58 protein-coding genes, 2 tRNA genes and 2 pseudogenes (1 of these 62 only partly in view) are annotated in these 49079 nt (G+C 47.5%); 21 read left to right on the plus strand and 41 right to left on the minus strand.

Features of this window, described 5'->3' with window-relative positions:
• From rpmE to rplN, 21 genes are all read right to left on the minus strand, one after another.
• Positions 1-204, minus strand: the 5' portion of a protein-coding gene (rpmE, locus tag NDI48_24215; protein ID MEP0834276.1) for a 50S ribosomal protein L31. The gene continues 45 nt to the left of window position 1, outside the view; 204 of the gene's 249 nt are visible here — the first part of the coding sequence; it begins with the start codon at positions 202-204; its stop codon lies beyond the left edge, outside the window.
• A gap of 171 nt (positions 205-375) precedes the next feature.
• Positions 376-789, minus strand: coding sequence for a 30S ribosomal protein S9 (rpsI, locus tag NDI48_24220; protein ID MEP0834277.1), 414 nt, complete (start codon positions 787-789; stop codon positions 376-378).
• Positions 789-1244, minus strand: a complete 456-nt coding sequence (gene rplM, locus NDI48_24225) for a 50S ribosomal protein L13 (protein MEP0834278.1) — start codon at positions 1242-1244, stop codon at positions 789-791. Before rplM ends, rpsI begins: the two co-directional genes overlap by 1 nt.
• Positions 1245-1438: 194 nt before the next feature.
• Positions 1439-2479 carry a tRNA pseudouridine(38-40) synthase TruA gene (truA, locus tag NDI48_24230; GenBank protein ID MEP0834279.1) on the minus strand — a complete coding sequence of 347 codons (1041 nt, stop codon included), beginning with the start codon at positions 2477-2479 and terminating at the stop codon, positions 1439-1441.
• Positions 2480-2508: 29 nt separating this feature from the next.
• The gene (rplQ, locus tag NDI48_24235) at positions 2509-2859 is read right to left on the minus strand and encodes a 50S ribosomal protein L17 (GenBank protein MEP0834280.1); all 351 of its coding nucleotides are present in this window, start codon (positions 2857-2859) and stop codon (positions 2509-2511) included.
• A 52-nt stretch (positions 2860-2911) separates the two neighbouring features.
• Positions 2912-3859 carry a DNA-directed RNA polymerase subunit alpha gene (locus NDI48_24240; GenBank protein MEP0834281.1) on the minus strand — a complete coding sequence of 316 codons (948 nt, stop codon included), beginning with the start codon at positions 3857-3859 and terminating at the stop codon, positions 2912-2914.
• A 185-nt stretch (positions 3860-4044) separates the two neighbouring features.
• Complete coding sequence (rpsK, locus tag NDI48_24245) at positions 4045-4437, minus strand: 30S ribosomal protein S11 (GenBank protein MEP0834282.1); 393 nt, start codon at positions 4435-4437, stop codon at positions 4045-4047.
• Positions 4438-4483: 46 nt separating this feature from the next.
• A complete protein-coding gene (rpsM, locus tag NDI48_24250; GenBank protein MEP0834283.1) occupies positions 4484-4867 on the minus strand; it encodes a 30S ribosomal protein S13 in 384 nt (127 codons plus the stop codon).
• 57 nt (positions 4868-4924) lie between these two features.
• Positions 4925-5038, minus strand: a complete 114-nt coding sequence (rpmJ, locus tag NDI48_24255; protein MEP0834284.1) for a 50S ribosomal protein L36 — start codon at positions 5036-5038, stop codon at positions 4925-4927.
• A 107-nt stretch (positions 5039-5145) separates the two neighbouring features.
• Positions 5146-5370, minus strand: a complete 225-nt coding sequence (gene infA / locus NDI48_24260; GenBank protein ID MEP0834285.1) for a translation initiation factor IF-1 — start codon at positions 5368-5370, stop codon at positions 5146-5148.
• A 400-nt stretch (positions 5371-5770) separates the two neighbouring features.
• A complete protein-coding gene (gene infA, locus NDI48_24265) occupies positions 5771-6052 on the minus strand; it encodes a translation initiation factor IF-1 (protein MEP0834286.1) in 282 nt (93 codons plus the stop codon).
• A gap of 184 nt (positions 6053-6236) precedes the next feature.
• Entirely contained in the window at positions 6237-6791 is a 555-nt protein-coding gene (locus NDI48_24270) for an adenylate kinase (protein MEP0834287.1), read from the minus strand.
• A 134-nt stretch (positions 6792-6925) separates the two neighbouring features.
• The gene (secY, locus tag NDI48_24275; protein MEP0834288.1) at positions 6926-8272 is read right to left on the minus strand and encodes a preprotein translocase subunit SecY; all 1347 of its coding nucleotides are present in this window, start codon (positions 8270-8272) and stop codon (positions 6926-6928) included.
• Positions 8273-8330: 58 nt separating this feature from the next.
• Positions 8331-8792, minus strand: coding sequence for a 50S ribosomal protein L15 (gene rplO / locus NDI48_24280; GenBank protein MEP0834289.1), 462 nt, complete (start codon positions 8790-8792; stop codon positions 8331-8333).
• 122 nt (positions 8793-8914) lie between these two features.
• Complete coding sequence (gene rpsE / locus NDI48_24285; GenBank protein ID MEP0834290.1) at positions 8915-9436, minus strand: 30S ribosomal protein S5; 522 nt, start codon at positions 9434-9436, stop codon at positions 8915-8917.
• Between the two features lie 156 nt (positions 9437-9592).
• On the minus strand, positions 9593-9955 hold the full coding sequence (gene rplR, locus NDI48_24290; protein ID MEP0834291.1) for a 50S ribosomal protein L18: 363 nt from the start codon (positions 9953-9955) through the stop codon (positions 9593-9595).
• Positions 9956-9957: 2 nt separating this feature from the next.
• Entirely contained in the window at positions 9958-10497 is a 540-nt protein-coding gene (gene rplF / locus NDI48_24295) for a 50S ribosomal protein L6 (protein ID MEP0834292.1), read from the minus strand.
• 81 nt (positions 10498-10578) lie between these two features.
• The gene (gene rpsH, locus NDI48_24300) at positions 10579-10980 is read right to left on the minus strand and encodes a 30S ribosomal protein S8 (GenBank protein ID MEP0834293.1); all 402 of its coding nucleotides are present in this window, start codon (positions 10978-10980) and stop codon (positions 10579-10581) included.
• Between the two features lie 24 nt (positions 10981-11004).
• The gene (rplE, locus tag NDI48_24305; GenBank protein ID MEP0834294.1) at positions 11005-11550 is read right to left on the minus strand and encodes a 50S ribosomal protein L5; all 546 of its coding nucleotides are present in this window, start codon (positions 11548-11550) and stop codon (positions 11005-11007) included.
• Between the two features lie 75 nt (positions 11551-11625).
• Positions 11626-11991 (minus strand): 50S ribosomal protein L24, encoded by a 366-nt coding sequence (gene rplX / locus NDI48_24310; protein MEP0834295.1) that lies wholly within the window; start codon positions 11989-11991, stop codon positions 11626-11628.
• The gene (gene rplN / locus NDI48_24315) at positions 11991-12359 is read right to left on the minus strand and encodes a 50S ribosomal protein L14 (protein ID MEP0834296.1); all 369 of its coding nucleotides are present in this window, start codon (positions 12357-12359) and stop codon (positions 11991-11993) included. Before rplN ends, rplX begins: the two co-directional genes overlap by 1 nt.
• A gap of 78 nt (positions 12360-12437) precedes the next feature.
• Here rplN and NDI48_24320 point away from each other — a divergent pair, with 78 nt between their 5' ends.
• Complete coding sequence (locus NDI48_24320; protein ID MEP0834297.1) at positions 12438-12578, plus strand: hypothetical protein; 141 nt, start codon at positions 12438-12440, stop codon at positions 12576-12578.
• On the opposite strand, the gene rpsQ is transcribed toward NDI48_24320, so the two are convergent.
• The 10 genes from rpsQ to rplC all read right to left on the minus strand — a co-directional run bounded on the left by rpsQ (position 12575) and on the right by rplC (position 17947).
• Positions 12575-12826: a 30S ribosomal protein S17 gene (gene rpsQ, locus NDI48_24325; GenBank protein MEP0834298.1), complete on the minus strand. Its 252-nt coding sequence runs from the start codon at positions 12824-12826 to the stop codon at positions 12575-12577. The genes NDI48_24320 and rpsQ overlap by 4 nt on opposite strands.
• Before the next feature lie 6 nt (positions 12827-12832).
• Positions 12833-13144 carry a 50S ribosomal protein L29 gene (gene rpmC, locus NDI48_24330; GenBank protein ID MEP0834299.1) on the minus strand — a complete coding sequence of 104 codons (312 nt, stop codon included), beginning with the start codon at positions 13142-13144 and terminating at the stop codon, positions 12833-12835.
• A gap of 3 nt (positions 13145-13147) precedes the next feature.
• A complete protein-coding gene (rplP, locus tag NDI48_24335) occupies positions 13148-13567 on the minus strand; it encodes a 50S ribosomal protein L16 (GenBank protein ID MEP0834300.1) in 420 nt (139 codons plus the stop codon).
• A gap of 69 nt (positions 13568-13636) precedes the next feature.
• Positions 13637-14362: a 30S ribosomal protein S3 gene (gene rpsC, locus NDI48_24340; GenBank protein MEP0834301.1), complete on the minus strand. Its 726-nt coding sequence runs from the start codon at positions 14360-14362 to the stop codon at positions 13637-13639.
• 121 nt (positions 14363-14483) lie between these two features.
• Positions 14484-14846 carry a 50S ribosomal protein L22 gene (gene rplV, locus NDI48_24345; protein ID MEP0834302.1) on the minus strand — a complete coding sequence of 121 codons (363 nt, stop codon included), beginning with the start codon at positions 14844-14846 and terminating at the stop codon, positions 14484-14486.
• 39 nt (positions 14847-14885) lie between these two features.
• The gene (rpsS, locus tag NDI48_24350; GenBank protein MEP0834303.1) at positions 14886-15164 is read right to left on the minus strand and encodes a 30S ribosomal protein S19; all 279 of its coding nucleotides are present in this window, start codon (positions 15162-15164) and stop codon (positions 14886-14888) included.
• Positions 15165-15294: 130 nt separating this feature from the next.
• Positions 15295-16158: a 50S ribosomal protein L2 gene (gene rplB, locus NDI48_24355; GenBank protein ID MEP0834304.1), complete on the minus strand. Its 864-nt coding sequence runs from the start codon at positions 16156-16158 to the stop codon at positions 15295-15297.
• A 119-nt stretch (positions 16159-16277) separates the two neighbouring features.
• Positions 16278-16580 (minus strand): 50S ribosomal protein L23, encoded by a 303-nt coding sequence (locus NDI48_24360; protein ID MEP0834305.1) that lies wholly within the window; start codon positions 16578-16580, stop codon positions 16278-16280.
• Entirely contained in the window at positions 16573-17205 is a 633-nt protein-coding gene (rplD, locus tag NDI48_24365; GenBank protein ID MEP0834306.1) for a 50S ribosomal protein L4, read from the minus strand. The genes NDI48_24360 and rplD overlap by 8 nt, the downstream gene beginning before the upstream one ends.
• Before the next feature lie 106 nt (positions 17206-17311).
• Positions 17312-17947: a 50S ribosomal protein L3 gene (gene rplC / locus NDI48_24370; GenBank protein MEP0834307.1), complete on the minus strand. Its 636-nt coding sequence runs from the start codon at positions 17945-17947 to the stop codon at positions 17312-17314.
• A gap of 613 nt (positions 17948-18560) precedes the next feature.
• On the opposite strand from rplC, the gene NDI48_24375 reads away from it, so the two are divergent.
• The 9 genes from NDI48_24375 (at position 18561) to NDI48_24415 (ending at position 27687) form a co-directional block, all read left to right on the plus strand.
• Complete coding sequence (locus NDI48_24375; GenBank protein MEP0834308.1) at positions 18561-19028, plus strand: NAD(P)H-quinone oxidoreductase subunit N; 468 nt, start codon at positions 18561-18563, stop codon at positions 19026-19028.
• Between the two features lie 115 nt (positions 19029-19143).
• Positions 19144-19749, plus strand: a complete 606-nt coding sequence (locus tag NDI48_24380) for a VWA domain-containing protein (protein ID MEP0834309.1) — start codon at positions 19144-19146, stop codon at positions 19747-19749.
• A 403-nt stretch (positions 19750-20152) separates the two neighbouring features.
• On the plus strand, positions 20153-20638 hold the full coding sequence (locus NDI48_24385; protein MEP0834310.1) for a hypothetical protein: 486 nt from the start codon (positions 20153-20155) through the stop codon (positions 20636-20638).
• Positions 20639-20707: 69 nt separating this feature from the next.
• Positions 20708-21325, plus strand: coding sequence for a VWA domain-containing protein (locus NDI48_24390; GenBank protein MEP0834311.1), 618 nt, complete (start codon positions 20708-20710; stop codon positions 21323-21325).
• Positions 21326-21349: 24 nt separating this feature from the next.
• A complete protein-coding gene (locus NDI48_24395; GenBank protein ID MEP0834312.1) occupies positions 21350-21952 on the plus strand; it encodes a VWA domain-containing protein in 603 nt (200 codons plus the stop codon).
• A gap of 411 nt (positions 21953-22363) precedes the next feature.
• The gene (locus tag NDI48_24400; protein ID MEP0834313.1) at positions 22364-23722 is read left to right on the plus strand and encodes a 4Fe-4S ferredoxin; all 1359 of its coding nucleotides are present in this window, start codon (positions 22364-22366) and stop codon (positions 23720-23722) included.
• Positions 23723-23878: 156 nt separating this feature from the next.
• On the plus strand, positions 23879-25606 hold the full coding sequence (locus NDI48_24405) for an AAA family ATPase (protein ID MEP0834314.1): 1728 nt from the start codon (positions 23879-23881) through the stop codon (positions 25604-25606).
• A gap of 184 nt (positions 25607-25790) precedes the next feature.
• Positions 25791-25862, plus strand: a tRNA-Gln gene (locus NDI48_24410).
• A 175-nt stretch (positions 25863-26037) separates the two neighbouring features.
• On the plus strand, positions 26038-27687 hold the full coding sequence (locus NDI48_24415; protein ID MEP0834315.1) for an alpha/beta hydrolase: 1650 nt from the start codon (positions 26038-26040) through the stop codon (positions 27685-27687).
• Between the two features lie 1424 nt (positions 27688-29111).
• On the opposite strand, the gene NDI48_24420 is transcribed toward NDI48_24415, so the two are convergent.
• From NDI48_24420 to NDI48_24430, 3 genes are all read right to left on the minus strand, one after another.
• Positions 29112-29288 carry a hypothetical protein gene (locus tag NDI48_24420; protein MEP0834316.1) on the minus strand — a complete coding sequence of 59 codons (177 nt, stop codon included), beginning with the start codon at positions 29286-29288 and terminating at the stop codon, positions 29112-29114.
• A gap of 10 nt (positions 29289-29298) precedes the next feature.
• On the minus strand, positions 29299-30528 hold the full coding sequence (locus tag NDI48_24425) for an aminotransferase class V-fold PLP-dependent enzyme (protein ID MEP0834317.1): 1230 nt from the start codon (positions 30526-30528) through the stop codon (positions 29299-29301).
• Between the two features lie 26 nt (positions 30529-30554).
• Positions 30555-30626 (minus strand) — tRNA-Asn (locus NDI48_24430).
• A 164-nt stretch (positions 30627-30790) separates the two neighbouring features.
• Here NDI48_24430 and NDI48_24435 point away from each other — a divergent pair.
• Complete coding sequence (locus tag NDI48_24435; GenBank protein MEP0834318.1) at positions 30791-31282, plus strand: hypothetical protein; 492 nt, start codon at positions 30791-30793, stop codon at positions 31280-31282.
• A 150-nt stretch (positions 31283-31432) separates the two neighbouring features.
• Here the strand turns inward: NDI48_24435 and NDI48_24440 are convergent, their stop codons facing one another.
• Both NDI48_24440 and NDI48_24445 read right to left on the minus strand, forming a co-directional pair.
• A complete protein-coding gene (locus NDI48_24440; protein MEP0834319.1) occupies positions 31433-32305 on the minus strand; it encodes an S-methyl-5'-thioadenosine phosphorylase in 873 nt (290 codons plus the stop codon).
• Positions 32306-32511: 206 nt separating this feature from the next.
• Positions 32512-32889 (minus strand): hypothetical protein, encoded by a 378-nt coding sequence (locus NDI48_24445; protein MEP0834320.1) that lies wholly within the window; start codon positions 32887-32889, stop codon positions 32512-32514.
• Positions 32890-33290: 401 nt separating this feature from the next.
• Between NDI48_24445 and NDI48_24450 the strand changes: the two genes are divergently transcribed.
• From NDI48_24450 to NDI48_24460, 3 genes are all read left to right on the plus strand, one after another.
• Positions 33291-33686, plus strand: coding sequence for an SH3 domain-containing protein (locus NDI48_24450; protein MEP0834321.1), 396 nt, complete (start codon positions 33291-33293; stop codon positions 33684-33686).
• 175 nt (positions 33687-33861) lie between these two features.
• Positions 33862-36183, plus strand: coding sequence for a hypothetical protein (locus NDI48_24455; protein MEP0834322.1), 2322 nt, complete (start codon positions 33862-33864; stop codon positions 36181-36183).
• Between the two features lie 202 nt (positions 36184-36385).
• Entirely contained in the window at positions 36386-37189 is an 804-nt protein-coding gene (locus NDI48_24460; protein ID MEP0834323.1) for a Uma2 family endonuclease, read from the plus strand.
• 32 nt (positions 37190-37221) lie between these two features.
• On the opposite strand, the gene NDI48_24465 is transcribed toward NDI48_24460, so the two are convergent.
• Positions 37222-38058, minus strand: a complete 837-nt coding sequence (locus tag NDI48_24465) for a Tab2/Atab2 family RNA-binding protein (GenBank protein ID MEP0834324.1) — start codon at positions 38056-38058, stop codon at positions 37222-37224.
• A 151-nt stretch (positions 38059-38209) separates the two neighbouring features.
• Between NDI48_24465 and NDI48_24470 the strand changes: the two genes are divergently transcribed.
• The 4 genes from NDI48_24470 (at position 38210) to NDI48_24485 (ending at position 43280) form a co-directional block, all read left to right on the plus strand.
• Positions 38210-39493 carry a valine--pyruvate transaminase gene (locus NDI48_24470; protein MEP0834325.1) on the plus strand — a complete coding sequence of 428 codons (1284 nt, stop codon included), beginning with the start codon at positions 38210-38212 and terminating at the stop codon, positions 39491-39493.
• A 26-nt stretch (positions 39494-39519) separates the two neighbouring features.
• Entirely contained in the window at positions 39520-40095 is a 576-nt protein-coding gene (locus NDI48_24475) for a Uma2 family endonuclease (GenBank protein ID MEP0834326.1), read from the plus strand.
• Between the two features lie 245 nt (positions 40096-40340).
• A complete protein-coding gene (locus NDI48_24480; GenBank protein ID MEP0834327.1) occupies positions 40341-42068 on the plus strand; it encodes a BamA/TamA family outer membrane protein in 1728 nt (575 codons plus the stop codon).
• Positions 42069-42521: 453 nt separating this feature from the next.
• Positions 42522-43280: a pentapeptide repeat-containing protein gene (locus tag NDI48_24485; protein ID MEP0834328.1), complete on the plus strand. Its 759-nt coding sequence runs from the start codon at positions 42522-42524 to the stop codon at positions 43278-43280.
• 184 nt (positions 43281-43464) lie between these two features.
• Here NDI48_24485 and NDI48_24490 read toward each other — a convergent pair whose 3' ends face one another.
• From NDI48_24490 to NDI48_24500, 3 genes are read right to left on the minus strand one after another with little or no spacing between them, the layout of a single operon-like run.
• Positions 43465-45531, minus strand: coding sequence for an AAA family ATPase (locus NDI48_24490; GenBank protein MEP0834329.1), 2067 nt, complete (start codon positions 45529-45531; stop codon positions 43465-43467).
• Positions 45528-45776, minus strand: coding sequence for a hypothetical protein (locus NDI48_24495; protein ID MEP0834330.1), 249 nt, complete (start codon positions 45774-45776; stop codon positions 45528-45530). The genes NDI48_24490 and NDI48_24495 overlap by 4 nt, the downstream gene beginning before the upstream one ends.
• Positions 45777-45796: 20 nt before the next feature.
• Positions 45797-47143 carry a DNA phosphorothioation system restriction enzyme gene (locus NDI48_24500; protein ID MEP0834331.1) on the minus strand — a complete coding sequence of 449 codons (1347 nt, stop codon included), beginning with the start codon at positions 47141-47143 and terminating at the stop codon, positions 45797-45799.
• 313 nt (positions 47144-47456) lie between these two features.
• Between NDI48_24500 and NDI48_24505 the strand changes: the two are divergent.
• A pseudogene (locus tag NDI48_24505) lies at positions 47457-47546 on the plus strand (hypothetical protein).
• On the opposite strand, the pseudogene NDI48_24510 reads toward NDI48_24505, so the two are convergent.
• Positions 47524-47687 (minus strand): annotated as a pseudogene (locus NDI48_24510) (phosphopantothenate synthase). The pseudogenes NDI48_24505 and NDI48_24510 sit on opposite strands and share 23 nt — an antisense overlap.
• A gap of 351 nt (positions 47688-48038) precedes the next feature.
• On the opposite strand from NDI48_24510, the gene NDI48_24515 reads away from it, so the two are divergent.
• Positions 48039-48518, plus strand: coding sequence for a DUF2808 domain-containing protein (locus NDI48_24515; protein MEP0834332.1), 480 nt, complete (start codon positions 48039-48041; stop codon positions 48516-48518).
• A 114-nt stretch (positions 48519-48632) separates the two neighbouring features.
• Positions 48633-49007, plus strand: coding sequence for a hypothetical protein (locus NDI48_24520; protein ID MEP0834333.1), 375 nt, complete (start codon positions 48633-48635; stop codon positions 49005-49007).
• Positions 49008-49079 lie beyond the last annotated feature (72 nt).

Here is a 49079-nt window from a genome sequence, read left to right on the forward strand (position 1 = left end):
GAGCATCCCGTATTTCCGCATAAAGCGCTCGACTCGTCCTTCGGTGTCAATCATTTTCTGTGTACCCGTGTAGAACGGATGATTGCCCGACCACACATCAACATGGAGTTCTGGCTTGGTTGAGCCAATGGTCATTACAACTTCCCCGTTGCAATAAACCTTAGCTTCTGGATACCACTTCGGATGAATATCAGCTTTTGGCATGGTTTTTCTTTGACCTTAAACTTTTGTCAACTCTAGATTAATTTTAGCTTTTTGCTGTTGAGCCAAGGATTCCCATACTGAGGACTGGGGGTTAGGGAACTATAGGAGAATACCCATTCCCCATCCCTGTTTGGGTTAGCAATGAGATCACCGCTAAGAAACTCAACCTGTTTATCGCTTGGAGTACTGAGGTGCTTTACGAGCTTTGTGTAAGCCGTATTTCTTACGTTCTTTGGCTCGTGGGTCGCGGGTTAAGTAGCCCTCTATTTTTAGGGGTGAACGATTTTCGGGGTCGAGTTCACACAAGGCTCTAGCGACTCCCAGACGAATAGAGTCGGCTTGACCGGTTAAGCCACCCCCGTGAGCATTCACTAAAATGTCGTACTCATTTTCCAGCCCCAAGGTTTCCAGGGGAGCCTTGAGCAGGGTGAGGTAAGCGGCATTGAATTGGAAGTAAAGGTCTCCTGGGCGATTATTCACGGTGAGCTGACCATTACCCGGAACTAGACGCACGCGAGCCACGGAAGATTTCCGGCGACCTGTGCCCCAGTATACGGCGCGATCCGTTGTTTCAGTAGCTTGCATTATTTATCTCCTCCTGGGATGGTCTGAATGGTTAGGGCTTGTGGTTTTTGGGCTTCGTGGGGGTGGCTGTCTCCGGCATACACTTTCAGTTTGGTGAACAGGCTCTTACCGAGCGAGCTCTTGGGCAGCATTCCCTTGACCGCATGTTCAATAATCCGTTCCGGGATACGCGCTTGCAACTTGGCAAAGGTCTCGGTTTTCATCCCACCCGGACGACCAGAATGACGGCGATAAAGCTTCTGAGTACGCTTTTTCCCGGTGACCATGACTTTTTCAGCATTGAGCACGATGACGAAGTCACCGGTATCCATGTGAGGAGTGTAGGTCGGTTTGTTTTTACCGGTGAGAATCATGGCAATCTCACTGGCTAGCCGTCCTAGACGTTGGTTTGTCGCGTCTACGACGTACCAACTTTTTTCGAGGGAGTCTTGAGGGGGGAGGTATGTTTTTTCCATCAGTCTGTATCTAAGTTGAGAGTTGACAGTTGGGTTTTAGCGGTGAAAGTTAGAAGGTTAAACATGAGTTTGCGATCGCGACGCTAGGAGTTCTACTCGTTCCCCGTGCGCGCAGCGCTCTCCGAAGGAATAGGGGGCGATTCCAGGGAAAGTTCTCGTAACCTGTAACCTTTTAAGCTGTAACCTTCAATCGGTCAATTAAGGCAGTATTCAGCTTCGACCGAGGTGGGTAAGAGAAACTTGGGTTGTGTATCAAACCAAATTTCTGGGGGAAAAGGCGAGTTGGGGTAGCCGACACGTAATAAGCACAGCCCCTTGGCTGGGGCTGCGTATTTTACTTTTTCGCGGCGCTGGTTCACCCAAAGTTCTGTGAAATCTTTGGGATGTATCTCCCCCTTTCCTACTCGCACCAACATTCCCACCAAGAGCCGCACCATACCATATAAAAATCCGTTAGCCTGAATTTCTATATGAATAAATGGGCCATTGCGGTAACATTCTGCCGCTTGGACATCGACCCAGGAATGCGATCGCCCTGAGTTGGCACGATGAAAGGCTGCCAGATGATGTCTACCCATCAGGGGGTTTAAAGCCTCCTGAATTAGAGACTCATCAAGGGGTGCATAATAATAATGCCAACTAAAGGGTCGCACAAACAAGTTGGGTCGCTTGTCTACATAGAGGGTATATCGGTAGCGACGCCAGCTAGCACTGAAACGAGCGTGCCAGTCAGAAGGCACCGACGCCGACGCCCGAATTAGGATATCGTCAGGCAGCCGACTATTAATCACATTCGCCCAGCGGTGGGCTGGGATCGCTCCTGTGGCATTAAAGTGTGCGACTTGAGCCGCCGCGTGAACCCCTGTATCGGTACGACCCGCCCCATGTAGGGTCACGGGGTGCTTTAGCACTGAAGCGATCGCTTGTTCAATTTCCTGCTGTACGCTGCGATGGCGAGGTTGCCTCTGCCAGCCAGAAAAATGCGTACCCAGGTATTGAATCACCAGGGCAATTCGCTGAGAGTCCGGTTGTCGGTTAGGGGTTAATAGGCTGTCGGTTGCCTCAGCTTGCTTTGACGGGTCAACTTTCAAACCTTTAACCTGATCTGCATTCTCGGAAGAACTCCGGTACTGCGCTAACCACTGTTCGTTTGAGCCTTCCCCCATCCTTGGGGGAACGGGGAACGCTGACGCGCCTAATGTCGCTATCGCAATGCTATCGCCAACAACCTTCAACCTTCAACCTTTTAACCTTCAACCTTTGATCAGACTAGCTCGATAATGGCCATTTCCGCGTTATCGCCACGACGGGGTACGGTTCTCAGTACGCGGGTATATCCGCCATTGCGATCGCTATAGCGCTCTTTAACTCCCTCAAATAGGGAATGAACCAACTGTTTATCGTAAATATAGCCTAGCGCCTGACGTCGGGACGCCAAGGAACCATTTTTAGCCAGGGTAATCATTTTTTCCACTTCCGCACGCACGGCTTTTGCCCGCACTTTGGTCGTGGTGATTCGTCCGTGACGAATTAGTTCAGTGGCAAGAGCTCTCAGCAGAGCCTTCCGCTGGTCAGCGGGCTTTCCCAGTTGGGGTACACGACAACGGTGACGCATCTTTTTCTCTTCCTATACACTTCCACTACAACTGAATTGCTCCTGTCAACACCTAGCTCGGTTTGGCGGATTTTTCTTGAGGCAATGTGATCCCCAAACGCCGTTGCAAGGCTTCAATCACTTCTTCAGCCGACTTTTGACCAAAGTTTTTGATTTCCAGGAGGTCTTCCTGACTATAATCCAACAAGTCAGCCACAGAGTTAATCTGAGCCCGCTTCAAGCAGTTATACGCCCGCACAGACAGTTGCAATTCTTCAATTGGAATTTGGCTGGTTGGGTCTTCATCATCTGGATATTCATCTTTAATGGATTCCAGATTGATATCTTTTAAAGGATTAAACAGATCAACCAGGAGATTGGCAGCTTGGCTCAATGCTTCTTGAGGGGTTAAGCTACCATTCGTCCAAATTTCCAAAAGCAAGCGGTCTTTTTCCAGAGATCCGTCAATTCGAGCATCCTCAACGCTGTAATTGACTTTACTCACCGGCATAAACACCGCGTCAATCTGGAGGAAGTCTACCGCAGAACCATCTTCGCGCCCTCGTTCTACGGAGCGATATCCTTTCCCTTTTTCGATCCGAAACTCTATCTCCAGCCTTGCCCCTGGGGCTAAAGTCGCAATGTACTGACCCGGATCTACGATTTCCACTTCAGAGGGTAAATCGAACTGAGCCGCTCTCACGGTCGCAGGCCCCGTAATCATGACTCGACCAATCTGAGGCGCAGAGGTATAGCTTTTGAGGACAATTTCCTTCATGTTTAGAAGAATTTCCAGAACGTCCTCTCTGACCCCCTCTATGGTGGCAAACTCGTGGTTCACACCGGCAATTCGGACAGCGGTTACGGCTGCCCCTTCCAAGTTTGATAGCAGAACCCGTCTTAATGCGTTACCAACCGTTGTACCTTGACCGCGTTCGAGAGGCTCCAGGACAAATTTACTATATTGACTCTGATTCTTCAGTGTTTTAGACTCTACACACTCAATCTGAAACTGCGCCACGGAGTAACCTCCCTTATTCATAAGACCCAAAAGAAAGCACTGTTATTGTGCTTTCTCATTTTTTGCTCCTGACAATGGGTCAGGTGCAATATGCCAATTAGCGAAGCACCAGCAGGTTAGTATAACGGCGTGATGCACTGTTCCTAGCTGACACTCCTCAATCTCTCATACAGACCAATAGTTGGTTAAACTCGACGCCGCTTGGGCGGACGGCAGCCGTTATGGGGGATGGGTGTCACATCCCGAATCAATGTAATTTCCAGTCCTGCCCCTTGAATGGCTCGAATCGCGGTTTCGCGACCAGCACCCGGACCACTTACCATCACTTCAATTTGGCGCATTCCCTGGTCTGCGGCTCTACGCGCCGCTGAATCGGCGGCTGTTTGAGCGGCAAATGGTGTTCCTTTTTTGGCTCCTTTAAAGCCACTTGAGCCAGCTGAAGCCCACGACACCACGTCGCCTCTGGTGTCGGCGATGGTGACGATTGTGTTGTTGAAGGTGGACTGGATGTAGGCTACTCCATTGGGTACATTACGTTTTTGCTTCTTTGCACCTGTTTTTTTCGTTGGTCGCGCCATGTCGCTTTATCGATTTAACTGTATGGGTGTAAATGAAATAAAGGGATTACTTCTTAGCCGGTGGCTTCTTCTTCCCAGCAACGGCAACACGCCGACCTCGGCGCGTTCGAGCGTTGGTTCGAGTCCGCTGACCTCGTACTGGTAATCCCATACGATGGCGGCGACCCCGATAGGTGCCAATGTCAACCAAGCGCTTGATGTTCATGGACTCCCAGCGCCTGAGATCCCCTTCCACCTGATAGTTGCTTTCTACAGCCGCTCTGAGAGCCGCTACTTCGGCATCACTTAAATCTTTGACTCTGGTATCAGGATTCACTCCTGTGGATGCCAAAATTTCATGAGACCTCGATAGACCGATTCCATAGATGTAGGTCAGACCAATTTCTACACGCTTGTCGCGAGGAAGGTCTATACCGGCAATCCGTGCCACGCTTTCTTCTCCCTATTCTTTGTTTTGTGCTACAAATGAGTCTTAAGAGCCTATCGGCTATCCCTGACGCTGTTTATGCTTAGGATTTTGACAAATCACCATGACTCGACCGCGACGTCGAATGACGCGGCACTTCTCACACATTTTCCGGACTGATGCTCTTACTTTCATGCCTTTTTTGGGCCACACTGCAAGCTTAACATTATATCACTTTTAAGATATGGCTGTTAATCTTTTTTGGTCAACATTGGACTGTAAAGATAAACTTTAGCTGAATACTATTTCTTCCGTAGGCGGTAGGTTATTCGGCCTTTCGTAAGATCGTAGGGCGTGAGTTCAACTTTAACGCGATCTCCGGGCAAGATTTTAATGTAATTTCGTCGGATTTTTCCCGATATGTGGGCAAGGACATTAAAGCCATTGTCCAGATCAACCCTGAACATGGCGTTCGGCAAGGATTCGGTCACCGTGCCTTCCATTTCAATTAAGTCTTGTTTAGCCAATGGACTCAATCCTCAATACGATCAACCCCTCCTACACGTCCAGACTAGTGGATGTTTGTCTAGGGATTCTTAACATATTTTATCAAAAATGTCTGCTCAGCAGTGGAGAAATTTAGCTCCTCTAGGCATTCTATCGGCCTCTTGCGAGAGTTTATCGTGACTTTTAGGCCGCTATGATTGGCTTGAGTAACCCCGAAACGGCTTTCCAGGGGCGATCGCTATTGATTCTTTTAGAAGACAAACCTTACATGAACCCATCAATCGCCTTTGGCGTTTGTTGCGCTCAACGTCTAAACGCTTGCAACAGATTTCTCTATGGGGGCAGATTTGTTGCTTTGGGCTAGCGCCCTTTGGCCTTTGGGCCGTCCCTTTAGCAATCATGTCCTGACCGGAACGATTCTCATCGGGAACCAACGCGCCCTTTGACACGGGCGACTGAACCTTTTGACCCAGAACCGTAATTTGGGCGATCGCGGTAGGTGATTCTCCCTTTAGTTAAATCGTAGGGACTTACTCCAACTTTGACCCGATCTCCTGGTAAGATTCTGATGTTATTCTGGCGAAGTTTCCCAGACACGTGAGCCAGGACGTTAACCCCATTGTCCAGATCAACCCGAAACATCGCATTGGGAAGGGATTCCGTTACCGTGCCTTCCATTTCAATTAAGTCTTGCTTAGACAATATCTTCATTCCTCAATTTTTTCGTTGACCACCCCCTTAGATTCAATAGTTTTGCAGATTTGTCCAGGGAGTCTTAACATATTTTATCAAAAAGGGGATTGAAATGGCTGAGTTTCAATTAAGCTGATGCTTGACTTAAAAAAAGCGATGGGACTGAAGTCCTACGACTCCCTAAGCACGGATGTTAGGACACCACTGATTGCTGAAGCGATTGTGTTACTTCTTCCACAGAACGATCTCCATCAATGACTTTTAAGGAGGCTCGCTCCTTGTAAAAACCAATCAAAGGTTCAGTCTCGTTGCGATAGACTTCCAGGCGTTTGCGAACGGTCTGTTCATTATCGTCATGGCGTCCCCGTCCCAATAACCGAGTCATTAAGACCTCATCTGGAACGTCCAGATTGACGGCATAATCAAACGTCTGGTTGAGTTCTTGCAACAGTTTTTCTAGGAAAGTCGCTTGGCTGACATTACGCGGAAAGCCATCTAAAATCCAACCTTTCTGTGTATCGGTTTGCTGGAGGCGATCACGTACTAAATCGAGCAGTAACTCATCAGGAACTAACTCGCCCTTTTCCATATAGGACTTGGCTTTTTGGCCCAAAGGGGTGGCTTGAGCGATCGCACTCCTTAAGATATCACCCGTTGAAATATGAGGAATTGCCAATAGCCCAGCCAAAAGTTGGGCTTGAGTCCCTTTGCCTGCACCTGGAGGTCCTAAAAAGATTAATCTTGCCATTAGTTTTTAACGATGATGATTGAGCGATTAGCTTGAGTGATGGTGTAGGCCACCCAGATTTAGAACAGGCAAGCCTTTAGTTTTGGGTGACCAACCGTCAGGCCAATCGCTCTTTGTCTCACCCCAGTCTCCTTCTACTGCTTGACCATGCCTTCGTAACGCTGGGAAATTACATAGGTTTGAATCTGCTTAGCTGTGTCAATGGCTACACCGACTAAAATCAGCAAGGATGTAGCACCCAATCCTTTAAATGTCGTGACACCCGTAGCGCTTTCCACCGCCGTTGGCACAACCGCCACCAATCCAAGGAAAATCGCTCCCAAAAACGTCAATCGATTTAACACCCGCTCAACATATTCACTCGTTGTCCGTCCGGGACGAATGCCAGGAATACTCGCTCCCATCTTCTTCAGGTTCTGCGCCATATCGACTGGATTAACAATCAGTGAAGCGTAGAAGTAACTAAAGAATACAATCAGGACTAAATAAACCAAGACATACAGCCAGGGGGTTGGCCCGTTCGGGCTTAAATAATTAGAAACCTGAACTAACCCTTGGTGGGCTTGTGCCAAAAATCCCTTATTCGCACTCGCGCCTGTAAATTGAGCCAGAGATGCTGGAAGAATCAACACAGCAGAAGCAAAGATAATCGGCATCACGCCGCCTTGGTTAAGGCGTAGGGGTAGGTAACTGGTTCGCTCTCGGTAGAGACGACGCCCCACTTGACGCCGTGCTGAGATAATGGGAATTCGGCGCGTTCCCTCCTGCACAAAGACAATCCCGACAATCATGACGAGGAACACGAGCAGGAGAATAACGACTTTACCCACCGTTTCTCGACCACCCGTCTGAGCCAATTCGATAGTTTGGCCCAAGGTTTTGGGGAGAACGGCAACGATATTGACGAAAATTAAAAGAGAGGCTCCGTTACCAATTCCCCGTTCGGTGACTAGCTCCGATAGCCACATAACAAACATCGAACCCGCCGTTAGGGCAAGCGCGGTTTCCGCAATAAATAGAGGACCTCCTCCATCAATGGCATACGGTCTGAGCAACCCAGCCGTAATCCCCACACTTTGAATTACGGCCCATCCCACGGCCACGTAGCGGGTAATCTGAGAAATCTTGCGACGCCCAGCCTCTCCTTCATTTTTCTGTAAATTTTCTAAAGAAGGAATCGCAGCCGTCAGGAGCTGTAGGATGATTGAGGCATTAATAAAGGGCAAAATTCCCAGAGCAAAAATCCCTACAGCGGAAATACCGCCTCCAGAGAAAATGTCCAAGAATCCAAGAACAGAGTTATTTTGGATATCTGCTGAAAATCTTACGCGGTCGATTCCCGGCAAGGGTAAAAAGATACCCATGCGAGCAACAATTAATAAGCCAATGGTCACAAGCAGCCGACCTCTAAGGCCAGCAGCTTGAGCCATCTGCATAAATGTTTCTTGAGCGGTTGGAGCTTTGTCTCGACTAACAACCATAAAGGGCTACCTCTACAGGATACGGGGGTGAGGCAAGCACACCGACCTTAGCAGGACGTCATGCCGTTGCATTTATGCCTATAACTTCACAGCTTCCACCAGCGGCCTCAATTTTTTGGCGGGCACCAGCCGTGAAGGCAGCGGCTTTGATATTGAGAGCCACATTGAGTTCCCCGTCGCCGAGAAGTTTCAATGGCCCATCATTGGTGGTTACAATACCCGCCTCCATTAACGAGGCTAAGGTCACCTCTGTATTGGCAGGAAGTGATGATAGCTTGCCCACGTTAATCGTAGTGTAATGTTTACGATTGATGACCGTAAAGTGTTTTAACTTGGGTAGACGACGATACAACGGCATCTGTCCACCTTCAAATCCGGGTCGTGTATTGCCACCGGAACGCGCCTTTTGACCCCGCATTCCTTTGCCGGCACTTGCTCCTTGACCTGCGGCGATGCCTCGACCAAGCCGACGGCGGCGCTTTTTAGACCCTTTTTGGGGCACTGCATCGTTGATTCTCATAATCTTGCACTTAGATATTAAAGTTGAAGGTTAGCCAGTTGAAAATTGAAGGTTGAAAGTTAAAGGTTGAAAGCTAAAGGTTAAAACATTCGACCAACTAACCTACCAACCTGCAACTTTCTTTAAGCGTAAAGGTTCTCGATGGGAACACCCCGTTCTTCTGCTACTTCCGAGAAGGTACGAAGAGAATCAAGAGCGTTGATGGCAGCTCTAGCATTGTTGAGAGGGTTATTAGAGCCTAGTTGTTTAGCCAAGATATTACGAACCCCAGCTAATTCCAGGACAGTCCGCACGGCACCACCTGCAATTACACCTGTACCGGGTGCAGCCGGTCGCATCATCACCTTGGCTCCCACCGCAGCACCATTAGAGGGGTGAGGGATGGAATTCGCTTTGGTCAGAGGGACATCAATCAATTGCTTTTTCCCGTCGGCAACTCCCTTACGGACAGCGCCAATCACATCACTAGCTTTACCGACTCCCACACCAACTTGACCACGCTCATTTCCCACGACTACAATCGCACGGAAGCTTAATTTTTTACCGCCTTTAACAACCTTACTGACACGACGGATTTGAATAACTCGCTCTTGCCAGGTCGTCTCTTTTTCTTTAGCGCGGTTACTTTTTCGACGAGTTGCCATAGTCTTATCCTGAAAAATTACAGAAGTATGAAATATAAAGTATGAAGTATGAAGTCGGCTCTCACTTAGATTTTCGTGATCAGTAAACTGAGAAAATGTTTACTAACCAACTTGCTCATCCTTCATCCTTCACACTTCAGACTTTTTTAGCATTTCCTAAAAGTCTAATCCGGCTTCGCGAGCAGCTTCTGCCAACGCTTGGACACGACCATGATAGAGGTTGCCACCTCGGTCAAAGACGACTCTTGTGATGCCTTTTTCCATGGAGCGCTGAGCAATCAACTTTCCGACGGCGGCGGAAGCTTCACAAGTTGCGCCAGATTTTAATTCGGATTTGAGAGTGGGTTCTAATGTGGAAGCGGCAGCTAGGGTCTGTTGCTGATGATCGTCAATCAACTGTACATAAATATGATCGTTGGAGCGAAAGACTGCTAATCTGGGACGTTCGGCAGTTCCGCTGACTTTCCGGCGCACTCGCCGATGCCGACGCCGGATTGATTCTTTACGAGTAAGCTTCATGTTTACTTCTTACCTGCTTTACCAGCTTTACGTCTGACTACTTCATTGGCATAACGAATGCCTTTACCCTTGTAGACTTCGGGGGGACGGACTGCTCGAATGCGGGCGGCTGTGTTGCCCACAATTTCTTTATTGATTCCACTAACAATGACGTTGACGTTGTTTTCAACCGCCACTTGGATACCATCTGGCGGAACAATTTCAACCGGCTTGCTGTAACCTACATTCAAAATCAGGTTGCGGCCCTGAACCTGTGCTCGATAACCGACACCTTGGATAGAGAGGCGCTTCTCAAACCCTTGAGAGACTCCCTCAACCATATTCGCCACTAGAGTGCGAGACAGTCCATGACGCTGACGAGCTGCTCTCGATTCATCCCGCCGCAACACCCGGAGCGTTTCACCGTCTTGCTCGACAGTGACTTGCTCCGGCAAAATCCGACTTAGTTCTCCTTTTGGACCTTTGACGGCAATATGCTGACCGTCAATATTCACGGTTACTTTACCAGGAACGGTTATTGGGCGCTTGCCAATCCGCGACATGACTCAATTCTCCTTTAATTAAGTTATGAGTGATGAGTTACTTACCTTAATGGGTATAACTCAAAATTCAAAACTTTTTCCTTACCAGACGTAGCACAATACTTCGCCACCAATTCCCTGACGCCGTGCTTCTCGGTCAGTCATGATGCCACTGGAGGTAGAGATAATCGCAATGCCAATACCACCCAAAACTCTGGGTAATTCTTTGCAGTTGGAGTAAACTCTTAATCCGGGCTTACTGACTCGTTTCATGGCTCTAATAATTGGTTGGCGGTTCTTGCCTTTATATTTTAAAGAAACCACCAGTTGTTTTTTAATCCCTTCGCCTACTTCCTCAAAGTCACCAATAAAGCCTTCATCTTTGAGGACTTTGGCAACATTTCGAGTCATTTTTGTGGATGGGATATTTGTTGTTTGATGCCGTACCATACATGCATTACGAATGCGGGTCAGCATATCTGCAATTGTGTCGTTTGCCGCCATTAGTTCCTTCCTATTGCTAAACTTTTAGGTTTCCCGGAAGGGCATACCCATCTCTTTGAGTAAGGCGCGGCCCTCTTCGTCGGTTTTTGCTGTGGTGATAATCGAAATATCCATTCCGCGAATTTGATCTATGCTGTCGTACTCTACTTCGGGAAAGATGAGTTGCTCTCGAATACCAAGGGTATAGTTTCCGCGACCATCAAAGCTTTTAGGACTAACGCCACGAAAGTCTCGAATTCGCGGGAGTGACAAGTTAACTAACCGATTGAGAAACGAGTACATGCGCTCTCCCCGGAGGGTAACCATGACACCAACGGGCATACCTTGGCGGATTTTAAATCCCGCAATCGCTTTCTTGGCTCGTGTAACCACAGGTTTTTGTCCGGTGATAATCGCGAGTTCATTCACCGAGGATTCGAGGGCTTTAGCATTTTGAGATGCTTCTCCCAATCCCCGATTAACTGTAACTTTAACCAGCTTGGGGACTTGATGAATGTTTGTATAGCCGAACTGCTCTTTAAGCTTTGGGACTATCGTTTCTTGGTAGAGAGTTTTCAGTTGTTCTGACATGGTTTTTATCCTTTTCAACCCTGGGCTTGGTCAGGGACTCCCAAGTTTTGGATGTTAGATTCCATCCAAAATCTATTAATCAATAATTTCGCCCGTTTTTTTGAGCATCCGTACCTTCCGACCCTCTGCATTCAAGGTGTAGCAGATGCGGCTGGCAACCTTTTGTTTTGTGGAATAAAGCATGACGTTGGAGCTATGGATGGGATACTCGAAGGTCACAATCTGACCCGTTTCTCCTTCCTGCTGAGGCTTAACGTGCTTAGTTTTGACGTTAATCCCTTTGACAATCACCGCGCTGCGCTTCGGCAAAGTCTGTAAGATTTCTCCAACTTTTCCCTTATCCCGACCCGCAATGATCTGAACGGTATCGCCTTTTTTTACGTGCATTTTGTAGCGCTGAGTTGTCTCTTTCGCGCTCTTGCTCTTGAATTGATTTGCCATCAGAGTACCTCCGGAGCCAGGGAAACAATTTTGGTAAAGTTTTTGTCGCGTAGTTCCCGCGCTACGGGACCGAAAACGCGGGTTCCCCTTGGGTTACCGTCGTTATTGATGATGACGGCAGCGTTGTCGTCAAAGCGAATGCTCATCCCGCTGTCACGGCGCAGTCCCTTGCGGGTACGAACAATCACAGCTCTTACGACATCTGACTTCTTTACAGCCATATTGGGGATGGCATCCTTCACAACGGCAATGATCACATCACCTACACCGCCGTAGCGTCGGTTGCCGGCACCTAAAACGCGAATACACTGTAATTGACGTGCCCCGCTGTTGTCAGCGACGTTTAGGTAAGTCTCTTGTTGAATCATGTGATGAACCTCCTTTTAGGTTGGTAGGGGCGAAGCATTCGTGTAAAAAATCACCGAGTTTACCAACAAGTCATCGGCATGAAGGCTGACCAGAGCAAACTCACTACCGCTGACGAAAAGCTGTGTTCGCTATCGCTATGCGTCACGCTAACGCCCGTAAACTTATTGGGGGGTGTGCTGTTAGTCCTAGGAGAACTAACAACCAACAACAATGCTTAAGCTGGAGCAGTATGGGTGAGGATTTCAGCAACCTTCCAGCGTTTGGTTCGGCTCAAAGGTCGTGTTTCGTGAATGCGAACGCGATCGCCTTCCTTACACTGATTTTCCTCGTCATGCGCTTTGTATCGCTTGGTTCTCACGACAATCTTGCCGTACTTCGGGTGGGGAGAGCGGTTCTCAACAGCGACCACGACAGTTTTATCCATTTTGTCGCTGACAACCACACCGACTCTTTCTTTAACAGCCATCGGGGTCTACTCCTCTTCTTGATCGGGTTGTGGGGCATCAGCCACCTGGGTTGAGGCTTTAGAACTTGATGCAGCAGATGCTTCTGAGGTTGTTGGCACTTGACTGGCGCTCGGACGTGCAGCGAATTCGCGTTCCCGAACCACTGTCATCATTTGACCAATGCGGTGCCGAGTGTGCTTGAACTGATGCGGTTTTTCCAGGCGTCGGGTGGCCTTTTGTAGGCGAAGATTAAATAGCTCACGCTTCGCCGCTAAAATCGCATCATTGAGCTCCTCGTCGCTCATTTTCCGGGCATCTTCAATTTTGGGCAGAGGCATGATTTACACCTGTTCCCCTTCGCGGGTAATGAACTTCGTTTTAATTGGCAATTTGTTAGCCGCTAGACGCATCGCCTCACGAGCCGTTTCTTCCGGAACTCCAGCGATTTCATAAAGAATGCGACCGGGCTTGACGACCGCCACCCAAAACTCTGGCGAACCTTTACCAGAACCCATACGAGTTTCAGCCGCACGTTGAGTGACGGGTTTATCTGGAAAAATGCGAATCCAGATGTTTCCACCCCGGCGGATATAGCGCGTCATGGCACGACGGCCGGCTTCAATCTGACGAGCTGTAATCCAGGCAGGTTCTGTCGCTTGCAGCGCAAAGTCACCAAAGTTTAAGGTGCTGCCACGAGTAGCCAGACCTTTCATCCGCCCGCGCTGCTGTTTACGGAATTTCGTTCTTCTAGGACTTAACATGATCGGTTAGGTGTTAGTTATTAGTAGTCAGTTTTCAGTTACTAATGACCAATGACGAATGAGCCGTAACTATTCGTTGGAGCGGTCTTCAAACTGCTGACGACGTCGCTGTTGACGGCGGCGGGGTTGAGTTGTGGGTTGAGCTGGCTGCTCCTCTTGACCCGGAATGACTTCCCCTTTGAACACCCAAACCTTTACGCCTAAAATTCCGTAAATAGTTTTCGCCTGACGGTAGGCAAAGTCGATATTGGCGCGTAGGGTATGTAAGGGAACTCTGCCTTCACGAGTCCACTCGGTTCGAGCAATTTCTGCTCCATTTAACCGGCCGCTGACCTGGATTTTGATACCTTGTACATCAGCGCGTTGGGCACGTTGAATCGCTTGACGAACAACTCGCCGGAAGGAAACTCTTCGCTCAAGCTGTTGAGCGATGTATTCGGCAATCAGTTCGGCATCCGCATCGACTCGTGCGACTTCGACCACATTAATGCGAATTTGACGATGCCCACCCAAGGCTTCCTGAAGACCGACTCGTAAATTCTCGATTCCAGCTCCCCCGCGACCCACGACGACGCCTGGTCGTGCGGTGTGAATTTCTAAATCCACTTGGTCGGCTTTGCGTTCGATCCGAATGTTCGCAATTCCGGCGTTATTCAGTTTGGCTTCAACAAACTGCCGAATTTTATGGTCCTCTTGGAGGATTTCGGGGTAGCGTTTGGTGTCGGCAAACCAGCGAGAGCGATGCTCTTGCGTAATACCTAGTCGAAACCCAATTGGATGAATTTTCTGTCCCACGACTCCTTCCTTTTTTTTAATTAGTAGTTGTTTGTTGTTATTTTTAAGAAATTTTTGGCTTTAATCCCTAAAAATTCAACGTTAACAACTTGTGTTATCTCCTGTTCAAAGAAGGCTCGCTCTATTCGCCCTTGACATCTGGAGAAACGGCTACGGTGATATGGCAAGTGGGCTTGCGAATCTGATAAGCGCGACCTTGAGCTCTTGGGCGGAAACGCTTTAAGCTCGGTCCCATGTCAGCAAAAGCTTTGGTGATGACCAGATTAGCTGGGTCAAGACCGGCATTATGTTCGGCATTGGCGACGGCGGAGCGCAGGACTTTTAGGATGGGTTCACAAGCCCGATAAGGCATAAACTCCAAAATAATCAAGGCTTCTCGGTACGACCGACCCCGAATTTGATCGAGAACCCGCCTGACCTTAAAGGGAGACATGCGGATGTAGCGTGCGATCGCTTTAGTTTCTGCTGTAGTATCTATCGCCATAGTTGTCTTTACTCTAAAAATTTGAGGAACGAAATCCTTCTAGCGACCCGCTTTCCGGTCACTCTTGGAGTGGCCCCGAAATGTTCGAGTTGGTGCAAATTCGCCCAGCTTATGCCCCACCATTTGTTCATTGATAAAAATCGGGACATGGGTCCGTCCATTGTGAACCGCGATCGTATGACCTACCATTTGGGGCAAAACGGTTGAAGCTCGTGACCAGGTTTTAATAACCTGTTTTTCTCCCCTAGAATTCAGAACTTCAATCTTTCGGAGAAGACTATCAGCGACAAAAGGACCTTTTTTTAAAGAACGACCCATAATTCAATGTTGAAGGTTGAAAGGTTAAAGATTGAAAGGCTAAAGATTGAAGGTTAAAAGTTGAAGGTTGAAAGATTTAATTTGTAATCGCGTTACTAGCTTCCCCCGCACGCTTCTAACCTCCAAATGCCTAAGACTGACGACCGCCACGTCCTCGCTTCGAGGTCTTCCGCCGACGCCGGACAATTAAAGAAGAGCTTTGCTTTTTCTTTTTGCGGGTTTTAGCGCCCAAGGCGGGTTTACCCCAGGGTGTGACTGGGCCTGAGCGACCAATAGGCGCTCTTCCCTCGCCGCCGCCATGTGGATGATCCACCGGGTTCATGACACTTCCTCTCACCTTGGGACGACGCCCTCTGTGTCGGTTGCGGCCTGCTTTGCCCAAACTCAGGTTTCTGTGTTCTAGGTTCCCGACTTGCCCAATCGTCGCGTAGCAATCCCGACGAATCATTCGGACTTCAGTCGAGGGAAGTTTCAGGGTAACATAGTCGCCCTCTTTCGCCACGACTTGAGCGGTTGCGCCTGCGGCACGCACAATCTGGCCACCCCGTCCTGGAATCAGCTCAACATTATGAACGTTGGTACCTAGGGGAATATTTTTCAGGGGCAGGGCGTTGCCAATCTCAATCGGAGCTTCGGGACCTGACATCACGGTTGTCCCTACAGCTAACTTATCGGGATGAAGAATATATCGTTTTTCCCCATCCTGATAGTAAAGAAGTGCAATCCGAGCATTGCGGTTGGGATCGTACTCAATGGCTGCCACTTTAGCTGGCATATTGCGCTTATCGCGGCGGAAGTCAATGATGCGATATAGCTGTTTGTGTCCGCCGCCACGACGTCGGCTGGTAATGACACCGCGATTGTTGCGACCCTTGGCGCGATGCTTGAACTCAACTAGTGATTTTTCTGGCTCACTCCGCGTAATCTCCGCAAAATCTGAGACCGTACCTTGACGAGTACCGGGAGTGTAGGGCCGATAAGAACGGATGCCCATAACAAATATCCTTTATTTACTCTGTATTAGGGATTAGGGATTGGGAAAGCTAGGATTGGGACTAGAGGTAGATTGAATAAATTCACACTTACGACTTTCCCGATCCTCAGTCTTCAGTCCTATACTTCGGGGAACAAGGTAATCGAATCTCCTTCGGCTAAGGTGACGATCGCTCGTTTGTACTGAGCCTTGTAACCTACGAATTTGCCAACTCGACGCTTTTTGCGCGGCGGATTTAAGGTATTTACACTGGTCACCTTGACCTCAAAAAGGCTTTCAATCGCGGCTTTGATTTGTGGTTTGGTCGCCTTGGGAATCACTTCAAAGACATACTTGTTCTGCTCTAATAGCAGAGTTGCCTTCTCCGTCACAATTGGACGCCGCACCAGATCGGCAAGGTAGCGGGGGTCATACTCAGTCACTGTAAACCTCCTGAAGTTTGGCAAGAGCTGTGTCGGTCGTCACGATTTTGTCAGCATTGAGCAGGTCATAGACATTCAAGCTGCTCGCGCCAATTAATTTAACGGTAGGGATGTTGCGCGCTGACAAATAGACCATTTCTTCTATTTCAGGCACGATGATGAGAACTTTGGCTTCTGGCTCAATTCCCCAGCGAACGAACGCTCCTAGCAACTCTTTTGTCTTCGGCCGTGGTAATTGGTCAGCAAAGTCCTGCACCACAATCAAATCTTCGGCTCGACTCTGAAACGCCGTCCGTAAAGCTAATCGGCGCTCTTTGCGGTTCATTTTAATGTTGTAGTCTTTGGGTTTGGGACCAAAGGTCACACCACCACCACGCCACAGAGGTGAACGGTTTGAGCCAGCACGCGCTCGACCTGTTCCTTTTTGTCGCCAAGGTTTGCGTCCTCCCCCCCTAACTTCAGCGCGGGTTTTAGTGGAAGCGGTTCCTTGACGACCATTGGTCATCTGCATCACCAGTGCCCGGTGAACGACGTGAGCCGCACTTTCTTCTTTGGCAACTCGCAAGTCTAAAGTCGCCTGTCCGACTTCTTCTCCTTGCCAATCGCGCACCACACAATCAACCATAATCTTTAGTCCTTAGTCCTTAGTCCTTAGTCCTTAGTCATTTATCCTTTTGTTCGTGGCTCATTTCTCATAATTCATCGCCATGACCGCTGAACCAGAACAATGACTATCGACCGACCTTGTTTGTCGGTGCAATGCTCAAAAGTGCCCCTGGCTTACCGGGAACAGCCCCTTTAATCAGCAGCAAATTGCGTTCTGTGTCTACCCGCACGACCTGAAGCTTACGGATTGTCACCCTTGTGCCTCCGAGGCGACCCGCCATTCTCTTGCCTGGAAATGTGCGACCGGGTGTTGTACCAGGTCCAGTCGAACCCGGTAAGCGATGGTTTTTGGAACCATGTGCCATCGGTCCTCGCTTGAAGTTGTGGCGCTTTTGATAACCGGCAAAGCCACGACCAATACTGGTTCCGGCAACATCAACAATTTGACCAGCGGTAAAAATATCAGCCTTTAGGGCTTGACCTAGCTCAAATGAAGCCGTGTCATCCAAGCGGTACTCGCGCAGATGGCGTAACGGTGGGGCACTTGATTTGGCTAAGTGTCCCAACTCTGGCTTGTTGAGTGCCTTCGGTTTGACTTCGTCATAACCAATTTGAACGGAGGTGTAGCCATCCGTCTGTTTCGTTTTTATTTGTGTTACGGTGCATGGACCTGCTTGGACGACGGTGACAGGAATTGCTTTTCCTTCCTCGTCGAAAATTTGGGTCATGCCGAGTTTAGTGCCGAGGATACCGACAGACACGGCGGGTTTCTCCTTAATTTAGACATCACAGCAAGGCAGGATTCAACGATATTCTGTGAACTCGCTCTATCCCACAAACTTTGTCATCTTGACTTTCAGACGAGAATTCCCTTGGTGGGGGAATTTGTGTCGTCTGGTAGCCCTGTAAGACTTAAGAACCAGATTGTGTGAACCGTTTTTAGGGATCAGTACTGGCTAACCGCGTCACCTTGGTTCGCCGGGACTTAAGCCGTAAACGCCTCAGTATCCCTACGCAGCGAATATGCAAGTACATATAAGTCAGAAGCTGTCGGTCAAAGAACCTGGCAGATTCTCCTACAGCACTGGCATTTGACTGTGCCTCAACCTTAAGGCAGAGAAGCCAAATAACCGACTGTAAAGACATTCTGGTCTTGAACCTGCGGCTCAAAGAACAGCGGTTATCCCAACCTGAGTTGCTTTTGAGCAACCTTCATTTTGGTCACAATCGTATACTATAAATTATTTTTCTACATATGTCTAGTTATTCTTGATGATTTTTGGCGACCCGCTCACTCTTCAGGAGACAAGACCATCATCTATAATAAATCCCTAACGCTCATTAATAAAACTTAAGGAAGAAAGGGAGGTAGAGATGGCACTGATTACGACCGGCAACTCCTTCGTCCGCAATTTGGAACAATCGGGTTCACTCGCCATGTACATGCCCTTAGAGGGGGGATTCGAGGGACGTTATCGACGCCGTTTGCGCGCCGCAGGCTATGCCAGTTTGTGCATGACCGCTAGAGGTTTAGGTGACCTATCTGCCTACCTCACCGGCGTCCACGGTGTGCGTCCTCCTCATTTGGGCAAGAAAGATATTCGAGTTTATTATGTGCCACCTGTATTGACCTACCAACTAGAACATTTGCCTCCAAAGTCCAAAGGCTTGGTGCTGTGGCTGATTGAAGGTAATATCCTGTCGAGTCAGGAAGTGGAATATTTAACCACTCTGCCCCAACAGGAACCGCGAGTCAAAGTGGCTGTGGAAATGGGTGGCGATCGCTCTTTCCGTTGGAAGCCTCTAAAAGATGCCTTATCGGAAATGGTCTTAGCGGGTTAGCTTAAACCCCAATATATCCCAAGCCCAACGAACAAGAATCCTCCCTCAACGTTGTAGCTCAGATTAGGGGTTTTGATACCCTTGAAACATACTGAGCAGATTGGGGGAGATTTTCATGCTACAGCAGCGTGACTATACATTAATCATCGACAAAAGCGGCAGCATGGCTACTCGTGACCAGTTGGGTAACAAAAGCCGTTGGGAAACCATGCAAGAGTCTAGCCTCGCCTTAGCCAGTAAATGCGAAGAATTTGACCCAGACGGCATCACGGTGTACTTGTTTTCCGGTCGCTTCAAACGCTACGACAATGTAACCACGAACAAAGTTACACAAGTCTTTAAAGAAAATGAACCCTCAGGTCGCACTGATTTAGCAAGTGTGCTACAAGATGCTACCAGTAATTACTTCCAACGCAAGGCCGCTGGTCAGACTAAGCCAAACGGAGAGACAATCCTGGTGGTTACTGATGGTGAACCCGATGACCGCAAAGCAGTTATGAAGGTAATTATAGAAACATCCCGGCGGATGGAACGGGATGAAGAATTAGCCATTTCCTTTATTCAAGTTGGCACAGATGCCCAGGCTACCAAGTTTCTCAAAATCTTAGATGACGAACTCCAAAGCGCTGGTGCCAAGTTTGACATTGTAGACACAGTGACTATGGAGGACATGGAGGACATGACCCTAACAGAAGTGTTACTCAATGCCATTACGGACTAGGTAGGCCAGTAGCCCTATCCTCCTCCATTAATCGCTATGCTGCCTGCTGTCATCAACAACTAGTTTCAACGCCATACAGCTAGTCAAACGGATGCGAATGGAGAGAAAATAATAGTCATTACGGATGGGACGCCCGACGAGCAGATTGGCCTAACCGACGTAATCATTGATGCTTCTGAGGGGATGGAGCGAGAGCAAGAACGACCTATTTCTGTAATTCAAGTAGGGTCTAATCCGAAGGTTAACAAGTTCCTCAAGGTTAGGTGATTAGTTCAAGGGGATTAGGGTAAATTTTGACATTGTAGATACAGTTACCTTTGATGACATACAGGACATGACCCAAATTGAAGTATTCCTCAATGCTATTTTCGATTAAACATGTTTGTAACTGGGGGTCAAACTCATGGAATCAATAGATGACTTATTAGCTCAAGTCAAAGCGGAGTATGAAGAAAAAGAGATGGGATTGAAACCCCAAAAGGAGACTCTTTTTCAGGAACAAGAGTTTCAATCTCCACCACCCATTTCCCCGACGTATTACTCCCAACCCGTTCAGAATAATTTTCTCTCTTTAGCTGAGGAAAATTTATTAGCTGATGTTCGGGCTGAGTTTGAGGAAAGAGAGCAAGCAGAAGAACTTAAAAAGCAGCAACAACTAAGAGAAGAACAGCTCCGGAAAGAACAACAACTGAGAGAAGAACAAATCAAGGAAGAGCAGAAGCGTCAAAAGAAACGAGAGGCGCTGACTCAAGAAGCGACGAAATGGTTAAAAAAATTAAATCCTCGCTCAGAAGAAGGTTTGTGGTTTGAAGAATTTTCTTATTCCTATCCTTCTAAGTTAGATGCCGCGATTGATTATTTGACCGCCTTACGAGAAACTCATGGGTAAAAATTCATCCTGGAGTCGTATAGGCTTAGATTAGGAAACTGTGACCATCACGGGAGCTATATTCTCATTATGGGAGGTTCTATTGTGGAAGACCGTGACTATACATTAATCATTGATAAGAGCGGCAGCATGTCTACCCCGGATCAAGCGGGTGGAAGAAGCCGTTGGGACATTGCTCAAGAATCGACCCTGGCACTCGCTAGAAAATGTGAACAATTCGATCCAGATGGAATTACCGTTTACCTGTTTTCGGGTCGCTTTAAGCGTTACGAAAATGTGACGGCTAACAAAGTCGGTCAGATTTTTATGGAAAACGACCCGATGGGTACCACGGATCTTGCCAGCGTGTTGAAGGACGCTACCGATAATTACTTTCAGCGCAAGGCATCTGGAGATGTGAAGCCGAACGGAGAAACGATTTTAGTCATCACCGATGGGGAACCGGATGACCGTAAAGCGGTGATGAAGGTAATTATAGAAGCATCGCGGCATATGGAACGGGATGAAGAACTGGGGATTTCGCTGATTCAAGTGGGTAGCGATGTCACTGCCAGTCGTTTCCTCAAAGCACTGGACGATGAACTACAAGGTGCTGGTGCCAAGTTCGACATTGTGGATACAGTGACGCTGGATGACATGGAGAATATGACTTTGGCAGAAGTGTTGCTTAACGCCATCAATGATTAAGTTATTCGCAGGAGACTTTATATTGTGCAAGACCGTGATTACACTCTAATCATTGACAAGAGCGGCAGTATGTCCACTCCCGACCAAGCGGGTGGACGAAGTCGCTGGGAGGCAGCACAGGAATCTACCTTAGCGCTGGCCAGAAAGTGTGAACAATTCGATCCGGATGGGATTACTGTTTACCTGTTTTCCAGTCGGTTTAAACGCTACGACAATGTTACCTCTAGCAAGGTGGCACAAATTTTTCAAGAAAATGACCCGGCGGGTACTACCAACCTGGCGGCTGTACTCAAGGATGCGAGCGATCGCTACTTTCAGCGCAAAGCGGCTGGACAAACCAAGCCAGGTGGAGAAACCATATTGGTGATCACCGATGGGGAACCGGATGACCGCAAAGGCGTGATGGTCGCCATTGTGGAAGCCTCGCAACAGATGGAACGGGATGAAGAACTCGGAATTTCGATGATTCAAGTGGGTAATGACGCAACCGCAACTCAGTTTCTCAAGGCGTTAGACGATCAGTTGCAAGGGGTCGGAGCCAAATTTGATATTTGTGACGCAATTACGATGGATGACATGGCTGATCTATCTTTATCAGAAGTCCTGTTGAACGCCATCAACGATTAGGAGATGACCCCTAATGCAAGATGGCGAAAGTTTCCCACCATCCAGGTGAAAGGAGGGGGGAGTGGGGGATAAACACCTACAAAAAACTAGTGGATGATTTCTGCCCGTCTGCACAAGCTGGTTTCAGGGCGCAACGTAAAGAAAATTAATCATAGCCGAGGAGCCATCTCCTCGCTATTTTTTAGGTCACTGAGTTAAGAACTAACCCCCAGATTTAGGGTGAAACGCAAGTAGGGTTCCCCATATCTACACATCTAAGGGGGAAATCGGCGCGATCGGCTTTGCCAATGTCCGTCGGACAATCGCACAGCTTCATGATCTTCATTCGGATTTCCGCCCTCAGCCCTCCTCATGGAACAAGTCGGGAAATTTCACCTCCCCATTTTTTTCTCAAGGATTTAGCATATAGGGGTGACTGAACTGTACTATCCCTTACGCTCTTTAAGGGAGGGGAACTGGTTTAAGCTCATCTGCGGAGCCAGCTTTCAACACCTCCCTGCTGTCCGAAACCTCACCTTGGCTTACACCCTCGCCGGTGCTGATTGTATTGATGTCGCAGCTGACCCGGCGGTGATTGCGTCGGCACTAGACGCCTTACAAGTAGCCACTGAACTAGGTGAGGAAGCCCAAGTGCGAGGATTTGGATTCAATCACCGACCGTTGCTGATGGTGAGCTTAAATGATGGGGAAGACCCACATTTTCGCAAAGCCGAATTTGACCCGCAATTGTGTCCGGCAGACTGTCCTCGTCCTTGCGAAAAGATTTGCCCAGCACAAGCGATTGTTTTCCCAACCGCAAAACCGATCGCAGCCGGAGAACAGGGGAGCCAATTTACAGCCGGGGTAAGTTCTAAACTTTCACAGCACCAATCTCCAATTGGTAGCGAAAAAACACATGATTGGGCAGCGAATCCAAAATCAATCCCCCCTTTATCAAGGGGAGGAGAAAATCCAACATCGATTGAGGGCTTCTGTGGAGTAATCGACCAACGTTGCTATGGCTGTGGTCGCTGTCTGCCGATTTGTCCCAGTCAGATCATATATCCTCGCTCCTATGTTTTTGCTCCGGAGGCGATCGCACAACTGATTCTACCGGCTGGTGTTGACGCCCTAGAAATCCACACGAAAGTCGGGCACCTCACAGATTTTAAACGCTTATGGCAAGCGATCGCGCCGTGGGTAAATCGGCTCAAACTCTTAGCGATTAGCTGCCCAGATGGTGACGGTTTAATGGATTACCTCTGGGCGCTGCACGACCTGATTATGCCCCTACCCTGTCCCTTAGTTTGGCAGACTGATGGTCGTCCCATGAGCGGAGATATCGGCATGGGCGCTACTCGCGCGGCGGTCAAGCTTTCACAGAAAGTCCTCGCCGCGAGATTACCCGGATACGTCCAGCTAGCGGGGGGTACGAATGATCATACCGTCATGAAGTTAAGAGATGTTGGACTTCTGAATGAACAGGGAAGGAGAAATGACCCAGATCAACCCGTTAATCACATCCAAAATCCCAAATCCCATGTAGCGGGTATTGCTTACGGCAGTTACGCTCGTGTCCTACTTTCACCGATTCTAGAGAAATTAGAACAACCTAATGGGGAAGCCGCTGATGCCAATCTCATATCACTGCAAAACCAAAGCCTTGGATGCCTGGAAGAGTCCCCCAGGCTACTTTGGCAAGCAGTAGAAACTGCTCATTCTTTAGTTTCCCAGTTGAAAATATCTCAAAAACATGACCCCAACTCAGACAAAACGAAACCCGAACATTGAATAAACACAGATTTTCAAAACGCCCACCACTAAGAGCAGCCAATGCTGTTTTAATACGACCCTATGGTGTATTCCCACGAAATCAATCTATCCGATCAAAAAGTGCTATCTAATCAAGAATCATCGGTTGGACAAGAAAACATTACTTCACAAAGGATGCAGATTACAGACGACCTGCAAAAGTTGCTGGACATCTTACCCGAAGAAATTCGCTCAGTATTGGAGCAACACCCCCAGCAAGACCGTCTGATTGAAGTGGTCATGGATTTGGGTCGCTTTCCAGAAGTACGCTTTCCTCATGGGGCAGAGTACCTTTTTGAAACCCCAATCACTCAAGAACAAATTCATCATTGTGTTCAGCGCGTGGGACACTTTAGTGGAGATAACCGTGCGGGAATTGAGCGAACCCTGCACCGAATTAGCGCGATTCGCAACCGTCCCGGTGAAATTATTGGCTTAACCTGCCGTGTGGGTCGAGCGATTTTTGGCACCATCGGCATGATTCGTGACTTGGTGGAAACCGGTCAGTCGATTCTGATGCTGGGGCGTCCGGGTGTGGGTAAAACTACAGCTTTGCGGGAAATTGCCAGGGTATTGGCGGATGATTTGCATAAACGGGTTGTGATTATCGATACCTCCAACGAAATCGCAGGTGATGGAGATATTCCTCATCCAGCGATTGGTCGCGCTAGACGGATGCAAGTCGCACGCCCTGAACTTCAACATCAGGTGATGATTGAAGCGGTGGAAAATCACATGCCTGAAGTCATCGTGATTGATGAAATTGGTACGGAACTCGAAGCGCTGGCGGCTCGAACCATTGCAGAGCGAGGTGTGCAGCTCGTTGGAACGGCTCACGGCAATCGCATTGAAAACTTGATTAAAAATCCGACCCTTTCCGATTTGGTGGGCGGTATCCAGGCTGTGACGCTGGGAGATGATGAAGCTAGACGCCGAGGCTCTCAGAAAACGGTTTTAGAGCGTAAAGCTCCCCCAACCTTTGATATTGCCATCGAAATGCTGGAGCGGCAGCGCTGGGTTGTTCATGAGAGTGTTTCGGATACCGTCGATGACTTGCTGCGGGGTCGCCAACCGAATCCGCAAGTGAGAACGGTGCATGACAATGGGAAGGTGACGATTACCCGTGAATTTCCGACGGCACCCGTCGCCACGCCGCCGAATCGAGCTGGATTCTCTTCATTGCAGACGCAGACAAAATCAACGGGATGGCGCTCGTCTGGACAGATGAAACCTTTATCGCGTCCATTAGCAGAACCGTATTCCGAAAATCGCAACTTTGAACAGTTGCTCAATCAATCCTGGCAAGAACAAGATGACTTTGCCAATGGGGTGAGAATGCCTGGGCCGAATGGGGAAGATTTGCCGCTGCATATTTATCCCTATGGCGTCAGTCGCAATCAATTGGAGCAGGTGATTCGGGTGCTCAGTTTGCCGGTGGTATTGACCAAGGATATGGACAGTGCAGATGCGGTGTTGAGTTTGCGATCGCATGTTAAAAACCACGGTAAGCTGCGCTCTATTGCCAAAGCGCGTCATGTGCCGATTCACTCGGTGAAAGCGAGCACTATCCCTCAGATTACCCGCGCCTTGCGGCACATGTTGGATATGGACGATCCCAGTATGCCGGAGGTAACTGACTTACGCTTATTTACTCAAAGCGGCACTGAAGACGAAATCGAAGCACTCGAAGAGGCTCGCCTTGCGGTTGAGCAAATTGTACTCCCCAAAGGTCAACCCGTAGAGTTGCTGCCGCGATCGCCAAAAGTGCGTAAGATGCAGCACGAACTCGTCGAACACTATCGCCTCAAGTCCGATAGTTTTGGGGATGAGCCGAATCGGCGCTTGCGGATCTACCCCGCTTGAGGGAACTGGGTTGGAGGTTAGAAGGTTGGAGGTTAGAAGGTTGGAGGTTGAAGGTTAAAAAACTCGTTAACTTGGCAACTTTCAACCTAAAAAACCTTCTAACTTTCAACTTTTCTTCCAAATTCTGAAAAAAGGCTTGACACTTTGCGGGTACGAGCTGCTACCATAAGCAAGGTGACACCAGTGGGGCGTAGCCAAGTGGTAAGGCAGCGGGTTTTGGTCCCGCCATTCCTAGGTTCGAATCCTAGCGCCCCAGTCAGTTAGAGATAAGCAAGCGTTAAATGCCAATGATTTAGCTTCTCCGACCAGTAACAGATTGAAACGTTTCTGGGATTGCTGGAGCAATCAGGAGTAGCGTAATCTTTTTGTGAAGAGCGAATCGCAAGACATGAGCCGCTCGAAGTTAAGAAGTGCGGAAGGTGAACAGGTTCATGCGACCTATTTTTCATTGGCAGTCCTCCCTTATCGCTGTAGTTGGCGCGATTTCCCTGAGTCTCATCCAGGGAGCAACCACCGCCATACAAGCGGCTCAAACCGTTGTCGTGCGTCGTGGCACGTCCAGCCAATCTATCCCCTTGGCTGACCTTAAAACCCTAGCTGAAACCGGGAAAGCCTCATCCAGCCTCCAATCTTATGCACGAAGGTTGCGCCCTAAGGAACGAGAGACAGTTCTGTCCGCATTCCAAGCCAATTTCAACATGAACCCGGTAGCGGTGCGTAACTTCCTCGATACCCCAAGTGGTAACGTCCTGGTTTCAGCGCTGGCTAGCGCTACCTCTCGCTCTGATCGGGTGGGTGAGTTATTGGTGAAATCAGCACTCGTGTCGGGCGCTAAGGCTGCGAAAGGACTTTCTCTGATTAGTTTCATGGAAGCCTATCCCACCCCCAAACTGGAAATTAATCTGGATCGGGCGTTTCTGGTTGCTGAAAACTTTAATAAATCCTTTTGGCAATCTCAGGCGTTTATGGCGGCGATTGCTCCCCAACTGACCTCCCAACGTCCTCAGATTAATCTACCCTTTGACCCCACTCAACCTGGGAATGCCACCGTGCAGGTGTTGCCATTAAAGCTGAATGATCGGGAACGCAGCCGGGAAATTCCTGTGGATCTGTATTGGTCAACCCAATCCTCCCTCGATAAACCCATTATTGTCTTTTCCCACGGATTGGGTTCAGTTCGCACGGATTTGCGTTACCTAGCCCAGCATCTCGCCTCCTATGGCTATGTTGTCGTTGCCTTAGAACATCCGGGTAGCAACGAGACTCATGTGAAGCGAGCACTAACGCTGAAAGCTCCATTATTAGAAGCCCAAGAGTTTTTAAATCGGCCTAAGGATATTAGCTTTGTTCTGGATGAACTCCAATCGCTCAACCAAAAATCAGGAGTACTCCAAGGGAAACTCGCACCCAATCGCACCCTGATCGTTGGCTATTCGTTCGGAGGTTCTACTTCTCTATCCCTTGCCGGAGCAGAGTTACAGCTCACTTCGTTGAAACAAAGCTGCCCTGGAAATGTGCTGGCTAATAGTCTGGGAGAAAATGCCCAATGCTTTGCCAAGGGGCTTGCTGAGGAACGATACCAACTGGGCGATCCCAGAATAAAAGCGGCGATCGCACTTTCTCCTACCGCCTCTTTGCTGTTTGGTGAAACCGGCTTGAGTAAAGTTACCGTTCCCACCCTAATTACAGCCGCTTCCGCCGATAAAACGACGCCAATTTTACCGGAACAGGTGATACCCTTTGATCAACTCCCCTCTCCCAAATGGCTGGTTGGTTTTGTTGGTGCCACCCATTTGAGTGTGAAAGACCCCGACACGACGATTGCTCAGGCGCGTGAACCGAGTACTCTGTATAGTGGCGGTGAAATTGTCGGTGAGCAATCGGTTGAAGTTCGCAACTACGTAAAAGCGATCGTGCTGGCGATGGCGGCACAACTGACTGATGAGGCGAAGCAATACTCTATTTTTCTCACACCTGAGTATGCTCAGTTGATTTCCACTGAGCGCTTTCCCATGCGCCTAATTACTGAAATTCCCCCTCAAGCGGAGGCGATTCTCAACGATTTCGCCCAAAACAAATAAGCGCTTTGAACTTGTGGGTTATTGAAAAACAATCCTACAAAATGTGTTATTTGGCGACGTATCTTTCCTGTCTCCCGATTAATCTGGGCTATCAAAAAATATTTCTATGGCGTCACTAATCTGTTAGAAGATAAAGCTCATTCTTGGACACAGAGGAACTTATAGGCTCGTCAAGATTAAGTCCTCTAACGGTGTTTCTTGCTGTATTGGTTCAACATTTATTTCCTCTGTTTCCTTAGCTGAGTATCTTAATTTTCAGTCCCAATTTGATGAATATGGCCTTGGATATGAGTCGATTGAACTCTAATTTTGTGAAAGATTGGAGTCTCACGCTTGAAAAGCCAATAAGAGAGGATAGTCAGACTCGTCAGATAGTTGTTCTATAGTTGAGTCTTTTGTGAACTCGGACTCCCTTTCCAGTAATCTTTTCAGCTAGTCTGCATTCGTTGGGGAGTGTAATTGGCCATGAACTACCATCAAGGTGGTACTCTAATTTTTCCGGTGAGCCAATTCAGTCAACAATCCCTAGGGGACCAGCTAACGAACAGACAAGACAAAACTCTAGAATATCGTGATTAGACTCGTAAGGGGTGAGTCGTGAGCCAGATAAAAGACTGTCCCATGAGCAGAGTAAAATCGAGAAACTCAAGGTGATGCTAGAGGAGTGAAGAGCGCACTCAATTATCAGTCAAAAGCATACTCTATAAGCTCAGTTATCGCGACTGAGCTTTTTGCTTAGGACTTCCTTGGCGATGTCTTCTCCAATGCTTTCCCAAGACCAACGTTGTGCAGGAGTGGATGAAGCGCCATCATGTTCCATAACCCACCTGGAGTTCGTTCACCAAAAATTCATAACTTCTTTACACGTTCTTAATATTAAATTAATCGCTCCCTTATTCAGCTCAATACTCTCGGCGTGGGAAGTAGAGAAAAGATATTGTAGGGTTCGCTTTTCTCTGAGAAATGAGCAATCGTCACTTTTCACAAATTTTTCACACTCGATTGATAGGCTTTAATTGTTTCGGTAATCACCTATCTAAAGCTCTCCCTGTGGCAAGGGAGAGCATTTTTTGTGTCAAATTCTGAAAAACTAGACATTCTTACTTTATTTCACAAATTATTCACACTCGCTTAGTAGGCTTATAGATGAGTGTAGAAGTAGGCCCTCTTAACTGCCTCAAGAGGGCTTTTTTGTGACTATGTCGCTGCTCATTCCCTGATTGCAAGAGCTGGATGACCAGCACAAGCAGTCTACCAACGAACCCATCCCTCGGTTACAACTCCACAATCGTGTAACTGAATAAAATCGGAAATATTATCATCCAAGCCAATCCCAAATCTGTGGTGTTAATGCGCTCGATTTGACTACCATTACGGACAACAAGTGTCTGTTCATGTTGTCCACTGATACTGATAGCTCCCTTCTAGTGTTCTTTTGCGATTGCTTCTGTTCGACACGCTTCGCTAACGCTGGTGCCGTTAGCGTTCGCCTTTGGCGTTGTCGGCTCGTCGCTGGGTGCGAAGCAGCAAAGCGATAGCGCCGGGTTAGCGACGTTAGCTCTCGCGAGCCGTAGCGTCGGAACGAGCGTCGGCACTAGCATCGCTGATTGCCTAGGGTAAGTCTGATAGTAGCGTTATGAGTGCTTTGGCGAGATCGTGATACTGCTCTGGTGTGTTGTATAGCTGAGCCGAGACTCGCACCATTTGCTGGAATGGTGTAGTCCAGGGAATCACTGGCACCTCAATGTTGAAGCGATCGCACAATAAATCCTGTAGGACTGGCCATTCCCGTACTTGCCCTAGTGGCTCGTACCCAGACAACTCATGGGGTAATGGCACAACCGCCATTGAGCCAATCATTTCATCGGGACACGGGGGTGATACGCCTAATGCCTCACACAGCGATCGCCTCGCCCACAGTGCCTTTGTTCGATTGGTTTCCATCAATTGAGTCCATCCACCCGGCAGCAGGGAACCGAGGAACTCAATGGCTTCCGGGACGCACAAATAGGCGGTTGGATCGTCCGTACCCATCCAGTCAAACTCTAGTTGAAAAGGTGACTTATCTGTCCGGCGTGAGTTGGCACCGTGACTAATGGTTAAAGGACGAATCGCGGATTGGCGATCGCGTCGGACATAGAGAAATGCCGCCCCCTTCGGTGCACATAACCACTTATGGCAATTGCCTGTATAGTACGTAGCCCCAATCTCATGTAGGTTCAGGGGCAGCATTCCCGGTGCATGGGCACCATCAACTAGCGTATCCACATCCCGCGCCGTTAATTCATTGACCAACTGCTGGATGGGAAAGATTAACCCCGTTTTACTGGTGACATGATCCAACAGTGCTAGGCGGGTTTTCGCTGACACTCGCTCTATTACCGATTCAATGATCTGATCCGGTGACTCTAGGGGAAAGGGTATTGTTGCTATAACTACCGTCGCTCCGGTACGACTGGCTATAAAATCGAGAGCGTTACGGCAAGCGTTATATTCCTGGTTGGTTGTCAGTAATTCGTCTCCTGAGTTGAAGGAGAGCGACCTTAATACAGCATTGACTCCTGTTGTGGCATTGGGGACAAACACCAACTCATCTGCCTGTGCACCCACAAATGCTGCCAATGAGTGGCGTGAGGCATCAAGCAACGCTTCAAATTCCCGCATAAAAAAGCGCAAGGGTTGCCGTTCTAACTGCTCCCGCAATCGCTGCTGTGCGCGTTGGACTGGCAGAGGACAGGCACCATAAGAACCATGATTGAGAAAGGTTACAGATGGGTCAAGCGACCAGAACTTTTGGAAGTCCGAACCTTGAAGTTTGAAGTTTCTAGTTTCATCCTTCACACTTCATCTTTCACCTTTTGAGTCAACTCCCCAGGCCGGACTCGAACCAGCGACCAATCGGTTAACAGCCGACCGCTCTACCACTGAGCTACTGAGGATTGTGTAGCTAACGCTTCTCACGATTATCAATATTACCGATAACCCACATCATTTGGCAAGCCCCTCGGCAAAAATTAGTAAAAATACGGTTGGCACGCCCCTATCAATCTTGGTATGTAAGGTAAAGCTATGCTATTTGTGTCCTTCTGTCTCCTCACCTCCTATGCTGACGCATCACCGCAAACCCGTCTGTCTGTCCCTCGTGTCTACGGATCTGCCTGTTTGGTCTATGGTGGAAACAGCCGCTACGCTCTATCAAAAAGACCAAGAGCGATTTCACCTGCTGTTGAGCGAACCTATCCCACGGGAGTGGGAACCGGAACCGACAACGGTTGATCGAAGCCATAGGCCGAAGCCTAACAATCTTCGACTCTTGTGGATGGAAATTTCGCCCTACCGCGTAATTATGACGATGCAAGGCAATGGTAAATTGAGTTATCGTCACTTTTGGGAGCAAGGAGTGTATGGCGTCAACCGCTATTGGTTGCAAAGCGACTCTCTCCAAGGGCACGAGGGGTTTCGTCTGCGAAATTATACCCGGAGCTTGAAGCTAGAGGGTCGCCCTTTACCCCAACATCTGCGACTAGAATATGAACTCTGGGCAGAACGAGTTCAGTTGGGTCGCTATGTTTTGAATCTGGAGATTCATCACTAAGTAGGGCTTAGGGAATAGTGACGGGAAGTCTCCAGGAACAGGGACGGTTGAGCATCAAGCGTTAAGCGTATGAATTTGGGCTTGTGGGGTCTGACAACACTCAAGCCCACTCCAGTTACATCACTTTTAAGTTAATTCCCCTCCACCCACTCACAAATACTTCTGCAACAACAACCCCAACTTCTCCTTGGTTGCTGCCGGCACCTTATCCAGTTGCGTCAAAATTGCATACTTTAACGCCGAATGCGCCTCCGATGCTGGCGGATTCTCTGTCAGACGCCGCACCGTTTCTTGAATCACCTTCTGAGCATTGGTCGCATTGCGATGCAGATTGGCAATCACCATCTCCACCGTCACGCTGTCATGGTCGGGATGCCAACAATCATAATCCGTCACCAGCGCTAAGGTGGCATAGGCAATTTCTGCCTCTCGCGCCAGTTTCGCCTCTGGTAAATTCGTCATACCAATGATGGTTGCCCCCCAACTGCGGTAAAGATGGGACTCGGCTTTTGTGGAAAAGGCTGGCCCTTCCATGCAAACATAGGTACCCCCACGATGTAGTGTCACATTAGGTAACTCAAGACTGGCAACGGCATCAGCTAGAACCCCAGCAAGTTGGTGGCACACGGGGTCGCCGAATGCAATGTGAGCAACAATTCCATCTCCAAAAAAGGTAGAAATCCGGTTTTTCGTCCGGTCAATAAATTGGTCTGGCACAACCATATCCAAGGGTTTCGCCTCTTCTTTGAGGGAACCTACCGCTGACGCTGAGATCAAATACTCCACACCCACTTGCTTCATCGCATGGATATTGGCTCGGAAGGGCAACTCCGAGGGCATCAGGTGATGATTGCGACCGTGACGTGCTAAGAAAGCGACTCGCGTACCTTCGAGGGTTCCCACAATCAAGGCATCAGAGGGAGTACCAAAAGGTGTATCTAAGAACACCTCTTCCACATCTTTGAGGGCTTCCATTTTGTAAAGCCCACTACCGCCAATAATTCCAATCTTTGCCTGAACCATCGTCTTTGCCTTATGCCTTGCTGTAACGCCAAGTTATTTTAGCGGCAAACAGACGACAATCAGCAAAAAGCCAGCTGACTCATGCCGAGATGTCCTCAAGCCAGCTGTTTGATGATTGTGGTATTCAATTTTTTGGGCTTAGCTTCAGTGATTGACTTGTTACTTCTTTAACAACATCATGCCAATCGCCAAAGAGCTTAAATAAATTAGATAACCCCAGGCCCCTTACCCCGCCGATCAGCGTCCATCGTTAGGTCGCCGTCTTTATCGTCGTTAATTTCTTGGAGTTCTTGCCGGCGTTCAGCCTCTAGTGCCTCTTCTTTTGCTCTTAAGTCCCCCGGTTCATTGACATACATTTCGGGTTCAATGGCAAAGTTATCAATCAGTCCCTCTTTGTCTACGGTAAAACCGTGGGTTTCGGGTCTATCGTCCTGGGGATTTCTCTTGAAATCTTCCCCTTCTCTGTCTTTGCGGGCTGCGGTTTCAGCAGGAACAATCCCGCGATCATAGTTATCGCCTTCTACACCAACTTCAGGTTGGGGCAATTTTTTATCTGTATCCACTGGGCTTTCCTCCAATAACATTAGTTTGTTATATGGATTACGTTAGAGCAACTGTTAGAAAAATCTCATCCATCTTAGGACTTAAACCTTTTGATCAATTATTTATGACTTTGATGACTTAAAAATTTCTTATATTTAATCATCAATCGTGAATAAGATTGACTTTTTTAAACGAACCACTCCAGGAACTACAGTCCGCACATAGACAAAGAAAGCTCCTCATGAATCATTGAGGACTGCAATAAGCATTTTAAAAACTATGAAGGATTGTTAATTATGGCAAAATCTGCTAAGTAAGAGTGTCTGGGTCTACTTCATGTGTTAACAAACCTCTCATTATCAATATTTGGCGGCAGCGAGTAAGTTAAAATAAGCTAATTTAATACTTCTACGTAGGAATTAGTTCTAACACCCTCACAACAATGAACCATTCCAGAACATCTCTAACTTTTGCTGCGCTACTGTCTATCTGTGCCACTAGCTGGTCGTTTATCTCTAGTACTAAAGCAAGTGCGGAACTGCCAATTTTACCGATTCAATTATCGCTGGCAGCAGATCAGAGTGTCTGTTCATTTATTACCGAAAATAATGTGAATATTCGCAGTAGTCCGAATACTCAATCCCGCGTTGTGACAAAACTCAGAAGGGGAGACATTGTCAGAGCTGTACGGCGATCGGGTAACTGGGTTCAACTGACTGGAAGAGTAACCTCACCCCCTGCAAAAATGCCAGAGGTTGTTAAACCGTTGAATGGTTGGGTCAGTAACCAATATATTAATGGATGTTCGGAAGATCAGTTTGAGCGCTGGCGGCAATAAGGCGATTAGTCGGTTTTCCCAGTTGCCTCGGCGGATTTTATCACACCGTCAAGGGAATCACCCTGTTTTCCATTGACTCACCCAACTGGGTGATTTATGGAGCAAAAGAAAGTATTTTTCCTAAAAGATTGTTGGACAAGTTGGAGTACTTAAAAGTAGCACTTAAAGCGAAAAAGTGAACAAAATTCTATTCCAGCTTGTTACGACTTCTCTAGGATTATTTGTAATTTTCAGCCCTTTGAGTGGGATGGCTCAAACCACCCAACCTGCTCAAAATTCACCTAATATCCTACCGCCTGTCAATTGTCAAGAAGAGCGAGATTCGGATGTCCAGTTTAGTGTATTTCAGTTGCAAGGCAAGACGCGACAGTATGCCAACTCAAAAAATCAAGAAAAGGCAGCCCAAACTCTCACTCAATTGTTCCGAAACCTGCGCCGCTTGGAGAACGCTTCAAATAAAGCTGCTATTTTAGAAGAAATCCTGGATTTGGAAATACGAAGTCAGCATTCCCGACTGTTAGCGGATACGGTTGACTTATACATTGCCGCCGGACAAAAACAGCAAGCTGTCCCAGTTTTAGCCGAAGCGCTGCAAACTGTTCAAACTTTAAGCAGTGGTCGAAGCTATGCTAAAACCAAATCCCTTGCCGCGATCGCACTTCAGTATGCCGCAATTGGACAAACCGAGGAAGCCCTCAAAATTTTAGACCAATCTGTCCAAACCGAAAAATCTATCCAAGGTGCTGAATTCAAAACTAAAGCCTTAACTGCCATTGCCCAAGCCTATCTAGCAGCCGGAAAATTTGAACAAGCATCGGGAATCTTAGATCAATCCTTGCGCCATGCCACGACGGTTCAACATCCCAATCCTTATCGCCAAGGTGAGTTATTGGCGGCTGTGGCAAGTACCTACGCCAAAGCTAGACAGCACAACCAAGCTTTAAAAGTCGCACAACTAATTACAAAGGCTCCTTATCATAAAGCCAATGCGATCGCTGCTGTTTCTCGCCAGTATAGCCAACAAACCGAATCCGAATCAGCCCTGCGAACGGCTCAAACCATTGAAAATCATAAGGATACAGCCGACATTAAGGCAAAACTGTTGGCGGATATTGGTAATCAGTATATTCAAACGGGAAAGCCAGATAAAGCCGCTCAAGTTTTCGCGCAAGCCGTGCAAACTGTGCAAATTGTAGACAATACTGAGGAGCAATCGCGACTGTTATCTGAGGTTATCGTCAAGTATGCTCAAGCCGGACAACCAGATGCCGCGTTGCAACTGATTCCCAAAATCACGACTCCTGGGTATTCTAAAGCCAGAGCAATAGCTGCGATCGCAACCAGTTATACCAAAGCCGGACAACAGGCGAAAGCGTCTCAAGCCTTATCCCAAACCCTAGCCACCATCGCTGCCATCCCGGATGCTAATCAGAAATCAAATGCGAGAGCGGATATTATTTCCAGCTTGATTGAAGCGAAACGCTTTGACTTTGCGGCTCAAATTGCCCAAGCGATTGAGGATGAGTTTACCAGAGCCGACACCCTACGAGAAATTGCCGTTCAAGCAGCAGATGCGGGACAAACTGATGTAGCAATGCAAATCATTCAATCCCTGGAAAGCAAGTTTGTCGATCACAGAAGTACAGTGTTGCATCGAGTTGCCCTGGCTCACGCTAAAGCAGGACAATACGATAAAGCCTTACAAGTGGCTCAAACGCTGGACAGTCGGATAGCGTATCGAGCAAAAACTCTAGGAGCGATCGCAACTCAATCTCACAAAGCAGGACAATCCCAACGCGCCTCTGCTATTTTCACTCAGGCACTGCAAGCCGCCAATGCGGCTGAAGATACCAATAGCAAAATTAATGCACTTGGGGCGGTTGCTTTAGAGTATGCCAATTCTCAACAACTCAAGCCAGCTTCTCAAACGGTATCTCAAGCGTTACAAGTAGCGCAAACTATCCAAGATGCATCCTTACAGTCAAGTGCGTTACGGGAAACGGTTGAACGATTCATTTTTGCCCAACACTACGACTTAGGGCTCCAAGTTGCCCAAGCGATGAAAGCACCGCATGAACGCAGTCCCAGCCTACACGGAATTTTCCAACAGTCAATCGAGGCAGGAGAACACGCCAAAGCTTATCAGTTTGTCAACTTGCTGCAAACACCAGAAGAAAAAGCGAGATGGTTGGTTGCGATCGCTCGTCAATATGTCCAGGCAGGAAACACAACCCAAGCATCTCAAGTTTTAGCTCAAGCGTTGCAAGTCACGCTCACAATTAAAGGCCCAGAATCTAAAACCTTGGTGTTCGGGATGCCACCGGATATTACGGTAGTAGACGATGACTCAGATCGAGGTAGCTTTTTAGAAGCGATCGCGCTTGAATATGCCAAAGCTGGACAACATGCCCAAGCTCGGCAAGTGGCACAACGGCTGGAAAATCAGGCTATTCGTACTTGGTTAAATCAGCGATTAGCTTGTTATCAACGCCAATAAAGCGAATGACTTATAGTGTGTCTGGGTAATGACCCCTAATAAAAATATTACGGTTTGATTGCCCGACACCCTATTAAGCTGTTAAGCCTTTAAACAGCTAATGTAAGCTGACGGGGAATTCCGCGAAAGAGGTTAACGAGGGTTCCCACACAAGAGAGTAGAATCTTCATATAACAGCTTTATAATTGCCCTTGGTAGAGCTATGGTGATTAGCCAGGAAAATATAATCAGACCAGCGGCAACCCTAAGTGTGACTTGGGAAAGGCTCCCAGACGACTACAAACTAGAAGAAGAACCTGTGGAGAATACTGGGCAACCGCTGATTGCTGGAGCCTTACGCGAACCTTTAGAACTGATAGGGTACATTAAACCCGAAATGCTCATGGCCTCCAACTTGGGCATTTGCGCGACGGTAAACGGAGAGTTGGTGATTAAGGCACCGGATTGGTTTTACGTCCCTAGGGTACAACCGCTAACACAACGATTTGATAGCGAAGCGCTGCTGCTTACAGCAGATCGCAAAAGCTATACACCCCATTTAGAAGGGGATAATCCCAGCATCGTGATGGAATTCCTATCCGACACTGAGGGTGGGGAATATTCAGTCAAGCGTAGCTATCCCCCCGGTAAATGGTTTTTTTACGAGCAAGTTTTGAAAGTACCCACCTATGTGATCTTCGAGCCAGACACCGGATTGTTAGAGGTTTATCGATTGCAGGAGCAACGGTATGACTTGGAATTACCCGATCCAGAAGGACGCCATTGGTTCCCTGAAATGGGGTTATTTTTGGGAGTATGGCGGGGAGAGAAAGAAGGACGCACAGGGTATTGGTTGCGCTGGTGGGACGAGGGAGAAAATTTGCTGCTGTGGGGTGTAGAACGCTTGGAGCAGGAACGCCAGCAAGTTGAACAAGAACGTCAACGAGCCGAACAAGAACATCAGCGAGCTGAGAAATTAGCAGCCTACCTGCGCTCTCAGGGGATTAACCCAGATGAGATTGAATGAGGCAATTGTCTGTCTCTATTGGTAATCGACAGCTAATTTTCTGTTTGCAACAACCAAAAACCTGTATAAGTCATCCCCGAATCATCGGGTTGTACTAACAAAAAATGCAATCCCTGACTGAGGGATTTGCGTTGTTCATACGTCCGCGCTGCTGTTGCAACCTCTGTATCCTCAAATGTGGCAACAACCCATCGATCAACCAATCCAGCTTCTAGAATTAACCCATCCGGTGCACCCGCGATGTAGTTCAACGAGACAGGTTGAGCATCCTGAAGCCAACGGGCGAGTTGCATTGACTTGCGCCCTCCATCAATAATTACTCCGGGAACCGCTACCGTTGAGGCTAAACCCAGATTGAGGGGTAAGAGAAATTTGGGCATCTGTAAAATCGGGATGGGGCGATCGCCAAATGCTTCCTCAATGTTACCCGCAGGAATAGACGCAAAGCGCCAGCGATCGCCCCAGAGATTTTCTGGTAGTGGCAAGGGTGGCGGTTTATCGATGGCAATGGGATTATAAGCCTCAGCCGTGTAACCGTCCTGCTTAGGGTATTGCGACGCCCGTTCCTGTAACCATTGTTTCAACGTTTTTGTGCCTCGCGTTGGTTCCACTGCGATACTCAATTGCTGCGCTGCCGCTTCCATTAAACTCAGTGACTGGGGGCGAAACACTTGAATCACATCCGGAAACTTGTCACCCGCCGCCTGCCGCAGTTGGGCAACCAGCCAGTTAGCATTAACTTCTGCCTGGGGACACAAAGCTTCATAGGTAAAATGACGAGTTGCATCACAAATTAACAACTCCCACAGCACTTGCCCCGTTGCATCTCGTAGTGGACGCCGATAAAAATCTGCTTGCCAAATCCCCATCTTGTTGCACCTTTAGGTATCCCCAGGTTATCAAGAAATCTATATCCTACAAACTCAATGGCTCAGGTAAATGGCGAACGAAAGGTTATAATGACAAGCCAGCTTACCTCAACGTTGTCAACCCCTCGCTTGTGTGCATTGCCATACCGCTATGAACCCTGATTTGTCTCAATTCGGTACCCAGATGTCCAACCTTACAGGTGTCCGGGCCATTATGAAAGATATTATTGAAACCTTAAAAACAGGTGAGGGGCAGGAGTTTATTAATTTAAGTGCGGGAAATCCGGTGATTTTGCCTGAAGTGGAGCAACTTTGGCGAGATTCTACAGCACAACTGCTAGCCAGTGCGGAATACGGTGAGGTGGTTTGTCGCTATGGATCGAGTCAGGGATATCAGCCGTTAATTGAAGCGATCGCATCTGATTTCAATCAACGCTATGGGCTAAACTTAAGCGATCGCAACATCTTAATTACCCCAGGAAGTCAGTCGATCTACTTCTACGCCACGAATGCGTTTGGCGGTTATACAACTACCGGCAAATTAAAACAAGTTGTTCTGCCTCTGAGTCCGGATTATACCGGCTATGGTGGAGTTTGCTTAACACCAGAGGCGGTTATTGCCTATCAACCCACTTTAGAAATTGACGAGAAGGCACACCGTTTTAAATATCGCCCTGACTTCAGCCAATTGACGATTACAGAAGAGACTGGCTGTGTGATTTTTTCCCGTCCTTGTAATCCTACGGGTAATGTTCTCTCCCATGAAGAGGTGAAGAAAATTGCTGATTTGGCAGCATCATTTGATGTGCCAGTATTAATTGATTCAGCTTATGCGCCCCCCTTTCCGGCGTTGAATTTTACAGAAATGACGCCCGTATTTGGCAGTAATATCATTCATTGTATGAGCCTGTCTAAAGCGGGGTTACCAGGAGAACGGGTGGGTATAGCGATTGGTGATCCAAAGTTGATTGGGATTTTGGAGTCATTTCAAACAAATTTATGTATTCATTCTCCCCGATATGGACAAGCGATCGCAGCGCGGGCGATCGCATCGGGCGCATTAGCTGAAATTTCGTCTAACATCATTCGTCCTTACTACGCTTCCAAGTTTGATGTGTTAGAAAATACCCTCGCTCAATCCATGCCTGAAGAATTGCCTTGGTTTTTACATCGGGGAGAAGGGGCAATCTTTGCGTGGTTATGGTTACAAGATTTACCGATAACGGATTGGGAACTCTATCAAGAGTTAAAGAAAGTCGGTGTCATTGTGGTACCGGGTAGCACTTTCTTTCCCGGACTACGAGAAGTTTGGTCGCATAAACAGCAGTGTCTTCGCATTAGTCTCACTGCCAGTAATGAGGAAATTGAAATCGCCATGCAGCGTTTGGCAAAGGTAGTGCAATCGGTTTATCAGCGTTCTGCGGTTAATGTTTGAATTAACGAATTTGAGGTTGTGAAAAAATGACTCAGACTCAATATCGATTGACGCTTAAAGAATTTTTGGCAATGCCAGAGTCTGATATTACCTATGAATTAGTAGAGGGTGAGGCTATACCAAAAATGTCGCCTAAACGTTTTCATTCCAGGGTGACTGGAGCTCTATATACACTCCTGAATCAGTGGTGTCCGCAGCGGGGTGAAGTGAATCCCGAATGGGCGATCGCATTAAAGCGTCAAGGGGAAGATTGGGTGCCAGTGCCTGATCTAACTTATGTTTCCTATCAGCGTCTTCCCGTAGAGGTGATGGAGGATGAAGCTTGCCCGGTACCACCCGATTTAGCGATTGAAATCATTTCACAGGGACAGACGTTTGGGCAATTAGTAAAGAAGGCAACTGATTATTTAGAAGCTGGAGTATTGCGGGTTTGGGTTGTCGATCCTCAGGCGAGAAGTATCACGGTTTTTTATCCTGATGCGCCACCGCGAACTTATACTAAAGATGCATTAATCACAGATTCTTTGGTGGAGGGGCTGCGACTTACTCCTCAGCAGATTTTTGGAGAGGCAAGATTACCGGATGTTTCTGTTAATCCCTAATAGGGATTATTGTGTCTTGCAAGCGAATTCGTTAATAGTGAACGTCTCTAATGATATGAGTTTCAATCCCTGATAGGGATTATTGTATCTGGCAAGGAGAGGCTAGTACGTTGATAGTACTTCTTGTGAAGTTTCAGTCCCTGATAAGGATTATTTTATCTTGCAAGTTCTGGCGATAGGTTGGCAATGTCGTCTAGGCAATCAATGTTTCAATATGAATTAGTGATGAGTGTGAGGCTAATTCGATGCATATCCCAAGGGTTGCAATTTCTACTGTATTCAGTTTAGTCGTCTGGGGTGTTACCCCAGTTAAGATGGGAAACGCCCAATCCATCCATACACAGAAACACCCCAACCCGATTAACATCGACGATTCCGACAAACTCGATATTAGCCCTCATACCAAAAGAGAGTTGGAGAGGGGTGATTCAGGGATTTTGGCAAAAGAACTAATCACTCAATTACCTCAAGTCACAGTAACTCAAGAGACACCCCATATCCTGCCATCAGAAGAGCAGTATCAGGCTGTGTACGATGGGGATTTTTTGAGGATGAGTGATGTCAGTAATCCGGCTTCCACTCCAGCTTCTGCACTCAACCTACAACAATCCATCAATTCCGAACCCGTCATTTTACCTGATTCTATTGCAGAGAATGAATTTATTGTCAAGGATGTGGAGATTCGCTTCGTCAACAATAAAGGAGAATCAGTCGATAAAGACGGTAATCCCATCCAGGGACGAATCCCTAGAGAGTACATTGCTAATGAGATTCAACTGAAGCCCGGTGATGTGTTGACACAAGCTGTCATCCGCAGAGATTTGCAACAGTTGCAGCAATTAGGATTATTTGAGCGAGTTGATGTCTCCGTTGTACCCGCCGATGAGGGTGTGAATGTCATTTATAACATCCAACAGCGTCCAGCGCGTTCGATAAACCCTGGTGGCGGTTATAACGATGACGTGGGTGTATACGGTACATTGAGCTATCGAGACTTCAAACTCTTACCCAACCCCCAGCGCGTTGAGGGCAATACTCAAATCAGCCTGAATAACGTCGATTTTAATGCCCAATATGTCAGTCCTTATCAAGCCGCGAATGATAGCTTAGGGTATAGCTTCAGCGTTTTTCGCAAGCGTACTACGTCCAATATTTTCGATCGCGAGATTGACCTCCTCAGTGGTGAGAGAGTGCGAGAATTACGATCAGGTGCTAGGGCAGCGGTGACGCGTCCCATCGGTGAATGGTGGGGGACGGTGGGGTTGAATTTCACTCGCCTGAGTACACGCGATCGCGATGGCAGGATTGCCCGTGAGGATGAACTGGGCAATCCCCTCACCTTCAGCGGTACAGGGATTGATGACTTATATACCGTATCTCTAGGTGTCACTCGCGACTGGCGAGACAATCCCTTTAACCCCAAACAAGGCTCAATTCTCTCTCTCTCTACCGAACAATCCATCCCCATCGGTGTGGGTAATATTCTCCAAAATCGCTTAGTGGGTAACTATATTCAATATGTACCCGTGCGCTGGCTAAGTTCTGAGGCGCAAAATGCTCAGCGAGATGTGTTTCCAGAAATGTTTGCCTTTAATTTGCAAGCCGGTGCGGTGATTGGAGAGATGTCACCCACTCAAGCGTTTCGTCTGGGCGGTATCAATTCAGTGCGAGGATACGAAGAAGGTAATCTGGGCAGTGGTCGCAGTTATATCTTAGCCACTGGAGAATATCGCTTTCCCGTCTTCTCCGGCGTGGGAGGGGTGATATTTGCTGATTTTGCCTCAGATTTAGGGACAGGGAACTCAGTCGTTGGAGAACCGGCTGTGGTGCGGAATAAGCCTGGGACTGGGTTTGGTACCGGAGTTGGGGCACGCTGGCGATCGCCTTTTGGCATTCTACGAGTTGATTTGGGTGTCAATGACCAAGGCGAAGTCCGATTTTATACTGAACTCGGCACAGGTACTCGATTTTGAACCCCATAGGACTTACCCAGACACACCATCTTTAGGGGCAATCCTTCCGTGGTTGCCCAGCTGCCTGAGAAGATCATTAAAACTGGGTTATGAAAGTTCTGTCAAGATACTTAAGATTAGTTTACATTTTTTCCCAATATGGGTAAAGATACGTGTAAATAATGCACAAGGGTTCTCTACTGCATCAATCCCTAATCACTCAAGCGAGTGATTCAACTGAATAATCTGCGCTCACCATTGATGGTGTCCTCACCCTTAGTTTCGGCTTGGGCAACGCCCAGTGAGGGAAAAAACAATAGTAACACAGAGGTGTCTATTTTGAGTGACACCCACTCTTCCAACAGCATCTGCATCTACTGAGCTAATTGAACGTTGTAACTCTTCCAACCTGCGCCGATATCGCGCCGGTTCCTTTGAAAAACGATTAAACAGCCAAAACTCCCAAACACAGCTATGGATACATCAGAATTCCAGTCACGTTATCAAGCCGGAGAACGAGATTTTCGTAATGCTCACTTGCCTGGTGCTAACCTATGCAACACCATGCTGCTAGGTGTCAACCTGAGTGGGGCTGATTTGAGTGGTGCCGACTTATGTGGGGCGGATTTAAGCGGTGCTAATCTAGCGGGTGCCAACCTATTCGGTGCTGACTTAAGCACGGCTGACTTATTGAATACCGATTTAAGCAGTGCTGACTTAAGCGCGGCTGACTTGTGTGGCGCAAACCTCAATGATGCCAATCTGTGCGATGCTAATTTGCTGAGTGTTAGCTTGAGGTATGCCAACCTGAGCGATGCCACTCTCAGTACAGCTAACCTCAGTTACGCTAACCTACTAGGGGCTAATCTGTTTGGGGCTAACCTATTAGGGGCGGACTTAAGCTATGCAGACTTGCTGGGTGCTAACCTATTCGGGGCTAACCTTATGGGCGCTGATTTAAGCTATGCCAATTTATTAGGCGCTGACTTCAGTTATGCTAATTTGTTGGGTGCCAATTTATGTTATCCAACCAGTCTATTGGCAGCCAACCTGAGTGGTGCCAATCTCAAGGGTGCTAACCTCAAAGGTGCTGAGCAGGTATCGGCGACACTAACTCAATCTAAATTAATTGACGGATATTTACAGTCTGCTGGCTTGCAAGGATCTAATGTCGATCATGCCAAATTAAGCCGATTGATTAACGCTTTTTCAAGTCGGGAAATTTTGCTGTAAAAATCAGTTAGATCCAAATACTTTTTGATGATTCTTCCTTGCTGCGGAGGAATAGAATGTGTTGCATCAGCTAATAGTTTGTAGTGAGGACTAAAGTCCTCTTGTGAGGGGCGCTCAAGCGCCTACTACGAACTCATTTTATTAGGAGAACCAGACCAGATATCAGCGGAGAGAACGCACAGGACTAAAAACTATAATCCACTTCGACAATTTCTGTATATTCAAACTCACTGGAACTACGCTTCACCAAAGAATAGGGAATTCCCCCTAACTCGATCGCATCTTCTTCGCAATCGGATTTAGGAGAATTATAAGTCAAGACATATTCTCGACCGAGGTGATGAGCCATCTCTTGAGCGACTTCCCCCCGCCATTGCGTCTTAGTCACTAAAACCACGAGTTGATTGGCTAATTGAGGAAGTTTTTTGGCAATTTGTCGGCGGTAGATTTCATCCAAACTTCCGAAAGGAGAATCCATAACCATGGGAAATGTACTACTATCGAGACCCATCAAAGTATTTTCTTTAATCCACTCCCGCACTCGATCAATAATACCGCCAATAAACGATAAGCTAAGAATTTGATTTTCCCCTGTAGAGGCGGCAACAATCGTTTCTTGTCCCCCTGTAGGGTCAACCAGCATCAATTCATACTTCTCGCTTAATTTGGGAATATAAGGCGTGAAAGAAATTGAAGTAAATATTTCTTGAACTCGCTTTTCTAAGGAAGCTCGGAACTGATTTTCTAAACGCGATCGCACTTCTGTTAAGCGTTCAATCGCCTCCTGAGTTGTAGCAATTCGTCGTTGCGCTAAAGCTTGCTTTGCCTCATTCATCTTGTGCTTGGCAATTTGCTTCGTCTGTCGCTCTATTTCCGCCTTTAAGCTTTCTATTTTCTGCTGATTGGCTCCTTTTTCTAGGGTCAAATCCCGAATCTTGTCTTCCGTTTCATCCAATCGCCTTTGTAACTGTTGAATATCCTCATTGGGATAAGTCCGTAGCTTTTTATTAATATCATCCAACTGCGTCTCGATTTGAGAAAGATCGGCTCTTCCCTGAGCAATATTGGCTTGTTGCCGATCCACATTTTCCCAAAATTCAGGCACTTGCTTGTCGATTTCCTCCACCTGTGCACTCATGCGGATTGCCGTTTCTTCCACATCAGCCATTCCTGCCTTATCCATCCAAGCAGATACTTGCTGATGAGTGGAAGTTCCTTCGATCAATTCTGTGCCACAAATACAGCGTTGCTCGTGGAGTAAATCGCTGACAAATTGCCGTTTAATCCCAACTGGCAACTCCCCTGCTTTCCGTAATTCATCAACAATTTCTCGAAACTCTGCCGTTACCTCTGAGAGCAAAACCGTATAGCCTCGTGTGGATATCGCTTGTTTCTGAGCTTCTTGAGATTGTTTAAGCTGTTCTCGGACTAATTTTTCTTTTGCTTCCAGTTCATCCCGAAGACGCTGTAACTCTTGGGCACCGCCCAGTTCTAATAAGCGATTGCCAACCGTCTTTTTTAATTCATCCTGGTGTGCTATTTCTTGCTCAATTTCTTTTTGGCGATTTGAGACTATATGGCTTTCTTTCTCAAGTTTTCCCTGTTCTTCTAAGAGCTTCCTGGTTTCAAAATCTCCAATCAACGCCAACTCTGCTTCTAGGCTCTTTTTGGCTTCCTTTAAATGCTTAACTGAGCGATTTAAAACCTCCACACCCAGCAAAGTCTTTGTGGCTTCAGCAATTTCTGCCTTTTTATCCGAGCGAACAATTTGTTCAATCCGTTCGCCATCAAAGAAGAAATATTGATGTAAGCTGGTAGGCAAAATTCGACCAATGATATCTTCTGGGAGTTGTTGCGGCAATAACCAACGTCCATCATCGCCGGCTATTTGAAGATACAACTCGCTTTCTCCCTGTTCAACTCCAAGTTCCGTTTTGTAAGCACGGCAAAGACGCTTCGCTTGATAACGTTTATTTTGATGCTCAAACCCCAATTCCACCCAGCAGTCTACAGCTTCTCCCATGGGAGATTCGGCAATCGCTCGTTTATTCACTAATTGTTCTTCCGAGGCAAATGCCGCACTGAATTTCTCATATAAAACCCAGGTAAAAGCATTCAGCAGTGTTGTTTTACCCGCACCATTATTACCATGAATAATGGTTGTATTTTGCTCGCCACCCGCTAAGATAATTTCTGGAGTTTTGCCATAGAATTGGCGAAAGTTACAAAGCCGAATCGATATCAGCTTCATTGCACTTCTTCCTTGATAATTTTTAAAATATCGTCATTAATATTCCGAGGAACTTTCATGTAGAGTTTATCTTTCTCAGCCTGCAACACCCGCTCAATAATTTGTCGAACTTCTGGGGGAGCGCTAGTAATCGGCTCCTGTACATCACTCAATTCAATGGGCGCGTTGTAAGAAGAACGCTTTTCCGATACAACGATCGGTCTAACTGTAGCCGGAATGTTAGAGTAGCTAAATGCCATCACCATGTCTAATTTTTCTCACTCCTTTACATATCCAACAGCCCGTATCTTTTTTGTAGCTGTAAAAGTTTGATTCTAGCTTCTCCGGCATTATCAGCTAAGTCAGCAAATTCTAAAAATCGCTTCAACTCTTTTTTCAGGAGATTGCGTTCCACCTCCAAGGTTTCTCGCCCCAAGTCTGGGGGTAAAACAATCATGTCGAATAATGTGGCACGTTGCTTGCCTGGATGTGGGCGTAAAATCCGCCCCCGTCGCTGAATAAACTGACGCGGATTGCCACTACTAGCGAGAATCACAGCGGTTTGAATGGCGGGGATATCGACACCTTCATCTAAACAGCGAATTGCTACCAAACCTTGCAATTCACCGTGTTCAAATTGACGGCGCAACTCTTCTCGTTCTACCAAGGGGGTTTCGGCAGTATAAGTATTGATGCGATAGCCAAGTTCCGCCCCTAGTAACCGGGTGACAGCAGCAATTTGATGCTGGTTTTCCTGACTCAGAGAACCTTCTAGGGTACCGTCACCGCAATAAAACAGGGTATGAGATGTATCTAGACGCCCAACCATTAATTGTCGCAGAGCTTCTAACTTATTCGCCGCTGCTCCAATTAATCGAGCACGTTGCATTAATAAAGATGTGACGGTGTCATTGCTCTCAAAATCCTCCTCATCCATCAGTGCCCAACCAATTCGTTTGGTTAATTTGGCATAAGCTAACGTCTCGGCTTCGGTTAATTCCACCAAAATGGGATAGTAAAGATAGTGAACAAGCGCCCCTTGTCGAATGGCATCTGCTAAGGTGAGTTCGGGTTGTAAAACACTACCAAAGTAATCCAATAAAAAATGCGTTCCCTGCTCATCAAAATAGCGTTCTGGGGTGGCGGAAAGGGCGAGGCGCAAGCCAATATTGCGAGGTAGGCTTTGTTCTAAGCGAGGTGAACCTAAGTTATGAGCTTCATCGCCGACAATTAATGTTTTTTCAGGGAAATAATTGAGCTGAGATTGCAACCCTTCTCCGATTAAAGTGGCATTAGTGGTAATGATGGTAATAAAGGGCTGGTTGCCCGATTGAACGTTGTAAAGTGCGGTGGAAAGTTGACTTTGCCAGTTGTGGAGATTCTCGAAGGCTAAGATGGGTTGCAGGTTAAAGTTTTGGCATTCTCGCGCCCACTGGGTAACGAGATGGCGGTACGGGCAGACGACGAGTAAGACTTGTAAACCAATTTTTTGATACAGTTCAGTGGCGATCGCAAGTGCTGTAATTGTCTTTCCACTCCCCGTCGCCATCTTCAGCGTGCCTCGCCCCTGATTGCCAAACCAGTTCGCTACAGCTTGCCGCTGATACTGTCGGAGTTTAATAGAGGGGGGTATTCTGGGGCATCCTGGTGGGGGCTGATTTTTCTTGGATGAACGTCGATGGTAACTGCCCTTAGCTTCAGCTACCGCACCGGGGGTGTAACTAAAGTGATCGACTGAAGGCAGCGTTAATTCCTTTGGAATCGCTTCGCTATCGCGAACAGACAAGCCTTCGTCATATAAATTCTTAGCTTGACGCTTCTTCGGGACTCTGTAAACATTCTTTGAGAACAACGCCACTATCGAACTGCCCCTGACTTAAAACGTGAAACCCGATACTCTGTTTTACCAACTATTCCAGAATTTTCCTAGTATATTCTTTGAACTCATGGGACAGCCAACCCCTGACGCCAGCAATTACCCGTCCACTGCACCACAAGTCAAGCAACTGCCCTCTACTCACCCGAAATACTACCGACAAAATAAAACAGATCATGAACGATTTGCAATTTACTACAAGGTGCAATTTCTAGCTGACGTCCCTGCTGAGCGAGAAAGATGGCTTGATTCGTGTCGCTACCAAAACCACTGTCGGTTTGTCGATGGGGTTCGCGGCGATCGGCTTACAGTTTCGCTTCAAAGGGGTGATTGCAATAACGGGTTTGGTGTGTGCTTGTATTGTTTGAATGAGTTGCCCGATTTTAAAATTCTATAAGTTAAGCGTTTTATCCTATTCGTATTTTTATTTTTTAGTTGAATCTTTATAAATTTTTCTTTGCATATGAATCCTCGATTTTTAGCATAAATCTCAAAGCAAAAGGCGACAAGTAATACAGAGATGTATTACTAATAAGATTCAGCAAGAGATCTAATGTTTAGAATCAGTAGTCAATTTTCTATAGCATGTCTCAAAACGCTAGCTGTCAATACCCTGATGTTAGGAGCTTTGCTATCCGGCTTCCTGTTAAGCATGAGCAAGCCTGCTGCTTCGCAAAATTTGGGTAATAGACAGGTTAACTTTAACTCGTCACCCCGCTTAATTGGTGCTGCGGTTGCCACCTATCCAGGTGTAGGGGCTTTAGCGCAATATCAGTTTACAGTCCGCGTACCTGACAAGGCTGGGAAACCGCTACAAGCCGTCAAGATTACCCAACGGGAGAATCTGGAGCGGATTCAGTTCGCTCACAGTCATAGTGCGGCATTTGCTGGTGATAGATTCGCTGGGGGTTCGGAAGTTTCCATTGCCAGCGTTGCGGGAAGCGAGACTTCAGATTCTAATGAGGTAACTGTTGTCTTTGAGCAGCCTATCCAACCTGGGAGTACTGTGACCATTTCCTTGAGGGGAACTCGCCCTACATGGGGCGGTATTTATCTATTTGGATTCAGGGGGCGACAAGCGCCCCCAAAGCCAGAATTGAAAAGGGTTTTACCCAGCCAGCTCCCGCGCTAAATACCGAGCTTATTGACAATGACCTGGATGGGGGTAGTCAGGAAAGACGAAGGTGTACCCAATGTATGGTAAAAAAGAACGGTCTTATTAACGAGAACAAGAGCGCCATCAAAAATGCTACCAATATTCTATCAAGCTCAGCTAGAAAAGTATCTAAGTCAATCTCAACTGATTACATTGAAGTTGTTAGTCTGGTTACTTCAAAGTCAAAAACAGGTAAAAATAGAAAGATTAGCAGCGACGCTACCTTTACCCATTCAGCAGAACAGCCGTCGTCGTCATATACAACGTTTTTTAAGCCTGAATAAATTAAGTGTGGTTCTCCTGTGGTTTCCCTTAATCAAACAGATAATGGCTCGACACATAGCCAAAGGGAAACAACTGATTATCGCCTTAGATAGAACACAATGGCAAGAGAATAATATCTTGATGGTGAGTGCGATTTATCAAAAAAGAGCCTTGCCGATATGCAAGGATTTTATTGGATAAAAAGGGAGTGAGCGGCCTCAGAGAGCAACAAGTCGTCTTGCGACCCGTAATTAAGTTATTTAAAGCTCATCA

Source organism: Microcoleus sp. AS-A8 (assembly GCA_039962225.1).
GTDB lineage: Bacteria > Cyanobacteriota > Cyanobacteriia > Cyanobacteriales > Coleofasciculaceae > Allocoleopsis.

What these genes read in the sequence shown, in the direction of transcription:
- rpsS (MEP0834303.1), bottom strand. Translation starts at nt 15,164, where the DNA reads ATGGGTCGTTCTTTAAAAAAAGGTCCTTTTGTCGCTGATAGTCTTCTC.
- NDI48_24390 (MEP0834311.1), top strand. Translation starts at nt 20,708, where the DNA reads ATGGGAGGTTCTATTGTGGAAGACCGTGACTATACATTAATCATTGAT.
- NDI48_24475 (MEP0834326.1), top strand. Translation starts at nt 39,520, where the DNA reads ATGACTCAGACTCAATATCGATTGACGCTTAAAGAATTTTTGGCAATG.
- NDI48_24495 (MEP0834330.1), bottom strand. Translation starts at nt 45,776, where the DNA reads ATGGTGATGGCATTTAGCTACTCTAACATTCCGGCTACAGTTAGACCG.
- NDI48_24465 (MEP0834324.1), bottom strand. Translation starts at nt 38,058, where the DNA reads ATGGGGATTTGGCAAGCAGATTTTTATCGGCGTCCACTACGAGATGCA.
- rpmJ (MEP0834284.1), bottom strand. Translation starts at nt 5,038, where the DNA reads ATGAAAGTAAGAGCATCAGTCCGGAAAATGTGTGAGAAGTGCCGCGTC.
- rplM (MEP0834278.1), bottom strand. Translation starts at nt 1,244, where the DNA reads ATGGAAAAAACATACCTCCCCCCTCAAGACTCCCTCGAAAAAAGTTGG.
- NDI48_24375 (MEP0834308.1), top strand. Translation starts at nt 18,561, where the DNA reads ATGGCACTGATTACGACCGGCAACTCCTTCGTCCGCAATTTGGAACAA.
- rpsH (MEP0834293.1), bottom strand. Translation starts at nt 10,980, where the DNA reads ATGGCGGCAAACGACACAATTGCAGATATGCTGACCCGCATTCGTAAT.
- NDI48_24415 (MEP0834315.1), top strand. Translation starts at nt 26,038, where the DNA reads ATGCGACCTATTTTTCATTGGCAGTCCTCCCTTATCGCTGTAGTTGGC.
- rpsI (MEP0834277.1), bottom strand. Translation starts at nt 789, where the DNA reads ATGCAAGCTACTGAAACAACGGATCGCGCCGTATACTGGGGCACAGGT.
- rplE (MEP0834294.1), bottom strand. Translation starts at nt 11,550, where the DNA reads ATGTCAGAACAACTGAAAACTCTCTACCAAGAAACGATAGTCCCAAAG.
- NDI48_24440 (MEP0834319.1), bottom strand. Translation starts at nt 32,305, where the DNA reads ATGGTTCAGGCAAAGATTGGAATTATTGGCGGTAGTGGGCTTTACAAA.
- NDI48_24380 (MEP0834309.1), top strand. Translation starts at nt 19,144, where the DNA reads ATGCTACAGCAGCGTGACTATACATTAATCATCGACAAAAGCGGCAGC.
- rplR (MEP0834291.1), bottom strand. Translation starts at nt 9,955, where the DNA reads ATGAAGCTTACTCGTAAAGAATCAATCCGGCGTCGGCATCGGCGAGTG.
- rplD (MEP0834306.1), bottom strand. Translation starts at nt 17,205, where the DNA reads ATGGTTGATTGTGTGGTGCGCGATTGGCAAGGAGAAGAAGTCGGACAG.
- rpmC (MEP0834299.1), bottom strand. Translation starts at nt 13,144, where the DNA reads ATGCCTCTGCCCAAAATTGAAGATGCCCGGAAAATGAGCGACGAGGAG.
- secY (MEP0834288.1), bottom strand. Translation starts at nt 8,272, where the DNA reads ATGGTTGTTAGTCGAGACAAAGCTCCAACCGCTCAAGAAACATTTATG.
- NDI48_24320 (MEP0834297.1), top strand. Translation starts at nt 12,438, where the DNA reads ATGAAGGCTGACCAGAGCAAACTCACTACCGCTGACGAAAAGCTGTGT.
- rplB (MEP0834304.1), bottom strand. Translation starts at nt 16,158, where the DNA reads ATGGGCATCCGTTCTTATCGGCCCTACACTCCCGGTACTCGTCAAGGT.
- rpsQ (MEP0834298.1), bottom strand. Translation starts at nt 12,826, where the DNA reads ATGGCTGTTAAAGAAAGAGTCGGTGTGGTTGTCAGCGACAAAATGGAT.
- NDI48_24515 (MEP0834332.1), top strand. Translation starts at nt 48,039, where the DNA reads ATGAGCAAGCCTGCTGCTTCGCAAAATTTGGGTAATAGACAGGTTAAC.
- rplQ (MEP0834280.1), bottom strand. Translation starts at nt 2,859, where the DNA reads ATGCGTCACCGTTGTCGTGTACCCCAACTGGGAAAGCCCGCTGACCAG.
- NDI48_24445 (MEP0834320.1), bottom strand. Translation starts at nt 32,889, where the DNA reads ATGTTATTGGAGGAAAGCCCAGTGGATACAGATAAAAAATTGCCCCAA.
- rplP (MEP0834300.1), bottom strand. Translation starts at nt 13,567, where the DNA reads ATGTTAAGTCCTAGAAGAACGAAATTCCGTAAACAGCAGCGCGGGCGG.
- NDI48_24385 (MEP0834310.1), top strand. Translation starts at nt 20,153, where the DNA reads ATGGAATCAATAGATGACTTATTAGCTCAAGTCAAAGCGGAGTATGAA.
- NDI48_24485 (MEP0834328.1), top strand. Translation starts at nt 42,522, where the DNA reads ATGGATACATCAGAATTCCAGTCACGTTATCAAGCCGGAGAACGAGAT.
- NDI48_24480 (MEP0834327.1), top strand. Translation starts at nt 40,341, where the DNA reads ATGCATATCCCAAGGGTTGCAATTTCTACTGTATTCAGTTTAGTCGTC.
- rplO (MEP0834289.1), bottom strand. Translation starts at nt 8,792, where the DNA reads ATGAGAATCAACGATGCAGTGCCCCAAAAAGGGTCTAAAAAGCGCCGC.
- NDI48_24450 (MEP0834321.1), top strand. Translation starts at nt 33,291, where the DNA reads ATGAACCATTCCAGAACATCTCTAACTTTTGCTGCGCTACTGTCTATC.
- NDI48_24420 (MEP0834316.1), bottom strand. Translation starts at nt 29,288, where the DNA reads ATGCTAGTGCCGACGCTCGTTCCGACGCTACGGCTCGCGAGAGCTAAC.
- rplX (MEP0834295.1), bottom strand. Translation starts at nt 11,991, where the DNA reads ATGGCAAATCAATTCAAGAGCAAGAGCGCGAAAGAGACAACTCAGCGC.
- NDI48_24405 (MEP0834314.1), top strand. Translation starts at nt 23,879, where the DNA reads ATGCAGATTACAGACGACCTGCAAAAGTTGCTGGACATCTTACCCGAA.
- rplV (MEP0834302.1), bottom strand. Translation starts at nt 14,846, where the DNA reads ATGGCGATAGATACTACAGCAGAAACTAAAGCGATCGCACGCTACATC.
- NDI48_24435 (MEP0834318.1), top strand. Translation starts at nt 30,791, where the DNA reads ATGCTGACGCATCACCGCAAACCCGTCTGTCTGTCCCTCGTGTCTACG.
- NDI48_24490 (MEP0834329.1), bottom strand. Translation starts at nt 45,531, where the DNA reads ATGAAGCTGATATCGATTCGGCTTTGTAACTTTCGCCAATTCTATGGC.
- rpsE (MEP0834290.1), bottom strand. Translation starts at nt 9,436, where the DNA reads ATGGCAACTCGTCGAAAAAGTAACCGCGCTAAAGAAAAAGAGACGACC.
- NDI48_24460 (MEP0834323.1), top strand. Translation starts at nt 36,386, where the DNA reads ATGGTGATTAGCCAGGAAAATATAATCAGACCAGCGGCAACCCTAAGT.
- NDI48_24270 (MEP0834287.1), bottom strand. Translation starts at nt 6,791, where the DNA reads ATGGCAAGATTAATCTTTTTAGGACCTCCAGGTGCAGGCAAAGGGACT.
- NDI48_24520 (MEP0834333.1), top strand. Translation starts at nt 48,633, where the DNA reads ATGCTACCAATATTCTATCAAGCTCAGCTAGAAAAGTATCTAAGTCAA.
- NDI48_24470 (MEP0834325.1), top strand. Translation starts at nt 38,210, where the DNA reads ATGAACCCTGATTTGTCTCAATTCGGTACCCAGATGTCCAACCTTACA.
- rpsK (MEP0834282.1), bottom strand. Translation starts at nt 4,437, where the DNA reads ATGGCGCGACCAACGAAAAAAACAGGTGCAAAGAAGCAAAAACGTAAT.
- rplF (MEP0834292.1), bottom strand. Translation starts at nt 10,497, where the DNA reads ATGTCGCGGATTGGCAAGCGCCCAATAACCGTTCCTGGTAAAGTAACC.
- rplN (MEP0834296.1), bottom strand. Translation starts at nt 12,359, where the DNA reads ATGATTCAACAAGAGACTTACCTAAACGTCGCTGACAACAGCGGGGCA.